This window comes from Proteiniphilum sp. UBA1028 (assembly GCF_002316955.1).
Taxonomy (GTDB): domain Bacteria; phylum Bacteroidota; class Bacteroidia; order Bacteroidales; family Dysgonomonadaceae; genus Proteiniphilum.
The window spans coordinates 7542-52378 of record NZ_DCEN01000034.1 but is presented as its reverse complement, the minus strand read 5'-3'; the positions used below and the strand labels follow the sequence as shown (position 1 = coordinate 52378).

At 50.1% G+C, this 44837-nt stretch carries 52 protein-coding genes and 2 pseudogenes; 7 read left to right on the top strand and 47 right to left on the bottom strand.

What is annotated here, in order from left to right:
• Together B3Z75_RS05255 and B3Z75_RS05250 are read right to left on the bottom strand one after the other, a co-directional pair.
• Positions 1-810: aconitase family protein (locus B3Z75_RS05255; RefSeq protein WP_294068380.1), on the bottom strand; the 810-nt coding region annotated here is incomplete at its 3' end.
• Positions 811-892: 82 nt separating this feature from the next.
• The gene (locus B3Z75_RS05250; RefSeq protein ID WP_414702862.1) at positions 893-2380 is read right to left on the bottom strand and encodes a 2-isopropylmalate synthase; all 1488 of its coding nucleotides are present in this window, start codon (positions 2378-2380) and stop codon (positions 893-895) included.
• 427 nt (positions 2381-2807) lie between these two features.
• Between B3Z75_RS05250 and B3Z75_RS05245 the strand changes: the two genes are divergently transcribed.
• Together B3Z75_RS05245 and B3Z75_RS05240 are read left to right on the top strand one after the other, a co-directional pair.
• The gene (locus B3Z75_RS05245) at positions 2808-3773 is read left to right on the top strand and encodes an aminodeoxychorismate synthase component I (RefSeq protein WP_414702861.1); all 966 of its coding nucleotides are present in this window, start codon (positions 2808-2810) and stop codon (positions 3771-3773) included.
• 11 nt (positions 3774-3784) lie between these two features.
• Positions 3785-4372, top strand: coding sequence for an aminotransferase class IV (locus B3Z75_RS05240; RefSeq protein WP_294068376.1), 588 nt, complete (start codon positions 3785-3787; stop codon positions 4370-4372).
• 195 nt (positions 4373-4567) lie between these two features.
• Here B3Z75_RS05240 and nqrF read toward each other — a convergent pair whose 3' ends face one another.
• From nqrF to B3Z75_RS05200, 8 genes are all read right to left on the bottom strand, one after another.
• On the bottom strand, positions 4568-5842 hold the full coding sequence (nqrF, locus tag B3Z75_RS05235) for an NADH:ubiquinone reductase (Na(+)-transporting) subunit F (RefSeq protein WP_294068374.1): 1275 nt from the start codon (positions 5840-5842) through the stop codon (positions 4568-4570).
• A 50-nt stretch (positions 5843-5892) separates the two neighbouring features.
• Positions 5893-6507, bottom strand: coding sequence for an NADH:ubiquinone reductase (Na(+)-transporting) subunit E (nqrE, locus tag B3Z75_RS05230; protein ID WP_294068372.1), 615 nt, complete (start codon positions 6505-6507; stop codon positions 5893-5895).
• A 24-nt stretch (positions 6508-6531) separates the two neighbouring features.
• Positions 6532-7164: an NADH:ubiquinone reductase (Na(+)-transporting) subunit D gene (locus B3Z75_RS05225; protein ID WP_294068370.1), complete on the bottom strand. Its 633-nt coding sequence runs from the start codon at positions 7162-7164 to the stop codon at positions 6532-6534.
• 27 nt (positions 7165-7191) lie between these two features.
• Positions 7192-7902: an NADH:ubiquinone reductase (Na(+)-transporting) subunit C gene (nqrC, locus tag B3Z75_RS05220; RefSeq protein WP_294068368.1), complete on the bottom strand. Its 711-nt coding sequence runs from the start codon at positions 7900-7902 to the stop codon at positions 7192-7194.
• 12 nt (positions 7903-7914) lie between these two features.
• Complete coding sequence (locus B3Z75_RS05215) at positions 7915-9138, bottom strand: NADH:ubiquinone reductase (Na(+)-transporting) subunit B (protein ID WP_294068366.1); 1224 nt, start codon at positions 9136-9138, stop codon at positions 7915-7917.
• Positions 9139-9184: 46 nt separating this feature from the next.
• Entirely contained in the window at positions 9185-10531 is a 1347-nt protein-coding gene (locus tag B3Z75_RS05210) for a Na(+)-translocating NADH-quinone reductase subunit A (RefSeq protein ID WP_294068364.1), read from the bottom strand.
• A 208-nt stretch (positions 10532-10739) separates the two neighbouring features.
• A complete protein-coding gene (locus tag B3Z75_RS05205) occupies positions 10740-11507 on the bottom strand; it encodes a zinc ribbon domain-containing protein (RefSeq protein ID WP_294068362.1) in 768 nt (255 codons plus the stop codon).
• A 251-nt stretch (positions 11508-11758) separates the two neighbouring features.
• Complete coding sequence (locus B3Z75_RS05200; RefSeq protein WP_294068360.1) at positions 11759-12853, bottom strand: Nif3-like dinuclear metal center hexameric protein; 1095 nt, start codon at positions 12851-12853, stop codon at positions 11759-11761.
• Between the two features lie 80 nt (positions 12854-12933).
• Here B3Z75_RS05200 and B3Z75_RS05195 point away from each other — a divergent pair, with 80 nt between their 5' ends.
• Positions 12934-14163 carry a PNGase F N-terminal domain-containing protein gene (locus tag B3Z75_RS05195; protein WP_294068358.1) on the top strand — a complete coding sequence of 410 codons (1230 nt, stop codon included), beginning with the start codon at positions 12934-12936 and terminating at the stop codon, positions 14161-14163.
• Positions 14164-14187: 24 nt separating this feature from the next.
• On the opposite strand, the gene B3Z75_RS05190 is transcribed toward B3Z75_RS05195, so the two are convergent.
• From B3Z75_RS05190 to rpsL, 35 genes and pseudogenes are all read right to left on the bottom strand, one after another.
• On the bottom strand, positions 14188-15426 hold the full coding sequence (locus B3Z75_RS05190) for an NAD(P)/FAD-dependent oxidoreductase (protein ID WP_294068356.1): 1239 nt from the start codon (positions 15424-15426) through the stop codon (positions 14188-14190).
• Positions 15427-15580: 154 nt separating this feature from the next.
• Positions 15581-18112, bottom strand: a complete 2532-nt coding sequence (locus tag B3Z75_RS05185; protein ID WP_294068354.1) for a DUF5916 domain-containing protein — start codon at positions 18110-18112, stop codon at positions 15581-15583.
• A gap of 423 nt (positions 18113-18535) precedes the next feature.
• Positions 18536-19009 (bottom strand): annotated as a pseudogene (gene rplQ, locus B3Z75_RS05180) (50S ribosomal protein L17); the annotation flags it as partial.
• Between the two features lie 8 nt (positions 19010-19017).
• Positions 19018-20019 carry a DNA-directed RNA polymerase subunit alpha gene (locus tag B3Z75_RS05175; RefSeq protein WP_294068352.1) on the bottom strand — a complete coding sequence of 334 codons (1002 nt, stop codon included), beginning with the start codon at positions 20017-20019 and terminating at the stop codon, positions 19018-19020.
• A 4-nt stretch (positions 20020-20023) separates the two neighbouring features.
• Positions 20024-20633 (bottom strand): annotated as a pseudogene (rpsD, locus tag B3Z75_RS05170) (30S ribosomal protein S4).
• 115 nt (positions 20634-20748) lie between these two features.
• On the bottom strand, positions 20749-21138 hold the full coding sequence (gene rpsK / locus B3Z75_RS05165) for a 30S ribosomal protein S11 (RefSeq protein ID WP_294068350.1): 390 nt from the start codon (positions 21136-21138) through the stop codon (positions 20749-20751).
• 11 nt (positions 21139-21149) lie between these two features.
• Complete coding sequence (gene rpsM, locus B3Z75_RS05160; protein WP_294068348.1) at positions 21150-21530, bottom strand: 30S ribosomal protein S13; 381 nt, start codon at positions 21528-21530, stop codon at positions 21150-21152.
• 37 nt (positions 21531-21567) lie between these two features.
• A complete protein-coding gene (ykgO, locus tag B3Z75_RS05155; protein WP_076929107.1) occupies positions 21568-21684 on the bottom strand; it encodes a type B 50S ribosomal protein L36 in 117 nt (38 codons plus the stop codon).
• Between the two features lie 94 nt (positions 21685-21778).
• A complete protein-coding gene (gene infA, locus B3Z75_RS05150) occupies positions 21779-21997 on the bottom strand; it encodes a translation initiation factor IF-1 (protein ID WP_019541318.1) in 219 nt (72 codons plus the stop codon).
• A 17-nt stretch (positions 21998-22014) separates the two neighbouring features.
• Positions 22015-22782, bottom strand: a complete 768-nt coding sequence (map, locus tag B3Z75_RS05145; RefSeq protein WP_294068342.1) for a type I methionyl aminopeptidase — start codon at positions 22780-22782, stop codon at positions 22015-22017.
• Between the two features lie 26 nt (positions 22783-22808).
• Positions 22809-24131: a preprotein translocase subunit SecY gene (gene secY / locus B3Z75_RS05140; RefSeq protein ID WP_294068340.1), complete on the bottom strand. Its 1323-nt coding sequence runs from the start codon at positions 24129-24131 to the stop codon at positions 22809-22811.
• A gap of 4 nt (positions 24132-24135) precedes the next feature.
• Positions 24136-24582, bottom strand: coding sequence for a 50S ribosomal protein L15 (rplO, locus tag B3Z75_RS05135; RefSeq protein WP_294068338.1), 447 nt, complete (start codon positions 24580-24582; stop codon positions 24136-24138).
• Between the two features lie 32 nt (positions 24583-24614).
• The gene (rpmD, locus tag B3Z75_RS05130; protein ID WP_294068336.1) at positions 24615-24791 is read right to left on the bottom strand and encodes a 50S ribosomal protein L30; all 177 of its coding nucleotides are present in this window, start codon (positions 24789-24791) and stop codon (positions 24615-24617) included.
• A gap of 17 nt (positions 24792-24808) precedes the next feature.
• A complete protein-coding gene (rpsE, locus tag B3Z75_RS05125) occupies positions 24809-25327 on the bottom strand; it encodes a 30S ribosomal protein S5 (RefSeq protein WP_294068334.1) in 519 nt (172 codons plus the stop codon).
• A 5-nt stretch (positions 25328-25332) separates the two neighbouring features.
• Entirely contained in the window at positions 25333-25677 is a 345-nt protein-coding gene (gene rplR / locus B3Z75_RS05120; protein WP_294068332.1) for a 50S ribosomal protein L18, read from the bottom strand.
• Positions 25678-25698: 21 nt separating this feature from the next.
• On the bottom strand, positions 25699-26253 hold the full coding sequence (gene rplF, locus B3Z75_RS05115; RefSeq protein ID WP_294068330.1) for a 50S ribosomal protein L6: 555 nt from the start codon (positions 26251-26253) through the stop codon (positions 25699-25701).
• Between the two features lie 18 nt (positions 26254-26271).
• The gene (gene rpsH / locus B3Z75_RS05110) at positions 26272-26667 is read right to left on the bottom strand and encodes a 30S ribosomal protein S8 (RefSeq protein ID WP_294068328.1); all 396 of its coding nucleotides are present in this window, start codon (positions 26665-26667) and stop codon (positions 26272-26274) included.
• Positions 26668-26750: 83 nt separating this feature from the next.
• Positions 26751-27020 carry a 30S ribosomal protein S14 gene (rpsN, locus tag B3Z75_RS05105; protein WP_294068327.1) on the bottom strand — a complete coding sequence of 90 codons (270 nt, stop codon included), beginning with the start codon at positions 27018-27020 and terminating at the stop codon, positions 26751-26753.
• 41 nt (positions 27021-27061) lie between these two features.
• A complete protein-coding gene (gene rplE / locus B3Z75_RS05100; RefSeq protein ID WP_294068325.1) occupies positions 27062-27622 on the bottom strand; it encodes a 50S ribosomal protein L5 in 561 nt (186 codons plus the stop codon).
• Positions 27619-27939 (bottom strand): 50S ribosomal protein L24, encoded by a 321-nt coding sequence (rplX, locus tag B3Z75_RS05095; RefSeq protein ID WP_294068323.1) that lies wholly within the window; start codon positions 27937-27939, stop codon positions 27619-27621. Before rplX ends, rplE begins: the two co-directional genes overlap by 4 nt.
• 20 nt (positions 27940-27959) lie before the next feature.
• The gene (gene rplN / locus B3Z75_RS05090) at positions 27960-28325 is read right to left on the bottom strand and encodes a 50S ribosomal protein L14 (protein WP_294068321.1); all 366 of its coding nucleotides are present in this window, start codon (positions 28323-28325) and stop codon (positions 27960-27962) included.
• 1 nt (position 28326) lies between these two features.
• A complete protein-coding gene (rpsQ, locus tag B3Z75_RS05085; RefSeq protein ID WP_294068319.1) occupies positions 28327-28584 on the bottom strand; it encodes a 30S ribosomal protein S17 in 258 nt (85 codons plus the stop codon).
• Between the two features lie 8 nt (positions 28585-28592).
• Entirely contained in the window at positions 28593-28796 is a 204-nt protein-coding gene (gene rpmC, locus B3Z75_RS05080) for a 50S ribosomal protein L29 (protein ID WP_294068317.1), read from the bottom strand.
• 6 nt (positions 28797-28802) lie between these two features.
• On the bottom strand, positions 28803-29234 hold the full coding sequence (gene rplP / locus B3Z75_RS05075) for a 50S ribosomal protein L16 (RefSeq protein ID WP_294068315.1): 432 nt from the start codon (positions 29232-29234) through the stop codon (positions 28803-28805).
• 11 nt (positions 29235-29245) lie between these two features.
• Positions 29246-30004, bottom strand: coding sequence for a 30S ribosomal protein S3 (gene rpsC / locus B3Z75_RS05070; RefSeq protein ID WP_294068313.1), 759 nt, complete (start codon positions 30002-30004; stop codon positions 29246-29248).
• 4 nt (positions 30005-30008) lie between these two features.
• Positions 30009-30422, bottom strand: coding sequence for a 50S ribosomal protein L22 (gene rplV, locus B3Z75_RS05065; protein ID WP_294068311.1), 414 nt, complete (start codon positions 30420-30422; stop codon positions 30009-30011).
• A gap of 38 nt (positions 30423-30460) precedes the next feature.
• On the bottom strand, positions 30461-30730 hold the full coding sequence (gene rpsS / locus B3Z75_RS05060; RefSeq protein ID WP_294068309.1) for a 30S ribosomal protein S19: 270 nt from the start codon (positions 30728-30730) through the stop codon (positions 30461-30463).
• 21 nt (positions 30731-30751) lie between these two features.
• Positions 30752-31579 (bottom strand): 50S ribosomal protein L2, encoded by an 828-nt coding sequence (gene rplB / locus B3Z75_RS05055; protein ID WP_294068307.1) that lies wholly within the window; start codon positions 31577-31579, stop codon positions 30752-30754.
• A gap of 5 nt (positions 31580-31584) precedes the next feature.
• A complete protein-coding gene (gene rplW / locus B3Z75_RS05050; RefSeq protein ID WP_294068305.1) occupies positions 31585-31878 on the bottom strand; it encodes a 50S ribosomal protein L23 in 294 nt (97 codons plus the stop codon).
• An 11-nt stretch (positions 31879-31889) separates the two neighbouring features.
• Positions 31890-32519: a 50S ribosomal protein L4 gene (gene rplD / locus B3Z75_RS05045; protein WP_294068303.1), complete on the bottom strand. Its 630-nt coding sequence runs from the start codon at positions 32517-32519 to the stop codon at positions 31890-31892.
• 1 nt (position 32520) lies between these two features.
• A complete protein-coding gene (gene rplC, locus B3Z75_RS05040; RefSeq protein WP_294068301.1) occupies positions 32521-33138 on the bottom strand; it encodes a 50S ribosomal protein L3 in 618 nt (205 codons plus the stop codon).
• A 130-nt stretch (positions 33139-33268) separates the two neighbouring features.
• Positions 33269-33574 (bottom strand): 30S ribosomal protein S10, encoded by a 306-nt coding sequence (rpsJ, locus tag B3Z75_RS05035; RefSeq protein ID WP_019541341.1) that lies wholly within the window; start codon positions 33572-33574, stop codon positions 33269-33271.
• A 10-nt stretch (positions 33575-33584) separates the two neighbouring features.
• On the bottom strand, positions 33585-35714 hold the full coding sequence (fusA, locus tag B3Z75_RS05030; RefSeq protein ID WP_294068294.1) for an elongation factor G: 2130 nt from the start codon (positions 35712-35714) through the stop codon (positions 33585-33587).
• A 20-nt stretch (positions 35715-35734) separates the two neighbouring features.
• Positions 35735-36211 carry a 30S ribosomal protein S7 gene (gene rpsG / locus B3Z75_RS05025; protein ID WP_294068292.1) on the bottom strand — a complete coding sequence of 159 codons (477 nt, stop codon included), beginning with the start codon at positions 36209-36211 and terminating at the stop codon, positions 35735-35737.
• Positions 36212-36370: 159 nt separating this feature from the next.
• On the bottom strand, positions 36371-36790 hold the full coding sequence (gene rpsL, locus B3Z75_RS05020; protein WP_294068290.1) for a 30S ribosomal protein S12: 420 nt from the start codon (positions 36788-36790) through the stop codon (positions 36371-36373).
• Between the two features lie 423 nt (positions 36791-37213).
• Here rpsL and B3Z75_RS05015 point away from each other — a divergent pair, with 423 nt between their 5' ends.
• From B3Z75_RS05015 to B3Z75_RS05005, 3 genes are read left to right on the top strand one after another with little or no spacing between them, the layout of a single operon-like run.
• Complete coding sequence (locus B3Z75_RS05015) at positions 37214-37687, top strand: RNA polymerase sigma factor (RefSeq protein WP_294068287.1); 474 nt, start codon at positions 37214-37216, stop codon at positions 37685-37687.
• Complete coding sequence (locus B3Z75_RS05010) at positions 37677-38300, top strand: hypothetical protein (protein WP_294068285.1); 624 nt, start codon at positions 37677-37679, stop codon at positions 38298-38300. The genes B3Z75_RS05015 and B3Z75_RS05010 overlap by 11 nt, the downstream gene beginning before the upstream one ends.
• Positions 38297-38821 (top strand): DUF4252 domain-containing protein, encoded by a 525-nt coding sequence (locus B3Z75_RS05005; protein ID WP_294068283.1) that lies wholly within the window; start codon positions 38297-38299, stop codon positions 38819-38821. Before B3Z75_RS05010 ends, B3Z75_RS05005 begins: the two co-directional genes overlap by 4 nt.
• A 191-nt stretch (positions 38822-39012) precedes the next feature.
• Here the strand turns inward: B3Z75_RS05005 and B3Z75_RS05000 are convergent, their stop codons facing one another.
• On the bottom strand, positions 39013-40107 hold the full coding sequence (locus B3Z75_RS05000) for a hypothetical protein (protein ID WP_294068281.1): 1095 nt from the start codon (positions 40105-40107) through the stop codon (positions 39013-39015).
• 233 nt (positions 40108-40340) lie between these two features.
• Entirely contained in the window at positions 40341-42503 is a 2163-nt protein-coding gene (locus tag B3Z75_RS04995) for a S9 family peptidase (protein ID WP_294068279.1), read from the bottom strand.
• A gap of 257 nt (positions 42504-42760) precedes the next feature.
• Between B3Z75_RS04995 and B3Z75_RS04990 the strand changes: the two genes are divergently transcribed.
• A complete protein-coding gene (locus B3Z75_RS04990; protein WP_294068277.1) occupies positions 42761-44776 on the top strand; it encodes an OPT family oligopeptide transporter in 2016 nt (671 codons plus the stop codon).
• Positions 44777-44837: the final 61 nt, after the last annotated feature.

The following is a 44837-nucleotide window of genomic DNA, read 5'->3' as shown; positions in this document are numbered from 1 at the left end:
AGCACCCTCATCGGTCTTCAACGTATTCCAGTAGGCCATTGCTTCCTCCCACTTCTCTCCCTGGGGAGCAAATTCACGTCCTCTCAAATAGTGGAACGTGGTCTCGTCGGGAGCGACCAATCCACCCCGCGCGCCCATCTCAATGCTCAGGTTGCAGAGTGTCATCCGCTCTTCCATGGTCAGGTTGCGCACCGCCTCCCCGGCATATTCCACAAAATATCCGGTAGCACCTCCCGTGGTCAGTTGAGAGATCATGTACAACGCCATATCCTTGGCACTCACACGGTCGTTCAGTGTGCCCTCAAAATTGATGCGCATGGTTTTGGGCCGTGTCTGCAGGATGCATTGCGAAGCCAGCACCATCTCCACCTCGCTGGTACCAATACCGAAGGCTATCGCTCCGAAAGCACCGTGAGTAGAGGTATGGCTGTCCCCGCAGACAATGGTCATCCCCGGCTGTGTATAGCCATTTTCCGGCCCTATCACGTGTACGATGCCATTTTTGGGGTTGTTAAGCCCATAGTACGTAAGTCCAAACTCCTCCGCATTTTTTGCCAGGGTATCTACCTGAAAACGGGATACCTGGTCGCGAATGGGGCGGTCCTGCCCCATGGTGGGGATATTATGGTCGGCCGTGAGCGTGGTCTGCGCAGGGCGAAACACCTTCAGCCCCCGGGCACGTAGTCCCGCAAAGGCCTGCGGGCTGGTCACCTCGTGACACAAATGCCGGTCTATGTATAGTTGGGTGGGACCGTCCTGCACGGTGGTAACCACGTGGGCATCCCAGATTTTATCAAAAAGCGTCTTCATATAAGTAATATTATTGTTGTCTGATGTTTTGGTTCTTATCTCTTCGTTCTTGTGTTTTGTACTTTGCGTTTTGCCTCTCTCCTTATTCCACAAATTTATTCACAGCATCAATGAATGCTTCCACGGAAGCCGCCACAATGTCGGTGTTGGCCGCGAAGCCGTAATACAGCATATCGTTGTGTTCTACCTGCATATGCACTTTTCCCACGTCATCACTGCCGCGATCAATGGCCTGAATAAGGAACTCCTGAATTTTCACCTTTCTGCGGATAATATTTTTCACTGCCCTGATGGCTGCATCCACAGGGCCGTTGCCGGTGGCCGTAGCCTCAAAATGTTCGCCGGCAATATTCAGGCCGATGCTGGCCACATCGCGTACACCGATGCCGCAGACTACCTGGAGGTAGTCCACCTTGATCCGATGCAGGCGTGCCTCCTTGCCCACAAGCATCAGGATATCGTCGTCGTTCACGTTTTTCTTTTTATCGGCCAGCTCCAGAAACTGCAGATATACCTTATCCAGCTCTTCCGCCTCAAGCTTTACTCCCAGCAGCGACAGCCTGTTTTTCAGCGCGGCACGGCCACTGCGGGCAGTCAGCACGATTGCGTTGTCGTCGATGCCCACATCTTTTGGGTCGATGATCTCGTAAGTCTCCACATTTTTGAGTACTCCGTCCTGGTGAATCCCGGAGGAGTGGGCAAACGCATTGCGCCCTACAATTGCCTTGTTGGGCTGTACCGGCATGTTCATCAGGCTCGACACCATGCGGCTGGTCGAGTAGATTTGCTGCGTGTTGATGTTTGTATCGAAGCCCCGGTCCTTGTGGCTTTTGAGTGCCATCACCACCTCCTCAAGCGAGGTATTGCCGGCACGCTCGCCGATCCCGTTGACGGTCACCTCAATCTGTCGGGCACCGTTAAGTACTCCTGCAATGGTGTTGGCCGTAGCCATACCCAGATCCTGGTGACAGTGTGTGGCAAGAATGGCATTCTTCAGATCCACATTCTCGGTCAGGTATTTTATTTTGGCTCCAAATTCATCCGGGAAACAGTATCCCGTGGTATCGGGAATATTGACCACCGTCGCACCGGCGTTGACCACAGCCTGCACCACACGGGCAAGATATTCGTTGTCGGTACGGCCCGCATCTTCGGCATAAAACTCCACGTCGTCCACAAAACGACGGGCATATTTTACTGCCTTCACGGCCCGCTCAATGATCTCCTCGCGAGTGGAATTAAACTTGTGCCTGATGTGAAAATCGGATGTACCGATGCCAGTGTGAATCCGTTTGCGCTTCGCATACTGCAGTGCTTCGGCGGCTACTTCGATATCTTTCTCCACGGCACGCGTAAGGGCGCAGATGGTGGGCCAGGTAACTGCCTTGGATATTTCCACGACCGATTTAAAATCACCCGGGCTCGACACCGGAAAGCCGGCTTCAATCACATCCACCCCCAGCAGCTCCAGTGCCTGTGCAATCTGAATCTTCTCAATGGTATTCAGCTGGCATCCGGGCACCTGCTCGCCATCTCTCAACGTGGTATCAAAAACATAAATACGCTCCATGATAAACCTAAATTATCTTCGTTTCAACATAAAAGAAAAAAACCCTCCTCACGCGGGTGAGAAAGGTCATCGATATTTTGTTTGCATTAATACTGATTGGATACGCCAGTCTCACCCTCCGAAGTTCTCCAGAAGTAGAATAGAAATGACTAGAATATCTTTTTGATAATGCATGACAATCAATAAAAAACTGTTTAATGGTTGCAAAGTAACAGCAAAAAAAATTACCGGCAAAATATTTTTCTGTTTTTCTTCAAAAATAACTTCAATTTACTTCTGTTTTGCGAAAAATATCTCCGATTCGAAACCAATCAGCCTTAAAAGCTGCAATCTCCCGCCGTGATGATGTTTTTGAAGAACCCCTGCAAAGATAAACAACAAGAATGGCCTGAAATTGTTCGGGAGATGTTATTTTTGTGGAATGTTTATGTATTGCAGCGAAATAAAAGAAAAGATGAACCGGGCAGGACAAGGCAGAGAAGCCTTTCTGTTCGGCATTGACTTTGAGATGGAGAGAGGATTTTTCCTGGCAAAACCATTGGCACAGCAGACCGTCCTGTTTGAAATAGGCAACGTGGGCAATATGCCACAGCTACCGGAAAAGATACCTTCCTACCACTTTAAAGCCTTCCCGGAAGCATATCACATCTATCAGCAGCGGTTTGAGACCGTGATAAATGGCCTGAAACGGGGCGACTCCTACCTCACGAACCTCACCATCCGGACACCGGTCAGCAGTTCACTCTCGCTGCAGCAGATCTTTCTGCATGCACGTGCACCCTATAAGCTCTTCCTGCCCGGCAAATTTGTATGCTTTTCACCCGAATGTTTTGTACAGATGGAGGCAGGAAAGGTTGTCACCTTTCCCATGAAAGGTACCATCGACGCCCGACTGCCCAATGCCCGCCAGGTTATTCTGAACGACCGGAAGGAAACCGCGGAACATAACACCATCGTGGACCTGCTGCGTAACGACCTGAGCCGCATAGCATCGCAGGTAAAGGTAAACCGTTTCAGATATATCGACAAGCTCCTTACCCACAAAGGTCCAATATTACAGGTAAGTTCCGAGATTGAGGGTGTCCTGCCGGACGATTATATGGAGCAGCTGGGCACCTTGTTTTTCAGGCTGCTTCCTGCCGGCTCGGTATCGGGAGCACCCAAGCCGGCCACAATAGCACTCATCCGTCGTGCTGAAAAGGCACCCCGCGGATTCTATTCCGGCATCGGTGGCTATTTCGACGGGAAGCGACTGGAATCGTTTGTGCTGATCCGCTTCATCGAACAGGACGAATCGGGACTTTATTTCCGCAGCGGCGGCGGCATCACCGCACAGAGCGACTGCCGGAAGGAGTACAACGAAGCGATCCAAAAAATCTATTTACCCTTTTAATCCTCAAACATATGTTTCTGGAAACCATCTGCATAGATCACGGCAGGCTACTCAATGTAGCGGCACACCTCAACCGCATGAAACTGACTGCGGCCGCTTTTGCATTTCACGCTCCTGCTCTCCCCGATCTGCTCAAACTCCTTCCCCTGGACCAGTACAATACGAAGGTGAAGTGCCGCATCCTCTACAGGGAAACCCTACACGATATCACCTTCGAAAAATATCGTCCCCAAAAAATTCTATCGCTGAAGCTGATCGAGGCATCACCCGATTATGGATATAAGTACGCAGGAAGAGAGGAACTCACCGGGCTGTTGGCACAGAAAGGTGATGCGGACGAGGTCCTCATTACCCGCAATGGCCTCATCACGGACACCTCCTTCAGCAACGTGGTTTTCCGGCAGGGAGAGCAGTATTTCACTCCGGACAGCTGGCTGCTCAATGGCACCAAACGGCAAAAGCTGCTCCGGGAAGGCAGGATAACCGAAAAAAGAATTACCCGGGAGACATTGCACGAATACCAGTCTCTCTTTCTCATCAACGCCATGCTCGATGTGGAAGATGCCGCTTCGATACCCGTGAGCAACATTACCCCATAGTTTCTCAACGGACAAAACGTACACCGTGAGTCAGACACGCTGCACACGAAACACAAACTTGTGCCGAATACATGACATGCAGGACAAACAAGCCTGCAGCATAAAAAAACGGCCCTCCCGCAAGGAGAGTACCGTCTGATTTACCAACTGCCGCAGCTGTGACCTTACAGCAAAAAGCAGGTAGAAAAATGTCAATTAGCCGAAATCGTCGAACATGATCATCTCCGGCGGTACACCCAGGCTGTCGAGCATGCGCTTTGCAGCATTGGCCATCGGTCCGGGACCACACATGTAGTACTCGATATCCTCGGGAGCCTCATGATCTTTCAGATAGGTATCGTAGATCACCTGATGCACAAAACCCGGTGTATATTTCACGCCGGCCGCATCGGCAGCCGGATCGGGACGGTCGAGCGCCAGACGGAAAGAGAAGTTGGGGAACTCCCGTTCGAGCTCGTAGAAATCTTCCAGATAGAAAGCCTCCACCAAGGCTCTGGCACCATAGAAGTAAGTCATCTTCCGATCCCTGGTCTTCAATGTCTTGGTCATGTGCATGATCTGCGAGCGCAGCGGAGCCATCCCCGCGCCTCCACCAATCCAGAGCATCTCTCTCTTGCTGTTGAGCACAGGATGGAAATCGCCATAGGGGCCCGACATCATCACTTTGTCGCCTGGCTTCAGGTTGAAGATGTACGAAGATACAATCCCGGGGTTTACGTTCATCCACCCCCCTTTTGCTTTATCGAATGGTGGCGTGGCCACGCGCACATTCAGGGTGATGATGTTTCCTTCTGCAGGATAGTTCGCCATTGAATAGGCACGGACAGTGTCCTCCTCATTTTTGGCAGTCAGATCCCACATTTTAAACTTATCCCAATCTCCTTTATATTTATCTTCGATGTGAAAATCCGAGTAACGGACAGCATCGTATTTGGGGACTCTGATCTGGCTGTAGGAGCCCGGTTTGAAGTCGAGCTTCTCCCCTTCGGGCAGTTTGACCACGAACTCCTTGATAAACGACGCCACATTTTTGTTCGAGATGACTTCACACTCCCACTCCTTGATACCAAAGATCTCGTCGGGAACAACAATCGACATGTTGTCTTTCACTTTCACCTGACAGCTTAAGCGCCAGTTATTGAGTTGCTCCTTCCGGCTGAAGTGGCCTTTCTCGGTCGGCAGTATCTCACCACCGCCCTCCTCCACGCGGCAACGGCACTGGCCGCATGTTCCGCCGCCTCCACAAGCGGAAGAAAGATAGATATCCTTCATCTGAAGCGAGTTTAACAGGGTGTTCCCCATCGGCACGCTCAGCTCTTTCTCGTTGTTTACGGTGATTTTTACATTGCCTGACGGCATAAGTTTGGCCTTGGCGATAAGAATAACGACAACCAGGATAAGGATGATCAGCAAGAATACAACAACACTTGTCCATATCGTTAGTCCGCCCGCATTTAATAATACACTCATACTTATGTATTTAATTTATTTGTAACCGATGTTAATGTCTGTGTGTGGGGTTAAATGTTGATTCCGGAAAAACTCATAAACCCGATGGCCATCAATGCCGTGATGATAAAGGTAATTCCCAACCCTTTCAATGGCTTTGGCACATGAGAATATTCCAGTTTCTCCCGGATGGCAGCCATCCCAACAATGGCCAGCAGCCAGCCGATGCCCGATCCAAAGCTATAGGCGGTGGCCATGCCAATGTTGGCAAATTCGCGCTGTTGCATAAACAGGGATCCTCCCAGGATAGCACAGTTTACCGCAATGAGCGGCAAAAAGATACCCAACGAGGAGTAGAGGGCGGGAGTGAATCGTTCAACAATCATCTCCACCAGCTGCACAAAAGAGGCAATCACCGCAATAAAGATAAGCAAACTAAAAACGCTCAGGTCTACTGCTGCAAACTCTTCGCCTAGCCACTCCAGGGCTCCCGCTTTGAGTACATAGTTTTCGAGTAAATAATTGATGGGTAATGTCAGCACCAGCACGAAAGTAACTGCAATACCGAGTCCCAATGCTGTTTTCACGTTCTTCGACACCGCCAGGAAGGAACACATCCCCAGGAAGTAAGCGAAAATCATGTTATCGACGAAGATCGACCGTACAATTAAACTAATTGCATCCATATATCTTTACTATTTTTTCGATTATTAATTGGTTTCCTCCTGCAGCTCCTTGTTGTTCGCCCGGTGAATCCAGATGATACATGCCACCAACAGGATGGCCATGGGTGCGAGCATCATGAGTCCGTTATTTTCATAGCCGGCATCGTAGAACGCCTGCGGAATCACCTGATGTCCCATCAGCGTACCCGAACCCAACAACTCACGGAAGAATCCTACCACTATTAAAATCCAGCCATAGCCCAGTCCGTTGCCTATCCCGTCGAGGAAAGAAGGCCAGGGGCCGTTACCCAGTGCAAAAGCTTCGAGTCGTCCCATCAAAATACAGTTGGTGACTATCAGGCCCACAAATACCGAGAGTTGTTTGTTCACATCGTAGGCGAAAGCTTTCAGCACCTCACTCACAATGGTAACCAGAGCTGCCGCAACCACAAGCTGCACAATGATGCGAATGCGGTTGGGTATAGTCTTGCGCAGCAGCGATATGATCACGTTGGCAAAAGCCACGACAATAGTTACGGAGATAGCCATCACCAGTGAGGGTTCCAGCTTGGAGGTTACCGCCAGTGCCGAGCAGATACCCAGTACCTGCACAATAACGGGGTTGTTTTTATTCAGCGGGCCCAACAAAACCGCTTTTGTTTTACTTGATAAAGCCATTTTCTTACTGTTTTATATCGTCTGTCCCTATTGGGCAGCCTGCAAGTTCATCAAAAAACTCTTGTATTCACCCACGCTTTGAAGCAGCATCTTGTCTACACCCTGACTGGTGATGGTTCCCCCCGAGATGCCGTCCACGTAATCACGGTTGGCGACCGATTTGCCAGGCTTCACCACGGCAATCGACCTGAACTCACCTTCTTTAAAGAGCTCCTTGCCGGTGAACTGGTTCCGGAACGCGAGTGTTACAATTTCTGCACCCAATCCGGGTGTTTCACCGGCATGGCCAAACTCGGATCCGTAGATGGTGCTGCCATCAGCTTCAACGGCCAGGTAGCCCCAGATAGCCCCCCAAAGGCCCGTCCCCCTCATGGGTATGATGTATACGGGTGCTCCCGCAACTTCTGCTTCGTATACCGGCAGGCCCTGCGCTCCTTCGCTGCCCAGCTCTGTAGAAAAGGCAGGATCGTTGGGCGTGATTCCCTCGGTACCCTCCACCTTGTTTCCGTGGCTGTCGATAAGGTAGGCATTTTTCACCAACTCATCGTACTTTGCTTCCGCTTCGGCAGCCTTTGCGTTGATATTGAGCGAACGCAAAATCTGCTGCATTTTGTCAATATTCACGTTGGTCGTCTGCTTCTCGTTCAGCACCTGATGCGTGAATGCGAGCCCCAGCGCCACGAGAATCACCATTACCGCAGCATATATAATTGTGTATCCACTATTTTCTCTGTTCATAGCTATCCTCCTTTATTGTTGTTGTCCCGTTTTTGCTACGGCAGCCCTTTTCATACGTCGTTTGATGTTGCCGTCAATCACATAGAAGTCGATAAGCGGTGCAAACGCGTTCATAAACAGGATGGCAAGCATCATGCCTTCGGGATAACCCGGGTTGAACACGCGGATGGTAATCGCCAGCATCCCGATCAGGAAGCCATAGATCCATTTCCCCTTCTCCGTTCGGGCCGACGTGACCGGGTCTGTAGCCATGAACACGGCGCCAAAAGCAAAGCCGCCCAACAGGAAATGATAATGTACCGGCATCTCCATGATCGCATTCTGAGCGAAGAGATTCACCAGCAACACCGACACAAGTCCGCCCAGGAATACCGAGAGCATGGTTTTCCAACTCCCCACGCCGGTAGCAATCAGCAGCAGGGCACCCAACAGGATGGCAAAGGTGGAAACCTCACCTACGGAACCGGGAATAAATCCGAAGAACATATCACTGATGCTCAAAGGCTGACCGGTGATGCCCTGAAAGGTGAATTCGCCGAAGCTGGCCGCATCGGTGGTGGCAATCTGTCCCAGCGGCGTAGCGCCCGAGTAGGCGTCTATCACGGTTCCCTTGCCCATGCCAAAGGTGTCGGCAGTACGCACCCATACCTGGTCGCCCGACATCTTCGAGGGATAGGAGAAAAACAGGAAAGCACGCGTGATCAACGCCACATTGAATATATTATATCCCGTACCGCCAAAGACCTCTTTAGCAAAGATTACTGCGAAGGCAGTGGCTACGGCAATCATCCACAACGGGGTGTCCACCGGAACAATCATCGGAATAAGAATCCCCGTCACCAGAAATCCTTCGGCCACCTCTTCCTTTCTTACCTGGGCAATGGCAAACTCAATGCCCAGCCCCACCACGTAGGAGACCACAATCTGAGGCAGCACAGCCAGGAATCCGTAAATAAATTTCGTTAGGAGGGAAGCCTCCAGTCCCAAGGACATATAATGTTGCAGCCCCACATTGTACATGCCCACCAGGAGGGCGGGCAACAGGGCGATGATCACAACGATCATCGTGCGTTTCGAGTCGCGTGCATCGTGAATATGCACTCCCGATCTCGATGTAGTGTTGGGCACGAAAAGGAATGTCTCAAATGCATCGTACGTTGAATAAAGCCAATGCAGTTTACCGCCTTCCTCGAAATTCGGTTTTATCTTATCAAGATACTTTCTTAACGCTTTCAAAGTGCTATGTTTTAGTAGTTATTATTCAATTATACCGTTGCACCGCTTATTCCATCTCCTTGCGCAGCAAATCCAGCCCGGCGCGTACGATACGTTGCAGCTCCAGCTTCGAAGTATCCACAAACTCGCACAGTGCGAAATCTTCGGGGGCCACTTCATAAATACCCAGCTGCTCCATCTTGTCAATATTAAATGCGATGATGGCTTTGATCAGCTGCTCAGGATAGATATCCATGGGGAAAACCTTGTCGTACTCGTTGGAGACGATGATGGCCCTGGGCCCTCCCATGAGGCGGGCGTCGAGACGGTAATTTTTACGGTGAGAGAAATATGTGGCACCGGCACTGTAACGTTTTGGCGAGAAGGAAGCCCATCCAAAAGCCTCGTGCACGTCGTCCCCTTCGGGAATCACTGTCACCTGCGAGTCGTAGGCCCGCAGCTCCCCATTCGCATCAATCTTCCTTCCTGTGAGCGGGTTTCCGCTGATAAAGCGCAGCGAGATTCCTTCGGTCACGTTCTGTGCAAAGATCGATTTCAGTTCCGTACCGATCACCATATTGTAGTAGCCCGTCTGCTTCACTTCCGAACCGGTGAGTGCCACAGTGCGGGTAAGATCAACGACCCCCTTGTTGAAGAGGCGGCCGATGATGGCTACATCCGGGGCATTGAGCGTCCACACCACCTCTCCCCGGTTCACCGGCTTGATGTGATTGATTTGCACACCCACATTTCCGGCGGGATGTGGCCCTTCGAATTCGGTGATGACCACATTCTTTGCTTCACGCAAACCGTTGAACGAGGTTTTGTTGCTGACAGAGAGGTATACCTTCCCGGGAGTGAGCTTTGCCAGAGCATCAAGCCCAGCCTGGAAGTCGGCCTCCTTCTCCTTCAACAGAAAGTCGTACGAGGGAGCCAGCGGCGCAGAATCGAAGCCGGTCACAAAAATATCGCGGGGTTCTTTATCCGGGAGAGCCACCACATCGTAAGGGCGCTGTTTAATCAGAAACCAGATGCCGGCATCGAGGATTGTTCTTTTCACCTCCTCACCGGAAAGCGAAGCCACTTCCTTTGCTCCAAAGTCTTCGTACTGAGTGCTATCGTCGGCCTTTACAACAATGTGAAGGATACGCCTTTTCTCCCCTCTTTCAATGGCGGTCACCACACCGCTCACGGGCGAAGCAAAGCGCATGTCGGGATGATTCTTCTCGTAGAACAGCGCTGTACCGGCCTTTACGGTATCGTCCACCCTGACGGCTAACTTGGGTGTAATGCCATGAAAATCTTCCGGACAAATGCGTACAAATTCACTCTTTACCGTACCTCTGACGGTCTCTTCTGCGGTACCGAGCAACGGAATTTGCAAGCCTTTCTTAATTTTTATTCGATTAGCCATATAGTTATTATAAATTACCTTTCTTGTAATCTTTTTTATTGAACCTGTTATAAATTAAAAGGTTTCACACAAGTGCGATGTACATAGAGGATATAGTCTTTTAAAAGCGCAAAGATACGTTATTTGCAGCCAATAAAAGAAAATTTTCCGGAAAATAAAGAAAAAATTCCTCAATGGAATGCCGGTGTCTTTTCCCGGGTTATGCAATTTATTTTTCCACGATTCCGGCCATTTCAGGGTCAATCATGATCCGCCCGCAATATTCACAGACAATGATCTTTTTGCCCAGCTTGATGTCCATCTGTTTCTGGGGAGGAATTTTGTTGAAGCATCCCCCGCAGGCACCCCGTTGAATGGGCACCACGCCAAGGCCGTTGCGGGCATTCTTGCGAATACGTTTGAAGGCAGCCAGGAGACGGGGCTCAATGGTATTCTCCGTTTTTTTTGCTTTCTCTCGAATTTTCTCTTCCTGTGCTTTTGTTTCCGAAACAATGTCGTCCAGCTCCTTTTTCTTCATCTCAAGGTCGGCTGTCTTATCCTTCAGCTGCTCGCCCGCAGCTTCAATCTGCTCTTTGATGGATGCGATCTCCTGCGAAAACTCCCGGATATGCTTTTCGGAAAGCTCAATTTCCAGTGTTTCAAATTCAATCTCCTTCGAAAGATGATCGTACTCCTTGCTGTTACGTACGTTGTCGAGCTGCTTGGTATATTTTTCGATCTTTGCCTTGCAGGTTTCTATCTTCCCTTTCTGCAGCTTGGTGTTCTCCTCCAACTGCTTCATTTCAAGCTGAAAATTATTGACACGTGTACCCAGGCCGGCGATCTCGTCGTCGAGATCCGACACCTCGAGCGGAAGCTCCCCGCGCAATGTTTTGATCCGGTCAATTTCCGACAGATACGATTGCAGTTTGAAGAGCGACTTTAGTTTATCCTCTACGGAGACTTCTTTTTCAACGGTTTTTTTTCTTGTTGCCATAATGGTTCGGTTTATGTAATGATGTAATTATTTCAGATCAGGTCGACGCCCATTTTGATCCCTGCACGCTCATCGTTGTTGACGAGGGTGAGTCGCGAAATCAGAAATCCCGGGCCTCGCATACGGGATTGAGCATACAATCGTTGTCGTCCGGAGTCATCCTAATAAAAAATGCAGTAATCAAACGACAACTCCGTCGTTTCATTACCACATTTCTCTGCAACTGCGGGAACAAGTCAGACCGCTTTCTTTCACAGATATTTCACGGGATTCGAGTCGAATGCCGATTTATGCAATGCAAAGGTAGAAAATTTTTTCGAAAGAAGATCGAAAAAAATATCTTTTGTGCAGATCTCCGACTCGTAATGGCCTACTACAGCGAGCAGTATACGCCCTTCCACGTCGTAGAAATCGTTGTACTTCGCCTCGCCCGTCACAAAGGCATCGGCGCCATATGCCACGGCACCGGGGATCAAAAATGATCCTGCCCCACCGCACAGGGCCACATCGCGGATCTCCTTACCATGCATCTTTGAGTGACGAATGGCAGGCAGATTAAAAATGTCTTTCAACAGATAGAGAAATTCCTGCTCCGGCATCGGCTCCGGCAGCACCCCCACCACCCCGCTGCCGCTCTGCGGCCATGTGTTGGCGATCGGGTACAGATCGTATACCGGCTCTTCATACGGATGCACAGCCAGCAGCGCCCGCAGTACCTCTTCCTTCTTCATGAGAGGGATCACGGTCTCTATTCTTACCTCCGGCTCCACATGCAAAGCATTGATCTCTCCAACATGCGGACGGGCACCTTGCCGCGCACGGAAAGTGCCTTCGCCTGTCAGATTATAACTGCAGCTGTCATAATTACCAATATGTCCGGCGCCGGCATTGAACAGCGCATTTCGCACACTATCGGCATGGTGCAAGGGTACCGTGGTAACAAACTTCAACAGGGCATTCTCCTTCGGCTGAAGGATCTTCACGTTCTGCAGCTCCAGCATTTCTGCCAGCTTGTAGTTGACGCCCCCCGGTGCGTTATCCAGGTTGGTATGCGCAGCGTAAATCACGAGATCGTTTTTGATGGCTTGCATTATGCACCGTTCTATGTAGTTCCTTCCTGTCAACGACTTAAAAGGCCTGAAGGCTAAGGGGTGATGGGTGATGATGAGGTTGCACCCCAACGCGAGGGCCTCGTCGATCACGTTCTCGGTCACGTCTATCGCCAGGAGGACGCCCGTCACTTCCCTTCCGGAATCGCCCACCTGTAGCCCGCTATTGTCAAAATCCTCCTGCAATGGCAGGGGGGCAAGTTGTTCAATAACCTGAAGAATTTCTTTGATGCGCATATCAGCTGCTTTAGTAATTGTACAAATATAGGGATTTTTGTAAATTTGCAGTCACCAAAACGTAAAATCATCATTCCGGTATGCAAAAAAAGATTATCCTCCTGCTGTTATGCATCGCAGCCGTCACCCTTCTCCCGGCACAGCGCACAAAACGACCCGTCACCATCAATTTGTTCCCGGAAATGCCCGTTTGTTTTAATCCCGCGGAATATCCAAATGGCGTCGTAGAAAAAGAGGGCATGATCTATCTTGGAAACGGGCGGATTGTGCTGAAAAAGATACAACTTCCCAAATTCACAAAATACACCGGGGCTTCGCTCACCCTATCGCTGGTTTCAAACGGCGATCCCTGGGACAAATCGGGATCCTGCTTCGTGATTCCGGCCTCCGCCGGGACGACCATGCTGGATATAGCCGCCGGACGTGCCGCCTACCCCCGGCAAGACAGTGGACGCTACGAGCAGCTTGCCGGTATTGTACAAGGAGAAAATTACCGGCCCGCGATAGAGTTGATGCGGTTTATGACTCCGTTTGGCGTAGGCCATTTCAGTAGCGACGATGATTCCGTATCGGCACGCCGCCGCCCGGTCTATGTAGATGGATGGGCCAAAGAGGTGACCTGGACACAGGACATCACCGATCTGCTTTCCCTTTTCGAAGAGGAGGCATACATAGGTATCTTCATTGACACATGGACCAAAGAGGGGTACAAGGTGGATGTGCAGCTTTCCTGGACTGAGAGCGCCCTTCCCTGCGACACGATGCCGAAGCTGCATGTGGAGCCGCTGATCAACACCAACTACTATATCGGCCAGAAGCATCCCGATATCTTCTCGCGGCAGGATGTCTCCATTCCTTTTACCATTCCGGAAAATGTTCGGAATGTACGTCTGAAATATATAGCCACGGGACATGGCGGCCATTCGGGAGGGGACGAGTTTCGTCCGCAAAAGAACATTCTTTCCGTCGACGGGGAGGTGGTGCTTGATTTTACACCGTGGCGTACCGACTGCGCCTCCTTCCGCAGGTTTAACCCCACCTCTGGCGTGTGGCTTCAGAAGCGAACACAGGCATTTATTGGCAAAGGAGGAAAACGGGAAGTCAAAGAGATCGAGGAGCCGCTGGCATCGTCCGACCTTTCGCGAAGCAACTGGTGTCCAGGCAGTGACGTAACACCCGAGGAGATCAACCTGCAGGGCATCACTCCCGGCAGCCATACACTCACCATCAGCATACCGGAGTCAACCCCCATCGACGAGAACAAGCTAAATCACTGGCTGGTATCCGCCTATCTGGTCTGGGAAGAGTAAAAACCACCCCATTGGATTCTTGGATCAGTCCGTATCCTTCAGGATCAGACGCAGCGAGTTGTTCTTCGTAAAATAGTTCCAGGCCCAGTTGATGAAGACAACCAGCTTGTTGCGGACACTCAGGATCAGCATCAGGTGAAGGAACATCCAGATAAACCAGGCAAAACGGCCTTTGAACTTTACAAAGGGCAGGTCCACCACCGCTTTATTCCGTCCAATGGTAGCCATCGTGCCCAGGTTACGGTACTCGTAGAGTTTCAGTTCCTGATATCCCTTCTCCATCCGCTGCAGGTTGCGCGCCAGGTTCTTTCCCTGTCCAATGGCCACATTGGCCAACTGTGGGTGACCCCTTGGATATTTTTCGGTCTCCATGTAGGCTACATCCCCAATCGCAAACACATTGCGCAGGCCATCCACCCGGTTGAAGCGGTCCACTTTGATTCTGCCCGTGCGCAGCCGGGCCTCTTCCGGAATGCCTTCAATGCTGTTGCCGGTCACGCCGGCCGACCAGATCACGTTCCGGCTATGAATGGTCTCCCCGTTATTCAGGGTGAGGAGTTCCCCGTCGTACTCCTTTACCAGAGTGTTTGTTTTTACGATTACTCCCATGGAGCGAAGCTGCCTCTCTGAGTAGTTCTGTGCGAAGCTGCTCATGGCCGAAAGGGTATGTTCCCCTCCTTCCAGCAGATAAACATGCACCTTGGAAGAATCAATATTGGGATAATCTTTCGGCAGCACCTCTTTCGTCATTTCAGCAAAAGCGCCGGCCAGCTCCACCCCGGTAGCGCCACCACCCACAATCACAATATTGTAGAGGCCTTCCTTCTCATCAGTATACAACAGTTTCTCAAAATTGTGAAGAATAAAATTTCGCACGTTGATGGACTGATAAGTCGATTTCAATCCCAGGGCATGCTTCTCGGTCTGCACATTTCCGTAGAAGTTGGTACGGGTACCGGTCGCAATCACCAGATAGTCGTAATGAAACTGCCCAATCGTGGTATCCACATACTTCTCTGCGTCATTTACCGACAACACCTGTGCCAGACGGATGCGCACATCCCTTCTTTTTTGAAATATTTTCCGGATGGGAAACGAGATGGTAGCCGGCTCAATCTGCGAAGCTGCCACCTGATAAAACAATGGAGGAAACTGATGGTGATTGATCTTGTCAATCACCATGATATCGAAGACTCCCTTTTTAAGATGCCTGATAAACTGCAATCCGCCAAAGCCACAACCTGCCACAACAATCTTTTTCATCCTGTTCTTACGCTATGATTCATCGAAACAAAGAGATGTATCCCGGCTCGTACAATGGGAGCTGCTCCCTTTTCACACCTCCGGGTACCCATGTTAGTATGATAAACATTTCCCAATGCGAAAAAGTTGCAAAAAAGCGAGGTTAAAAGAGGACTCAGAAAATAAATGCGTAGGACACTTTAACAAGGAAGTCATTCTGTGCCTTTGCCTGAACCAGTTCATGAACATAGCCACCAAAACGGAAAGTACCATCCTCCTCCTGCAGCGTTTTACCCTGCGACCATACCAGGTAGAGCACAGAACCGGGTTTGTATTCCCACCGGTATACCAAATTAGAGCGCAACTGCAAGAAGTGAAAATCAGGATTGTCGTACGAATAATCGTCTATCGGCGTATATCTCTCCGCAAACTTGTCCGCCTGCGGATGCGTCACCGTTTTAAAACCATAATAATCGCCCGAGAAAAGATAGGGCAGTGCATACCACTGCAACGACATATCAGGCGTGATGCCAAAGTTGATACGAATTGACATGGAAGCAATATGCTGATGGATGGACGAGAGAATGTACGCGGGATGATTGCCCTCCACGGTACGCACATACTGCTGATGATCGGTAGATTGCACATACTGCGGGTAAACCGACAGCAAGAGCCGGTTGTTCGGCTTATAGGAGAGGCCGAGCCCGCAGGAAACTGCGGCAGCCGAGTTTTCAAAACCTCTTCTGAAACTCATATCGTATTCGGCCTGAAACTTCTTCCTGTTGTCGGTTTCGATGGAAAACCAGCCATTCATCACACCCGGTGTGCGGATGGAAGGGCCGCCACGCAACAGGGTGGTCGAATTACCGTTGTAATTGATATTCAGCCCTCCTGCAACATCGTAGTAATTGTTGAACTGAATGTATGCAAACGACTCTGTGCCCAACCCTTTCGACATGCCGGAGAAATCCAAAATATGATAGGTAGATCCGTTAAACTCGTACTGGTTTACAAACCCTTTGGGGCGCCATTCCCTGTAGCCTGCCCAGACGCCATTCATGATCTGGTCGGCATTGTGCTTAAAGCCGATGTCGTTAAGCTCCAGTCCCGGGGAGCTCCAGCTCGAGAACAGCAGAAAATTGAAATGTCCCGATATCTTGCCTCCGTTAAAGGACCCCCCCATTCCGCTGAGCGTGGTGCGGGACGAGTCGAGCCGAAGGTGATCCGCATCGGGGCGCTGGTAATAGCGTGCCGAGGATTGCTGCAGGCGGGTTATCGCCTGCGGGGCTCCCTGCAGATGGCTGAAGAAGGCGCGTGCGGTGACGTAGTATGATTTCTTCCGCCAGTAACGGGTAAAATTGATTCCTCCCGTGTAGGCTGAGCGCGGTATCTCGCGGAACTGCTCCTCGTCGATCTTACGGTTAACGGCCGTCACGATGCCCCCCACAATCAGGTTGCCGCTGTCAAGATCCTGCTCCACCCTTCCGGTGAAGTAACTAGAGAGCGGCTCAACAGCATAGCCCGCTCTCTCCCCATCGCGGTCTATCTCACTGTACATCTTCTGTGTGACGGCATTCAATATCCCCAGGGAGGTACCTTTGCTCGTTTTTCCGGATATCTTCACTGCCCCCAAAATATTGGTACGACCCGGTGCTCTTACATATTCATCCTCCTCGCTGTCGTAGGAGAATTGGGGTTCTCTTCCCAGCCTGCGGGAGTAGAAGATCTTGTTCCGTTCGTTGTTGGTGATGTCAAAGGGATAATGGTAAATGTTGCTTCCTTCTACAAAAAAAGGCCTCTTTTCGTCGAAATAGGTTTCAAAATTGGTCAGGTTCACGTTCGAAGGGTCTGCTTCCACCTGTCCAAAATCGGGGTTGATCGTAAAATTCAACGTGAGATCATTCGTCAGGCCCACCTTGCCGTCGACGCCCATCGATGCTTTGGCGCTTCGTCCCGTAGCGAACGGGTTTCCGGCTTCTTTCTCCGTCAATGTTAGCTGAGAAAGGGCAAAAGGAACAACCTCCGCCTCTTTTCCGGGTGAAATATCATGAATACCCAGCAGCGTCCCAAAGTGTGCCACAAACTGAGATGAAGCCTTATCGACAGGCTGCCAAAATGAGACCTCCTGCAGGCGATAAATTTGCCGTGCTACTTGTAGCCCCCACCGGTAGGTTTTCTTTTTTCCAAAACGGAGCTGCGAATAGGGAATGCGTATCTCGGCATACCAGCCCTCTGGCTGCAGGGAGGTTTTCGTCTCCCAAACGGGATCCCAGGTATCATCTTGGCCACTGCTCTCCGAGCGACGCACATCGCGTTTGCTTCCCGATGCCGAGACGAAGAACTCAAAAGAGGTCATTTTATCCTCGTAGCTGTCTATTGCTATGGCCACCCAATCGCCGTCGATCGCGTCACGACGCGATATGCGGCGGACAATTTCGGCGGGTATGCTATCCAGGGCTTTAATGGCTACGTACAGGTTGTCGTCATCATACACGATCGCATACAGCGTTTGTTGCGACGGAGGAGCGTGGGGAACCGGCTCGTACTGAATAAAATCACCCGCCCATTCGGTGTGCTGCCAGCACTCGTCGCCCAGGTGCCCATCTATCCGGGGTGCTTCTCCTGCACGCAGGGCAGTGTAACTCTTTGTCTGGCAAAGAGCCACCGTGGGTATTACAAGGTATAAAAAAATAAAAAAAGACTTCATATCCATTCAGACTATTTCATATAGGACAAAAAAGAAGTCAGCGTCGTTACACCTGCAGGACAAAAATATAAAAAAAAGCGCTACGAATCACTCGCGGCGCTTTCTTAATGTTTAACATTTTAAAAATCACAGCTTCACTGCAAATACACCATCGACAGAGGTGTTAGGTCTCCGTCGTAACGACGATGTACCCACAGTGTTTATTGTGAAAGAAGTTTATGCCTTCTCTTCCGGTGCGGCATCGGCTTCCGGAGCGGCAGACTCTTCTTTGTTCTCAACAGTCTCCTCCTGAACGCTCTGTGTCGTTTCCACGTTGCCGGTCTCGGTTTTCACCTCTTCGGCAACCTCTGCTTCTTCCACTGTCTTGGTCTCTTCCACTGCCTTTTCGGCTTGTTTTACCTCCTTGGCTTTCGCGTCTTTCGACTCTTTCTTTGCCTTGGGAGCAGCGGCAGTGGTAGTAGCAGCAGCATCAGACGTAGCTTTTCTGCGTGAACGGCGTGTTTTTGTCTTCTTGGCACCGCCATCAACCAGCATGTTCTCGTTATAGTCGACCAGCTCTATGAAGCACATGGCTGCATTATCACCCAGACGGAATCCGGTTTTGATGATGCGGGTATATCCCCCCGGACGGTCGGCTACCTTCTGCGATACCGACTGAAACAGCTCGGTCACGGCCACCTTGTTCTGCAACAGCCTGAACACTTCCCTTCTCGAGTTGGTACTGTCTTCCTTACTCCGGGTGATGATAGGCTCTACAAATTTCCTCAATTCCTTCGCCTTGGGAACAGTAGTAAAGATGCGCTTGTGCATGATAAGCGAAGTAGCCATGTTGGACAACATCGCCTCCCGATGTGCAGTCTTGCGTCCTAAATGATTGAATTTCTTATTATGTCTCATTGTAATCCTTAGTCTTTATCTAATTTGTATTTCGATGTATCCATGCCAAACTGTAACTTCAGGCCGTCGAGCAGTTCTTCCAGCTCGGTCAGCGATTTCTTTCCGAAGTTACGGAACTTGAGCAGATCGTTCTTGTTGTGTGCCACCAGTTGTCCCAGCGTCTCCACATCGGCAGCCTTCAGGCAGTTGAGTGCCCTCACCGAGAGGTTGAGATCAGACAATTTGCGTTTCAGCAGCTGACGCATATGCAACACCTCTTCGTCGAACTCTTCAATGCTCTCGGCATCGGAAGTCTCGAGCATGATCTTGTTATCGTCAGAGAACAAGACAAAATGCTGAATCAATATTTTAGCAGCTTCCTTCAACGCCTCTTTGGGTTGAATGGATCCATCGGTGGAAATTTCAATAATCAGTTTTTCGTAGTCCGTTTTCTGTTCGATACGGTAATCTTCTATCTCGTATTTTACGTTCCGGATCGGTGTGTAAATGGAGTCAATGGCAATGGTCTGCACATCATCGGAGGCGAGCATCTCCCGATTCTCATCGGCAGACACATAACCTCTTCCCTTGCTGATGGTCAGCTCCATGCGCAGATCGGCCTTCTTGTTCATACGGCAGATCTCGAGCTCGGGATTCAGCACTTCGAAACCGGTCAGTAATTTACCAATATCTCCGGCTTTAAACACTTCCGTTCCCGAAATAGCGATGCTCACTTTTTCTGTTTCAAACTCTTCTACTATCCTTTTAAATCTTACTTTCTTCAGATTCAGAATAATACCTGTTACATCTTCAATTACACCGGGAATGGTTGCAAATTCATGCTCCACCCCATCTATCTTAACCGATGTAATAGCGAATCCTTCCAGAGAGGAAAGCAGAATACGGCGCAAGGCGTTGCCTATAGTAATACCGTATCCGGGCTCCAACGGGCGGAATTCGAATTTACCGGAGAAGACGTTCTCCTGTAACATGATTACCTTATCGGGTTTTTGGAATGCTAATATTGCCATGAAATTATTGTTTAGAATATAATTCTACGATGAGTTGTTCTTTGATGCTTTCCGGGATATCTGCTCTTTCGGGCACGTGAAGCATTTTACCGCTCAAAGTACCTTTATCCCACTCCAGCCAGGGATATTTGCTGTGATTGAAACCTGCAAGGGCATTTACAACAACCTCCATCGATTTTGATTTTTCTCTTACGCCCACCACGTCACCTGCTTTCACAGTATAGGAGGGGATGTTCAGCACCTGGCCGTTCACCACGATATGGCGGTGTGTAACCAGCTGGCGTGCAGCCGCCCTCGTGGGAGCAATACCCAGGCGGAATACGATGTTATCGAGACGCGACTCGAGCAGTTGAAGCAGTACCTCACCGGTAATACCGCGGCTGCTGGGATGCTCTGTCGAACGTCAGACGGAACTGTTTCTCCAGTACGCCGTACGTATATTTAGCACGTTGTTTCTCGCGTAACTGGATGCCGTATTCCGACGTTTTCCGTCTGCGTGAATTACCGTGTTGTCCCGGGGGATAGTTCTTTTTTGAGAGAACCTTATCGGGACCGAAAATAGGCTCGCCAAATTTGCGGGCGATTTTTGATTTTGGACCAATATATCTTGCCATCTTTACAATTAAACTTTACTGAAGCCTAAACTGTGCAGCCGCGATTACAGAGAAGTTGTGTTGTAATCAATCACAGCTCAAGTCTCAAGATAAATGAAACTTAAATTATTTACAATTAAACTTTTCTCTGTTTGGGAGGACGACATCCGTTGTGCGGTAATGGCGTCACGTCTACAATTTCCGTCACTTCGATCCCTGATCCGTGAATGGTTCTGATAGCCGATTCACGTCCGTTGCCCGGTCCTTTCACGTAAGCTTTCACCTTGCGCAGCCCTAAATCATAGGCTACTTTTGCGCAATCTTGCGCCACCATCTGTGCTGCATAGGGTGTATTCTTCTTTGAACTTCTGAAACCCATTTTACCAGCCGAGGACCAACTGATCACTTCTCCATTCTCGTTGGTTAACGATACAATGATGTTGTTGAACGACGACGAGATATGCGCCTGGCCTGTGGCGTTCACTTTTACATTTCTCTTTTTTGCTGCAACTGTTCTTTTTGCCATGTTACCTTCTATTATTTAGTAGCTTTTTTCTTGTTAGCAACGGTTTTCTTTCTTCCCTTCCGCGTACGGGCATTGTTCTTTGTGCTCTGTCCGCGCACGGGCAGGCCAATACGGTGGCGAATGCCGCGATAGCAGCCAATATCCATCAGACGTTTGATGTTCAGCTGCACTTCCGAGCGCAGATCACCTTCCACTTTGAATTCGTTGCCAATGATCTCGCGTATGCGGGCTGCCTGTTCGTCAGTCCAATCCTTCACTTTGATATCCCTATCAACCTCTGCTTTTGTTAAAATGGTGTTCGCTGCACTGCGTCCGATGCCGTAAATATACGTCAGGGCTATTTCGCCTCTTTTATTCTGCGGCAGGTCTACACCCACAATTCTTATAGCCATATATGTCTTTTAATTATTTGTTTACAATAATGTATAATTATCCCTGACGTTGTTTGAACTTGGGATTCTTTTTGTTGATGATATACAGACGGCCTTTTCTTCTTACTATTTTACAGTCGGCCGTACGTTTCTTGAGTGATGCTCTTACTTTCATATGAATTATTTATTTTTTGCTCGTTTTAGTTCCTGTTACCTGAATTCAAAGTCTTCCGTCCCGGTTTTCGAGTCTTGTGTCTTGCGTCTTGACTCTATTTGTACCTGAACGAAATTCTTCCTTTCGAAAGGTCATAAGGCGACATTTCCACTCTCACCCTGTCTCCGGGAAGAATACGGATGTAATGCATGCGCATCTTCCCCGAAATATGGGCAGTTATTTCATGTCCATTTTCCAGTTCTACGCGGAACATTGCATTCGATAATGCTTCAATAATGGTTCCGTCCTGTTCTATTGCTGCTTGTTTAGCCATTCAATCAATGCTTCTTTTTAGTTGGTTTCAATTATAAACTCAAATGTCGATAATATATCGGCTTTCCCGTTCCGGATGGCAACAGTGTGTTCAAAATGGGCCGATGGCTTGCGATCTTTTGTCCGCACCGTCCAGCCATCATTCTCAAACACCACTTTCTTGCCGCCCATGTTGATCATCGGTTCAATGGCAATGCACATTCCATTCCGAATGAGCGGGCCCGTACCACGTCGACCGTAGTTAGGCACCTCTGGGGCTTCGTGCATCTGCCGTCCAATGCCATGTCCTACCAGTTCGCGAACCACCGAATATCCTTTCGATTCGCAGTAAGACTGAATGGTGGAACCGATATCTCCAATCCTTTTCTCTTCCTGTGCCTGCTCAATTCCTTTGTATAACGACTCTTTGGTTACACGAAGCAGTTCTTTCACTTTTTCGTCTACCTCGCCCACACAGAAGGTGTAGGCCGAGTCGCCGCAAAAGCCACGCAGCTGGGTGCCACAATCCACCGAGATCACATCCCCTTCCAGCAGGGGCTTGTTATTGGGGATGCCGTGCACCACGTTCTCGTTGACGGAAGTACAGATGGAATTGGGAAAACCGCCGTATCCTAAAAAGGTGGGGATGGCACCATGATCTCTGATAAACTCCTCGGCTATCTTATCGAGTTGCAGCGTGGTCACGCCCGGCCTGATGTGGTGCGACAACTCTCCGAGTGTCATTCCCACAAGCCGGTTCGCTTCCCGCATAAACTCAATCTCTTCGTCGGTCTTCAGTATGATCATTTTACTCTCCATCGCATTACCTCACATTAATAAGCAGCAATTGAGCCTGTTCTGCCTTTGATCTTGGCACCCGACTTCAGGAATCCATCGTAATGCCTCATCAGCAGGTGACTTTCAATCTGTTGCAGGGTATCGAGTACCACACCCACGAGAATCAACAGCGAAGTGCCCCCGAAGAACTGGGCAAACTGAGAGTTGATTCCCATCAGTCCCGCGAATGCGGGCAGGATGGCCACGATAGCCAGGAACACAGAACCGGGCAAGGTAATCCTCGACATGATGGTGTCGATATACTCGGCCGTCTTCTTTCCCGGTTTCACACCCGGAATAAATCCGTTATTCCGTTTCAAATCCTCCGCCATCTGCACCGGGTTCACCGTAATGGCCGTATAGAAGTAGGTAAAGGCAATGATCAACGTAGCAAAGATGAAATTATACCAGAAGCTGGTAAAATCCATCAGCTGCGTCCAGAAGCCCCCCCCTTCGCCGGCAGAAAACTTCGCAATGGTAAGCGGAATGAACATGATCGCCTGTGCGAAGATGATCGGCATCACGTTGGCGGCATTCACCTTCAACGGGATATACTGCCTCACGCCTCCATACTGTTTGTTCCCTACAATGCGCTTGGCATACTGCACGGGCACCTTGCGGATACCCTGTACCAACAAGATAGCAGCAGCCGTAACCGCAACCAGGAACAACAACTCGAGCAACAACAGAATCAATCCGCCCGGAGCATCGATCAACCGGTCGTACTCAGCCACCAGGGCATGGGGAAGACGGGCGATGATGCCAATCAGGATGATGAAAGAGATGCCGTTGCCGATTCCTTTATCGGTGATGCGCTCACCCAGCCAGAGCACAAACATGCTGCCGCCGGCAAGGATCACCGTCGAGGGCAACACCCAATCCCAGAAACCTCCGGGAATGGCACTGCCTACGGCTCCATAAAGGTAAGCCGGTCCCTGCAAAATCAGGATGCCTACCGTAAGATAACGGGTGTACTGGTTTATCTTGGTACGTCCGCTTTCGCCCTCGCGCTGCATTTTCTGAAATGCAGGAACAGCAATACCCAGCAACTGCATCACAATGGATGCAGAGATGTAGGGCATGATGCCCAGGGCGAAGATGGATGCGTTCGCAAAGGCACCCCCCGAGAACATGTCGAGCAGGCTCAACAAGCCGGTACTGGCATTTGATTGCAGTGCCACGAGTGCCTCCGGATTGATTCCCGGCAATACCACGAACGATCCAAACCGGTAGATGGCAACAAATCCAATGGTAATCAGAAGCCTCTGACGGAGGTCTTCGATTTTCCATATATTCTTTATTGTTTGTACAAATCCCATCGCATCAGAGTTTTTTTGCGGTTCCACCTGCAGCGGTGATTGCCTGTTCAGCCGACTTTGAGAAAGCGTGTGCTTCCACGTCCAGCTTAGCCGTGAGGGTTCCCCTGCCCAGAATTTTCACCAGATGCTTGCCGGCAATAAGTCCGGCATTCACCAACACTTCGGGATTGATGGCGGTGAGCTTCTGCCCATCGGCCAGTTCCTGCAAAGTCTCCAGGTTGATGGCTTTATACTCCACTCTCTTCAGTGGTTTGAATCCGAATTTGGGAACGCGACGCTGTAACGGCATCTGTCCTCCTTCAAAACCGACTTTCTTTGAATAACCCGATCTTGATTTTTGACCTTTATGTCCTCTGGTAGAAGTGCCTCCCTTGCCCGATCCGGGACCACGCCCAATACGCTTGCGGGTTGTAGTTGCTCCTTCTGCCGGTTTTAAACTCGATAAATCCATTGTATGTATCTATTTTATCGTTTATAAATCAATTACTCTACTACCGTCACCAGATGACGCACCTTGCGGATCAGTCCCCTGATTGCCGGGGTGTCTTCGTGTTCCACCACACGGTGCATTTTGGTAAGTCCCAGTGCATCCAACGTCAGTTTCTGATCTTTCGGAGCCCCTATCCTGCTTTTTGTCTGTTTTACTTTGATTGTAGCCATGTCAGGTTCCTCCTTTATTATCCGTTAAATACTTTTTCCAAACTTACCCCTCTGTTCTGTGCTACAGTAAGCGGGTCTCTCAGCTCGGTGAGGGCGGCGATAGTAGCCTTCACCAGGTTGTGCGGGTTCGACGATCCTTTCGACTTGGCCAGTACGTCGGTGATGCCCACGCTCTCCAGTACGGCACGCATGGCGCCTCCGGCCTTTACTCCTGTACCGGCAAAGGCGGGTTTCAGAAATACCTGTGCACCGCCAAAGGCAGCTGTCTGCTCGTGGGGAATCGTTCCCTTGTGTACGGGAACCTTGATCAGGTTCTTTTTGGCTGCTTCCACCCCTTTGGCAATTGCCGTGGTAACTTCGCCTGCTTTACCGAGGCCCCAGCCTACGATGCCATCTTCGTTGCCTACAACAACCATGGCTGCAAACGTAAAGGTACGGCCTCCCTTGGTCACCTTGGTGGTACGATTAATAGCCACTAAACGGTCTTTTAATTCGATATCGTTTGTTGTTTTTACCTTATTATTCATTCCTGCCATAATCGTTAAAATTTAAGCCCTCCCTTACGAGCGGCATCAGCCAATTCTTTAATACGTCCATGATACAAGTAACCGTTTCTGTCGAACGTTACTTTTTCCACACCGGCCTCCTTGGCATGCTGGGCAATCAACTCGCCCACCTTGGCAGCGATCTCTTTCTTGGGAAGCTTCTCTTCCATTTTCAAAGAAGATGCCGAAGCCAGCGTCTTGCCGGACAAGTCGTCGATGACCTGTGCATATATCTGTTTGTTGCTCCTAAAGACGGACAAACGCGGACACTCGGGAGTGCCGCTAATTTTGCCGCGTACTCGGGCTTTTATTTTTAATCTTCTTTCGTTCTTTGTTACCATTGCGATTTCAGTTTACGTAGATTATTTACCTGCTGTCTTACCCGATTTGCGGCGTACCTGTTCACCCACAAAACGGACACCTTTTCCTTTGTAAGGCTCCGGCTTGCGGAACGAACGGATCTTGGCACATACCTGTCCGAGCAGTTGTTTGTCACACGACTCGAGCATGATGAGCGGGTTCTTGTTCCTCTCCATCTTGGTCTCCACCTTGATCTCTTTGGGCAATTCCATCAAGATGCTGTGGGTATAGCCAAGCGAGAGCTCCAGCACCTGTCCGCTGTTGGTCACACGGTAACCAACACCTACCAGCTCCAGCTCTTTACGGAAACCTTCCGTTACGCCTGTAACCATATTGAATAATAAAGAACGGTAAAGACCGTGCAATGCGCGGTTTTCTTTTTCGTCGTCGGGCCGTTCGATGATCAGCTGACCACCGTCTACTTTCACTTTCATGTTGGGGTTAACCTGTTGTTTCATTTCGCCCTTGGGCCCCTTCAGTGTAATCACATTGTCTTCTCCCACAGTAACGGTAACGCCTGCAGGCAAGGTAATGGGTAATTTTCCTATTCTTGACATATTGTTCTCTCCTTCAAATTAATATACGTAACACAATACTTCGCCGCCAACTTTTTGTTCGCGGGCCTCTTTATCTGTCATTACTCCGTTTGAAGTAGATAATATGGCAATACCCAAACCATTGAGTACGCGCGGCATCTCTTTGTGGCCGACATACTGACGTAAACCGGGCGAAGAAACGCGTTTCAGTTTTTTGATGGCATTTACCTTGTTCACCGGATCGTACTTGAGTGCGATCATGATGGTGCCCTGGGGACCATCCTCTACAAACTTATAGTTAAGGATGTAGCCTTTCTCAAAAAGAATCTTTGTGATGTCTTTTTTTAAATTCGATGCGGGAATCTCCACCACACGATGCTTCGCCTGGATAGCGTTTCGTAGCCGCGTCAAATAATCTGCTATTGGATCTGTCATATACTAAAAAATTAAATTGATCCCGACTGCCGGGACAATATTTATTGAAATTCTGTCTTTCTGCCGTTTCCCTTTTAACCGGACTACCAGCTTGCTTTCTTCACTCCGGGAATCAGGCCTTTGGAAGCCATTTCACGGAACTGAATACGGGAGAGGCCAAACTGACGCATATATCCCTTAGGACGTCCGGTAATTTTGCAACGGTTGTGCAGGCGCACCGGAGAAGCGTTCTTGGGAATAGTCTGGAGTGCTTCGTAATCACCTTCGGCGAGATATTTGGCTCTCTTTTCGGCATAACGGGCAACCATCCTGGCTCTTTTCACCTCACGGGCTTTCATTGATTCTTTTGCCATTATCTATCTGTTTTTTTGATCAATTTTTGGTCATTAGCTCACTAATGATCTTTCTTAAACGGTAATCCGAACTCTCTCAGAAGAGCATACCCTTCTTCGTCGGTAGGTGCGGTGGTCACAAAGGTGATGTTCATCCCCAGCAAACGACTGATGTTGTCGATGTTGATCTCCGGGAAAATTATCTGCTCCTGGATACCCAGTGTGTAATTTCCCCTGCCGTCGAGCTTGCCGTCAATTCCCTTGAAGTCACGGATACGGGGCAGCGCCACACGCACCAGTCTCTCCAGAAATTCATACATCTTATCGTGACGCAGCGTGACGCGCACGCCAATTGGCATCTTCTTACGCAGCTTGAAGTTGGAGATGTCCTTGCGCGAGGTGGTGGCCACAGCCTTCTGGCCGGTAATGGAGGTCAGCTCGTTTATGGCGGTCTCGATGATCTTCTTGTCGGCCACGGCAATACCAAGGCCCTGGTTAATCACGATCTTCTCCAGACGAGGCACCTGCATCACTGACTTGTAGCTGAACTCCTTCATCAAAGCAGGAACTACACGCTCTTTGTAATCTTTCTTTAAATTTACTTCGTATGTTGCAGTACTCATTTAATTACCTCCCCTGATTTTTTTGCGTAACGCACTGATTTGCCTTTATTGTCTAGTTTTCTACCAACGCGGGTGGGTTTTCCCGTCTTCGGATCCACCGGATTCAGCTTGGAGAGATGCACGGAAGCTTCTTTCTTTTCAATGCCGCCATTCGGATTCTGGGCGTTGGGCTTGGTATGTTTCGATACAATGTTTACGCCTTCCACCACTGCACGGTTCTTGTCCACAAGAACTTCCAGTACGCGGCCCGTCTTTCCTTTGTCTTCGCCGGAATTTACGTAAACCGTATCGCCTTTCTTTATATGTAATTTTGTCATTGCCTGTGAATGTTGAATAGTTATAATACTTCGGGAGCTAAGGAGACAATCTTCATGTTTGTGGTACGCAGCTCACGCGCTACCGGCCCGAAGATACGGCTTCCTCTCAACTCGCCGGCATTGTTCAGCAGAACGCAGGCGTTGTCGTCGAAGCGTATGTAGGAACCGTCGGCACGACGAATCTCTTTTTTCGTACGCACGATGATTGCTTTTGATACAGATCCTTTCTTAATATCACTCGATGGGATCGTGCTCTTGACAGAAACAACAATGATATCCCCTACCGACGCATAGCGCCTTCTTGTACCGCCCAATACGCGGATGCAAAGCACTTCCTTCGCTCCGCTGTTGTCAGTAACCTTTAATCTTGATTCTTGCTGTATCATCTTACTTGGCCCTTTCCATTACTTCAACCACTCTCCATCTCTTCGACTTGCTCAAAGGACGCGTTTCCATTATACGAACTGTATCACCAATGTGGCAGTCGTTTTTCTCATCATGGGCGTGAAATTTCTTCGTTTTACTAACGAACTTCCCATATATAGGGTGTTTCTCTTTCCATTTTACAGCAACGGTGACGGTCTTGTCCATCTTATCGCTGAAAACGACCCCGATTCTTTCTTTTCTTAAATTTCTCGTTTCCATTCTCTCTGTTATTGTTGTTTTTTCAACTCTCTGGCACGCAATTCTGTATGAATGCGGGCAATGTTTCTGCGCTTCTCCCTTATTGAGCCTGAGTTATCGAGCGGAGTGATGGTGTGGTTGATCCGCAACTGGGTCAATTCCATCACTTCGGCATCCAATCTCTCTTTCAGATCCTTGTCGGACAGCTCTAGTAATTCTTCCTGCTTCTTCATCTCTCTTTACGATTTTTTCTGATAATCATAATCCGTCCGGACCACAAACTTGGTGGTCACCGGCAACTTTTGAGCTGCCAGACGCAGCGCCTCTTTTGCCACATCAAACGACACACCTTCTATCTCAAAAATAATTCTTCCGGGGGTCACAGGCGCCACGAATCCTTCGGGGTTACCTTTTCCCTTACCCATACGCACTTCGGCGGGTTTCTTCGTGATAGGCTTATCGGGGAAAATACGTACCCAAACCTGTCCCTGACGTTGCATGTAGCGCGTTACAGCGATACGGGCAGCTTCAATCTGACTTCCGGTGATCCACTTAGATTGCAATGATTTAATCCCAAAAGAACCGAATGCCAGCTCGTGGCCACGTCCGGCATTGCCTTTCATGCGTCCTTTCTGCTGTCTTCTGAATCTTGTTTTCTTTGGTTGTAACATATTTTCTTCAATTAAGCGTTTTTGTTGTTTCTTCTGTTACGTCTGCCACCACGGCCGCCTTCCGGACGATTTCCGCCGCCACGGTTACCGCCACTGTGCGGACGATTGTCTTTCGACGTGGCGAACGAAGGCGCCAGATCTTTCTTGCCATAGATTTCACCACGACAAATCCACACCTTTACGCCAATAAGCCCTACTTTAGTCAGTGCTTCGGCGTGTGCATAGTCGATGTCGGCACGGAAAGTGTGAAGCGGGGTTCTCCCTTCCTTATACATCTCCGAACGAGCCATTTCAGCGCCGTTCAAGCGACCCGATACCTGAATCTTGATCCCCTCGGCTCCCATTCTCATGGTAGCGGCGATGGCCATCTTCACGGCACGGCGGTAAGCAATCTTCCCTTCAATCTGGCGAGCTACGTTGTTGGCCACAATCACGGCATCCAACTCCGGCTTCTTAATTTCGAATATGTTGATCTGTATGTCTTTGTCGGTGATCTTCATCAACTCCTCTTTCAGCTTGTCCACCTCCTGGCCTCCCTTACCGATGATGATGCCGGGGCGTGCTGTACAAATGGTGATGGTCACCAGCTTCAATGTCCGCTCAATGACAATGCGCGATACACTTGCTTTGGACAGACGGGCATTCAAATAGGTGCGGATTTTGCTGTCTTCGAGCAAGATGTCACCATAATTATTTCCGCCGTACCAGTTGGAGTCCCATCCCTTGATGATTCCCAAACGATTTGCTATCGGATTTACTTTTTGTCCCATCTTCTTAGTTTTGTTCTTGTTCTTCTTTCTTGAATGTATCTACCACAATGGTCACGTGATTCGAACGTTTGCGGATCCTGTATCCACGACCCTGCGGGGCAGGACGAAGTCTCTTCAGCGTAGCACCCTCGTCCACGGAAATCGTCTTTATGTAAAGCTCGCCTGTTTCGGCTTTGCGCTCATTCTTCTGTTCCCAGTTGGCAATAGCTGAAAGCAACAACTTCTCGATCTTGCTGGACGCCTCTTTGTTGGAGAACTTCAAAACGCCCAGTGCCTTGAACACTTCCATTCCCCGTACCATATCGGCTACGTAACGCATCTTGCGTGGTGAGCTGGGAACGTTCTTCAACACGGCGAAAGAAACCTCTTTGCGATTTTCTTTTCTCTGTTCGGCTGATATTCTTTTTCTAGCACTCATGTCTTTTCTGTTTTTCTTTATTCGTTAGCGCCCTGACCTTATTTCTTTCTGTTGCCGGCGTGTCCGCGGAACGTGCGGGTAACAGCGAATTCGCCCAGTTTATGCCCAACCATGTTCTCTGTGATATAAACCGGAATGAATTTGTTCCCGTTATGCACAGCAATGGTATGTCCCACAAAATCAGGTGATATCATAGAAGCGCGTGCCCACGTTTTGATTACGGTCTTCTTACCGCTCTCGTTCATGGTCGTCACCTTCTTCTCCAGTTTCAGATTGATAAAGGGGCCCTTTTTTAATGATCTGCTCATAGTGATGTTTAATTAATCAGATTACTTCTTTTTTCTTCTCTCTACAATGTATTTCGAAGAATGTTTTTTAGGAGCTCTTGTTTTCAAGCCCTTAGAATATAAGCCTTTCGGTGAACGCGGGTGGCCTCCCGATGCACGTCCTTCACCACCACCCATGGGGTGGTCAACCGGGTTCTTAACAACCCCGCGGTTGTGCGGACGGCGTCCAAGCCAACGTGAACGACCGGCTTTACCTGATTTCTCCAGAGCATGATCCGAATTACCCACACTACCGATAGTCGCTTTACATGCAGACAGGATCTTGCGTACTTCGCCGGAAGGCATCTTGATGATCGCGTAATTATCTTCGCGCGATACAAGCTGTGCAAATGTTCCGGCAGAACGTGCCATCTTGGCTCCCTGTCCGGGACGCAGTTCGATGTTGTGAACTACGGTACCGATAGGAATCACCGACAGAGGCAGTGCATTGCCAACTTCAGGGGCTGCAGCGGGCCCCGACATCACTGAGGTTCCCACCTGTAAGCCGTTGGGAGCCAAAATATAAGTCTTCTCTCCGTCGGCATAATAAAGCAACGCGATGCGTGCCGAACGGTTGGGATCATACTCAATGCTTTTGACTACGGCAGGGATACCATCTTTTGTTCTCTTGAAGTCGATCACCCTGAAGCGTCTTTTGTGTCCGCCACCCAGATAACCCATGGTCATCTTACCCTGGTTGTTGCGGCCACCCGACGCTTTCTTGCCAACTACAAGAGATTTCTCCGGTACACTTGCAGTGATATTATCAAATGAACCGATAATCTTGTGTCTTTGCCCCGGTGTTGTGGGCTTTAATTTACGTATTGCCATTTCTTTTAAATATTGCTGAATAGATCGATGGTTTCACCCTTCTTCAGGGTGATGATTGCTTTTTTGTACGCGGACGTACTGCCGTTTACCATACCCGATTTCGTGTAACGGCTACGTTTCTTGCCATCATACTTCATCGTGTTCACGCTTTCCACGTGAACGTTGTAGAGCGCTTCCACAGCTTTCTTGATTTCAACCTTGTTTGCAGAAGGCTTCACGATGAAACCATAACGGTTCTCATACTTGTCGGTGAGGGCCGTTTGCTTTTCGGTGAATATGGGTTTTACTATTACACTCATTTTCTCTCTCCTTATGCTTTAAACAGGTTATCAATCACAGCCAGCGACGACTCGGTCATCACCAGACTTCCACAATTCATAATTCCGTATGTGTTTATGTCTGAGGCTGTTACAACACTCACTTTTCCCAAATTGCGAGCCGACAAATATACGTTTTTATTTTGACCTGGCAAAACGAAAAGTAGCTTTTTATCAGCGAGTTGCAGATTTTTTGTCAACTCAACAATGCGCTTTGTTTTTGGAGTGTCGAAATCAAAATCCTCCACCACAATGATCGCATTTTCTTTTGCTTTCAACGAAAGGGCCGATTTGCGGGCGAGCGCCTTCACTTTCTTGTTCAGCTTGAAGCTGTAATCGCGGGGCTGGGGGCCAAATACACGACCTCCTCCCACCAGCAGGGGCGATTTGATGTCGCCGCGGCGGGCACCGCCGCCGCCTTTCTGGCGGATCAGCTTGCGGGTACTCCCGGCGATCTCGTTTCTTTCTTTCGTTTTATGCGTACCCTGACGTTGGTTGGCAAGGTACTGCTTAACATCCAGCCAGATAACATGATTGTTAGGCTCAATCCCGAAAATGGAATCATCGAGTGTCACCTTCTTGTCTGTTACCTCTCCTTTGATATTGTAAATACTTAATTCCATTTTATTTTTCAATTATGACGATTGAACCTTTTGCTCCCGGCACCGATCCCTTCACCAGAAGGAGGTTGTGTTCCGGAATCACTTTAATTACCTGGAGGCTCTGTACGGTTACCCGTTTGTTCCCCATCTGTCCGGCCATGCGGGTTCCCTTGAACACCTTGGCGGGATATGAAGCCGCACCGATTGAACCGGGAGCACGCAGCCTGTTGTGCTGTCCGTGTGTGGACTGTCCCACACCTGCAAATCCGTGACGTTTCACTACGCCCTGGAATCCTTTTCCTTTCGATGTGCCGATCACGTCCACATATACGGTGTCGTTGAAAAGATCAACAGTGATCTCGGAACCGGGCTTGTACTCGTTTCCAAATCCTTTGAACTCGGCCAAGTGTCTCTTGGGTGTTACTCCTGCTTTCTTGAAGTGACCTTTTTCAGGATTCGGGGTGTGTTTGTCTTTCTTGTCCACAAACCCGAGCTGAATAGCATCATAACCGTCGTTTTCGGTTGTCTTCACCTGAGTAACCACGCAAGGACCTGCTTCGATAACAGTGCATGGAATATTTTTTCCCTCGGCACTGAAAACGGATGTCATTCCGATTTTTTTTCCTAATAATCCTGGCATTTCTCTGTTGTTTATAATTAATTATTATCCGATCGAAGAATCAAAAAGAATTATCCAAGACCGGAACCAAGACTTTTATGTCTTGATTCTTCTGTCTTGTATCCTGTTTATTGACTCTTGTGTCTAGTTATCACACTTTAATTTCCACTTCTACGCCGCTGGGAAGCTCAAGCTTCATCAACGCATCCACGGTCTTGGCTGTGGAACTGTAAATGTCGATGAGGCGCTTGAAGGAGGCCAACTCGAACTGTTCGCGTGACTTCTTGTTCACGAAAGTCGAACGGTTCACGGTAAAAATGCGTTTGTGAGTAGGCAGCGGAATTGGACCGCTTACCACAGCACCCGTAGCTTTTACGGTTTTCACGATTTTCTCGGCTGACTTGTCAACGAGGCTATAATCGTAAGATTTCAGTTTGATTCTGATTTTTTGGCTCATATCTGTTAAATTATTTGATCAAATCAACACGGCCTTGTACCTCCGTCAATACCTGCTTGGCGATGGAAGAAGACACTTCTTCAAAATGAGAAAACGACATGGTCGACGTAGCACGTCCCGAGGTGATGGTACGCAACGAGGTCACATATCCAAACATCTCCGCCAGCGGCGTCTTGGCTTTCACCACACGGGCGCCGGAACGGTTCGATTCCATTCCTTCAATCTGTCCGCGGCGTTTGTTCAGGTCGGAGATCACATCTCCCATGCTCTCTTCGGGTGTTACCACCTCCACTTTCATGATCGGCTCCAGCAATACGGGGCCTGCCTTTTCCGAAGCATTCTTGAACGCCTGCATGGCGCAGATCTCAAACGACAACTGGTCGGAGTCCACCGCATGGTAAGAACCGTCAATCACGGTCACTTTCAGCTTATCGAGAGCATATCCGGCCAACACACCATTCTTCATGGCACGTTGGAATCCTTTCTGGATGGAAGGGATGAATTCCTTCGGAATATTGCCGCCCTTCACCTCGTCCACGAACTGCAAATCGCCTTCAAAGCCGGGATCGGCAGGCTCCACGCGCACAATGATATCGGCGAACTTACCGCGGCCACCCGACTGTTTCTTGTACACTTCCCGCAGTTCCACCGGTTTGGTGATCGCCTCTTTGTACGAAACCTGGGGACGTCCCTGGTTTGCTTCCACCTTAAACTCACGTTTCAGACGGTCGATGATGATCTCCAGGTGAAGCTCACCCATGCCCGAGATCACGGTCTGGCCAGTCTCCTCGTCGGTTTTCACGGTGAACGTGGGATCCTCCTCCGACAGCTTGGCCAGTCCGGTAGAGAGCTTATCCAGATCTTTCTGGGTCTTGGGCTCTACGGCAATACCAATCACCGGATCGGGGAAGTCAATTGCTTCCAGGATGATCGGCTTGTTCTCGTCGCACAACGTGTCGCCGGTACGGATATCTTTGAATCCTACACCGGCGCCAATGTCTCCCGTTCCGATAAAATCTTTCGGATTCTGCTTGTTGGAGTGCATCTGGAAGAGACGGGAAATACGCTCCTTCTTTCCCGAGCGTGGGTTGTACACGTACGATCCGGCCTCAATCTCACCCGAGTATACGCGGAAGAAACACAAACGTCCCACATAGGGATCGGTAGCAATCTTGAACGCAAGTGCACTCATGGGTTCGTCTGGATCGGGATGACGCAACAACACCTTCTCCGAGTCACTGGGGTCGGTACCGGAAATCGCTTCCGTATCCGCAGGACTCGGCAGGTAAGCACACACAGCATCGAGCAATGTCTGTACTCCCTTGTTTTTGAACGACGATCCACAGATCATCGGATTGATCTGCATCGACAACGTCCCTTTTCTGATTGCTCTTCTGATCTCCTCCTCGGTAATTGTATCGGGAGCATCGAAGAACTTTTCCATCAGCGCATCATCACATTCGGCAAGGATCTCGAGCATCTTCTCGCGCCACTCATTGGCTTCGTCCTGCAGGTCAGCGGGAATATCCACCACGTCGTAGTCGGCACCCATTGTCTCGTCGTGCCAGTAGAGCGCCTTCATCGTTACCAAATCAACCACTCCCTTGAAGTTCTCTTCCGCCCCGATCGGTATCTGAATGGGACACGCTGTAGCGCCCAACATCTCCTTTACCTGGCGTACCACATCAAAGAAGTTTGCTCCCGAGCGGTCCATCTTATTCACATAGCCGATACGGGGCACTTTGTACTTGTCGGCCTGACGCCAAACGGTCTCCGACTGCGGCTCCACACCTCCAACGGCACAAAACGCGGCCACGGCGCCATCAAGCACACGCAGCGAACGCTCTACCTCCACCGTGAAATCCACGTGTCCCGGGGTGTCGATCAAATTTATCTTGTATGTCTGGTTGTCATATTTCCAGCTCGTAGTGGTGGCAGCCGAGGTGATGGTGATCCCCCGTTCCTGCTCCTGCTCCATCCAGTCCATGGTGGCCGCACCGTCGTGCACCTCGCCAATCTTGTGCGTGAGTCCCGTATAAAACAGGATACGCTCCGATGTGGTGGTCTTGCCGGCGTCAATATGCGCCATGATACCTAGATTACGAGTGAATTGTAATGCTTCTTTTGAACCCTTAGCCATCTTTTTTACCTTCTTTCTAATTAAAATCTAAAGTGAGCAAAAGCACGGTTTGCTTCTGCCATTCTGTGCATATCCTCTTTCCGCTTGAAAGAACCCCCCTGATTGTTGTAGGCATCAACAATCTCGGCAGCCAACTTGTCGGCCATCGTCTTTCCACCTCTCTTACGTGCGTACATAATGAGGTTTTTCATTGAAACGGATTCTTTTCTTTCGGGTCTTATTTCGGTCGGAACCTGAAATGTGGCACCGCCAACGCGGCGTGACTTCACTTCCACCTGAGGGGTAATATTGTCGAGAGCAGCTTTCCAAATCTCGAGAGCTGACTTTTCTTCGTTAGGCATTTTAGCCTTTACAGTGTCCAATGCGGTATAGAAAATATCGTAGGAGATACTTTTCTTGCCGTCATACATAAGGTGGTTAACAAACTTTGTTACCCTTACATCACCATAAACAGGATCAGGGAGAACCTGTCTTTTTTTAGGTTTTGTTTTTCTCATTGTCTAAAAATTTTGTGTTGTTTGGTTGCCGTTTAAACTGTCTTCAACAAACTCCTCCGAGTTTATTTACTCAACCTGTAATAAGTAGCGAATCCCAAAAATTTCAACAGCGATTTAATAATTTTACTTCTTCTTAAAATAGAGTTGTTGCGGAAGAAATTACTTCTTCTTTGCTCCCGGCTTAGCTGCTACAGCTGTCTTTGCTCCCGGTTTGGGACGTTTTGCCCCATATTTGGAACGACGTTGGGTACGACCGTTTACACCGGCAGTATCCAGGGTACCACGCACAATGTGATAACGCACACCGGGAAGGTCCTTCACACGTCCGCCACGCACCAGCACAATCGAGTGCTCCTGCAGGTTGTGTCCTTCTCCCGGAATGTAAGCGTTCACTTCCTTCGAGTTTGTTAAACGCACACGAGCCACCTTTCTCATGGCTGAGTTCGGCTTCTTTGGAGTAGTGGTGTACACTCTCACACAAACCCCACGACGCTGCGGACAGGAGTCCAGAGCGGGCGATTTGCTTTTATCCGTAAGGGTGGTACGTCCTTTTCTTACTAGTTGTTGAATTGTAGGCATCTTCTGCTTTCTTTTTACGTATTGCTATTTTTTAAATAATTCCGTTCATCCTGTCTATCACCCACTTGGCACACAATAATGCCCTGATTATCATTTAATAACCTTTCTGTTCGGGTGAAAAACGGCACAAAATTACAAATAATCAGAAAGATATGCAAGCGTTTGAAGCTATTTTTTTAAAAAGGATTCAACGTTTTGCATTTTCGCCTTTGCCGGTAGGCAGGCATGCAAGTTTCGGGGTGTAGGTGTTTGTCGATTGGGAAGTTAGAAGATGGAAGCGTTGGCAAGCGGAAAGGTTTTTACGTTATATTAACCCGTTTAAATCCCGGGAAAAAATTATTTTTGCATTCCGGTGTAACTTTTTCGCCGGTCAACCGTCATTCCATAATGAGTATCGAACCATTCCACGAAATCATCCTGCCGATGAAAGATCGGCTTTTCCGCCTGGCATACGGCATTGTCAGGGACCGGGCCGAAGCCGAGGACATCCTGCAGGACCTGCTGCTCAAGCTCTGGAGCAGGAAAGAAGAGTGGAGCGATATTGAAAATCTGGAAGCATACTGCTTCAGAGCCATCAAGAACATGGCGCTCGACAGGCTGGCCTCCATGGCCGTCCGCAAGACGGGCACCATTGAAAGGGAACAGGAAGATCTTTATTTCGTGGACAGTCACTCGCCGCATCGCGAGCTGGTCAGGAAAGAACAACGCCTCCTCATCGAACAATGCATGGAGGAGCTTCCCGAGAACCAGCAGCTCACATTCCGGCTCCGGGAGGTGGAAGGGATGAGTTACAGGGAGATTGCCCACGCGCTCGCCATCAGCGAAGACCTGGTAAAGATAAGCCTCTTCAGGGCACGAAAAAAAATGAAAGAATTGCTAGCGGGATATGACAGCTAAGGACGACAGACACATACAGACATTATTGGAAAGGTACTGGGATTGCGAGACCACCCTTGCCGAAGAGCAGGAACTGCGCGATTTCTTCAGGGGGGGCGACCTGCCGGCCGCGGGGAAGCCCTATGCTCCTTACTTCTCCTATATCAACGAGGAACGGTCTGTCACCCTGAGCGAAGGCTTCAACGAACGACTGAAAGAGGCCATGGACAAAGAAGAAGACCGGAGCAAACAATACATCACCATTCGCATCTTTGCCCCCCTGCTGCGCGTGGCAGCATCCCTACTGCTTATCGTGGGACTTGGGGCAAGCATCTTCTTCATCACCCGCCAGAACAACAAACCCTGGTTTGTGGAAACATACGACGACCCCAACGCAGCCATAAAGGACGCCACCTACGCGCTGGAAGCACTCTCCCATGCTTTGCAGACAACCGAGGAAGCCTCCCTGCAAACCATTCGCGTGATTGACGACCTCGACATCGACTGGTCGGCGATCGACTCGCTCGTGACAGACGAGGTGGAAGCCGACTCGCTTGCAGCCCTTTCGCAGGACGATGACACCGTGAGCCGGGGCGCCCTCATTCCAACCGTCAAAATGAAGGAAAATATATGAGAAAAACAATCTTGATCATAACGATCATGCTGACATCCGTCTCACTTTTTGCGAATGGCTTTGTCACGCAGTTCATCAACAAATACGGCGAGGAGGATCGCCCGCTGAACAACGTGAACATCGGCAAGACAATGCTCGACAAGATGGCAGCCAACACCGAGGACGAAGAACTGAGGAGTGCGTTCAAGGAACTCAAAAGCATACGGATCGTGAGCAGCGAAGATGCAAAAGACTCCAGGTACTACTTCCAGAAAGCCAACGAACTGATAAAAGAGGAGTTTGGCGATTACGAAGAGGTGGTCTCGGTAAACGAAAGAAACTCCAGAATATCTGTCTGGATGAAGAGAGAGGACGATAAAAAACAGGACCTCATCCTCATCTCGCTCGACGAAAACAGCAAGCTGAGCATCATCACCGTCTCCGGGAAGATCGACCTCAAAAGCATCTCCAGGCTATCGGGCACCCTGAAAAATGAGTCGGCCGCTCCGGAGGAAAAAGCCGGAGAGCCCGGAAGCAGATAGCTGATTACTGACGATGGCAACTAAAAAAAACTGACAGCCGAAGACTGACAGCTTACAAATAACTTTTTTCTTTTTTATATTTAAACGATGAACAGGCAGCCGAACGCGAGTTTAGCTGCCTGTTGCTTTTCCTTCGACCATCACTTTGCAGTTTGATTGTTCTTTCCACTCCTCTTTTCTTCCTGATGTGTTCACTGCTTGTCTCTGAAGCGCGACGCCAGCAGCACTGTGTTCTTCAGGTATTCAAACTCCAGTTCAAAACACTCCGAAAAGATGCGGTTGCCCATGTTATCCTCTATCTGCGCCTCGGTCCACAGCTTGCCTCCTTTCAGCCGGAGGCTGTTATAAAGTACCTCATCCTCCACATCGGAAACATAAAGAAAAATAAGCCGCTTTGTCGCCTCATTCTCAAAGGTATATTTCAAAAGAAAGCGAAGAGGGAGGTCGTTGCTGCCACACTCCTGTGCAATGCTTCGACGCACCGTCTCGTCAATATCGTCGTTATACTGCATGTACTTTTCGAACGGATAATCGAGCATCCCCGGGTTCAGCAACCGGCTAGGGTCCCGCTCCTGCAGGTAGATACTCCCCTTGTGGATGAGCGCCACACGCACTACGGGGTGCATAAACCTGTTTTTCAAGTCTTTGGTGATCGACTTGGCCACACGGCCTGTCACCTCGCCCCGCTCTGTGACTACGGGCAGCCACTCCTCGCACACCAGCCTCCGCCGGAGGATGGAAAGCCTCCCCTCCTCCAGCAGCACAATAGCCACCAGCGTAACCTGGCTGACAATCATGATGAACGACCCTTGCGTCTGCAACCAATCGCTGTTATCGAACAGATAAGGCAGCAACACCAGCAGCACAAGGATGGAGAGGCCGTATTGCGTTTGAAAAGCTACGCGGAACGATTCTTTCAGGTAGTTCTTGAGCATCAGGTTTCGGGTCTTTCCCAGGCGCTTTACAATTTTACCCCGCGACAGCCGGATAGCGACGAGCGCCAGTATGAAGATCACCTCCACCACCACGAAACGGTTTATTGCGTGCAGGTTTGCAAAAGGGCCAAAGGAGAGCATCGTGGCTATGGCAAACACAACGATGGATATCATATAAATGAGTCGGCTCTGCTTGCGCACGGCAACATAGCCGATCAGCGACAACAACAGCGCTCCCCCCGTCGATGCCCACGAATCGGTGAAGCTCACAAGAAACGAAAAAACAATCAACGGAATGAGTCCGAAAGCCGGGTTTCTGAATATTTGCCGTATATTTAAATAATCTCCCATAACCAATCTCTTTCGTTTTACGAACGAAAGATTACAATAAACAAACTTTCTCTGCTGTTAATGAAACCTCTATTCTGGCGCTGTCAAATCAATCATCGGTGACGACGGATTTACTAAAATGCCTTCTTAATAACAATAAAAAGACATTTTTGTTTAGGCAATAAAAAGAGTGCCTCCCGCGTAACTGGCGACAGGCGGCAGGCACCCGGCCCGGCACAGAGAGCCATTCAGGATCAGAGGTATTCCTGAAAATAGGCAATGACTTTGTCGTACAGGTAACGCTTGGCATTCCCGCCAGAGATGAAATGATTCTTGTCGGGAAAGAAAAAAAGGTCAAACTGTTTGTTGGCACGAATGAGCGCCCGCGTATATTCCACGGAGTTTTGGAAATGCACGTTATCGTCTGCCATCCCGTGAATCAAGAGCAGCTTGCCCTGCAGCTGCCCTGCCAGTGTGATCGCAGAGCCGTTGTTGTATCCGTCGTTGTTCTGCTGCGGCGTACGCATGAACCGCTCGGTGTAAACCGTATCATAGAAACGCCAGTCGGTCACCGGGGCAATGGCCACACCCGCCTTGAAGATGCCGTTGCCGCGGCTCATGCTCATCAGCACGTTGTATCCTCCGTAGCTCCATCCCCAGATACCGATCCGGTTTGCGTCCACATAGGGCAGCGAGCCCAGATAGCGTGCTGCGGCAATCTGGTCGTCCGACTCGGTCATGCCCAGCTTCATGTAGGTGCATTTACGAAACTCCTCGCCTCGCGCACCGGTGCCACGGCCATCCACGCAGGCCACCACAATATCCTTCCCGGTCAGTGCGTGATACCAGTCAATTTCGAATTTATCCTGCACCTCCTGCGAATTGGGGCCGCTATATTGCACCATCACCACGGGATACTTCTTTGCCGGGTTGAAGTTGACCGGCTTCAGCACCCACCCGTGGAGCTGCGTGACGCCATCGGCAGCAGGCAGGGTTATAAACTCCCGCTTCGGGAAGCGCGCAGCAGCCACGGTCGCCTGCAGCGCCCCGTTATCCTCCAGCACGCGCAATTGCCTGCCGTTGTTATCGTGGAGTGTGATCACCGGCGGAGTGTTTGCATCGGAATGGCGCTGCACATAGAACCTGCCCTGCGCACTGAACGAGACAGCCGAATTAAAACCCGGCTGAGCCGACAGCTTCCGGGGTTCCCCCTTGTCGATATTGATCCGGTAGATGTTCCGCCGGAGGGGACTCTCGTCGGCCGCCTTGTAAAACACCGTCTTGCTCTGCGGATCTACCGCGAGGAGGGCCGTCACGTCGTAGCTGCCCGTGGTGAGCTGCTTCTGCAATGTTCCCGAGAGTCCGTACACGTAGATGTGGCTGAAACCATCCTTTTCCGATATGTAGGTAAACTGGTCATTCAAAAAGTGAATCGAATTGAGCCAGTCTGCATCCACATAGTATTTATTCTCCTCCCGCAAGACCAGCTTTGCCTCCGTGGAGCGTGGATTCACAAAGTAGAGTTCGAAGCGGTTCTGGTCCCTGTTGAGCGTCATCACCGCCAGCCGGGCCGGATCGTTCGTGAAGGCGATGCGGGGGATATACCCGTCGCCCTCCAACGGCACCTTCAGGGTGCGGGTGGTGCGGGCGGCAATATCAAACACACGGCACTCCACCTTCGCATTGGCCTCCCCCGCTTTGGGGTATTTAAAACTGTAATAACCAGGATAAAGCTGTTCCTGAAACGTCTGAAAGGAGAACTCCTTCACCGCCGACTCGTCGGTACGAACGAAAGCAAGCAGGCTGTTGTCGGGAGAGAACTCCATCAGCCGCGTAGTGCCAAACTCCTCCTCATAGACCCAGTCGGTGGCGCCATTGATGATGCTGTCCTGCGCACCGTCCCTGGTCACCTGCGACTCGGTATCAAAGTCAAACTTCGTCAGCCAGATATCATTGTCGATCACATAGGCCACCATTTTACCGTCCGGAGAGAAGGTGGGGATCATCTGCTTCGACGGATGATCCGTAAGCTTGCGCACCATGTTGCGGCGCACGTCGTGATAGTAGTAGTCAGCCCGGAACGAGCGACGGTAGATCTGTTCCCTGTCGCGGTAGACCAGCACACGGTTCTCGTCGTCGCTCACCTGGAATCCTTCAAAGCTGCTGAAGGAGCAGTTGCGGGCCGTACGCGTGCTAAACAGTGTATCCACAGCCTCTCCCGTAGCGTACGCATACTTGATTACGGCTGTCTGCGCGGGGTCCGCCTGATAATAATGCATCCCGTCGGCCGACGAGACCATGCTCTTCACCCCGCGGGGGACATACTTACCATCCAGAATATCGCCCAGCGTATCGCCATACATCACTGCAGGCAGCAAAAAAGATGCCACCAGAGCGGTCAAAAATATTTTTCTCATTGTTTTTCCCATTAATCACGCAAATGTAACAAATTCAACACAAACTATGAAAACAGGCGTGCCCTTTACGGTTTTTTTTGTATTTTCGGCAAAAAAATTGCGACCAGGCATGTTGGTCAACTTCACAACAGAATCAGCTGTTTGTATTCGACCAGCCGCTTCCGGCAATAAGCTGTGCGTTTTCAGCCGTCGGCATCACGCTCGTGAAACCGGCAATAACCGGGATCGCTCTCAACAAATAAACATCATATACTGTAATGGAAGAAGAAGAAAAGAAAGTAACTGAATTGCCCGAAAATGCGTATCGGGAGTTAACCCCCGGGGAAGAATACAAACCCGTACTGCCGGCAGACAGGCCTGTTGCCGAAGTCACTGGCTGGTCTGTCGCCATGGGTCTCCTCATGGCCGTGATCTTCTCGGCCGCCGCCGCCTACTCCGGACTGAAGATCGGACAGGTATTCGAAGCCGCCATCCCCATCTCCATCATTGCCGTGGGAGCCTCGGCCGCTTTCCGCAAGAAGAACGCACTGGGACAGAATGTCATCATCCAGTCCATCGGCGCCTCGTCGGGCGTCATTGTCGCCGGCGCCGTTTTCACCATCCCCGGCCTCTATATTCTTCAGGCAAAATATCCAGAGATACAGATCAACTTCTGGCAGATCTTTTTCTCATCGCTGCTCGGCGGATTTCTCGGCATTCTCTTCCTGATTCCCTTCCGCAAATATTTTGTGAAGGACATGCACGGCAAGCTTCCCTTCCCCGAGGCGACAGCCACCACGGAGATCCTGATGACCGGCGAGAAGGGAGGCAACAAAGCCCGCCTGCTCATCACCAGCGGACTCATCGGGGGGCTGTTCGACTTCTGTTTCTCCACTTTCCGCCTCTGGAGCGAAGAGATCACCACCCGCATCATCCCTGCCGGCGCCATGCTTGCCGACAAGTTTAAAATGGTACTCAAGTTCAACGTGAGCGCCCTCATCTTCAGCTTTGGCTACCTGGTCGGGCTACGTTATGCACTCATCATCACCGTCGGTTCCCTCCTCTCCTGGCTGGTGCTGGTACCCCTTGTGAACGAGATTGGTGCGCTGGCAGCTGCCACCGGCGGGGGCGTCAACCCCTTCGCCGCACTCTCGGCCGAAGCCATCTTCACCGAATATGTACGTCCCATCGGCATCGGTGCCATTGCCATGGCCGGCATCATCGGCATCATCAAGTCGTCCGGTGTCATCGGCAGCGCCTTCAAGCTGGCTACCGGTAAAAATATTGCCGGTGCCGGCGTGCAAGCAGACGAGAAGCGAACCAGCCGCGATCTGAAGATGTCGTTCGTGGCGCTCTTCCTCTTCCTCACCCTGATCGCCGTCTTCGTCTTCCTCCTCCTTGGAGTAAAGATCACACTGTTACAAGCCATCGTGGCGCTGATCACCATCACGGTAATCTCCTTTCTCTTTACAACTGTCGCTGCCAACGCCATCGCCATCGTCGGCTCCAATCCTGTGTCGGGGATGACCCTGATGACACTTATCCTCTCGTCGGTGATCCTCGTCGCCGTCGGCCTCGAAGGCTGGCAGGGTATGGTGAGCGGGCTCATCATCGGCGGCATCGTCTGCACCGCCCTCTCCATGGCGGGAGGATTCGTCACCGACCTGAAGATCGGTTACTGGATCGGCACCACCCCCGCCAAACAGGAGTCCTGGAAGTTCCTCGGCACCCTGGTGTCGGCAGCCACCGTGGGAGCAGTCATCTTTATCCTGAACGAGGCCTACGGCTTCGTCGCCACGCCCGAGCACCCCAACCCCATGGTCGCCCCGCAGGCCAACGCCATGGCCGCCATCATCGAACCCCTCATGGCGGGTAGCGGCGTCAGCTGGATGCTCCTCGGCATCGGCGCCGTCATCGCCATCCTGGTGAACTGGCTCGGTGTCTCGCCGCTGGCTTTTGCCCTCGGCATGTTTATCCCGCTACAGCTCAACACGCCGCTGGTTGTAGGGGGACTGCTCAACCACTGGATCAACAAGAGCAAGAAGGATCCGAAGCTGACCAATGCACGTCACCAGCGGGCCATCCTCATCTCCTCCGGCTTCATCGCCGGTGCGGCTCTCTTCGGTGTGGTGGGCGCACTCATCATCTTCCTCACGGGCGACAGCAACGCACTGAACTCGAACCTGTGGGCCGACCCTCACGGCACAGGTGCCCAGATCACGTCACTGGTCGCATTTCTGGGATTGCTGGCCTACTTTGTCTGGGAAACCAAACGAGCAAAGAGGGAAGATTAAAGGGTTGAAAGGTTTCAAGGTTTAGTCTAGAGGTTTATACGCTTGTAAAACATCGAAACAT

Bases quoted from the DNA above. Each gene is read 5' to 3' on its own strand.
- B3Z75_RS05010 (WP_294068285.1), top strand. From the start codon at position 37,677: ATGACAGCTAAGGACGACAGACACATACAGACATTATTGGAAAGGTAC.
- B3Z75_RS05225 (WP_294068370.1), bottom strand. From the start codon at position 7,164: ATGGCTTTATCAAGTAAAACAAAAGCGGTTTTGTTGGGCCCGCTGAAT.
- rplW (WP_294068305.1), bottom strand. From the start codon at position 31,878: ATGAGTGTAATAGTAAAACCCATATTCACCGAAAAGCAAACGGCCCTC.
- B3Z75_RS05000 (WP_294068281.1), bottom strand. From the start codon at position 40,107: ATGGGAGATTATTTAAATATACGGCAAATATTCAGAAACCCGGCTTTC.
- B3Z75_RS05205 (WP_294068362.1), bottom strand. From the start codon at position 11,507: ATGGCAACAAGAAAAAAAACCGTTGAAAAAGAAGTCTCCGTAGAGGAT.
- B3Z75_RS05195 (WP_294068358.1), top strand. From the start codon at position 12,934: ATGCAAAAAAAGATTATCCTCCTGCTGTTATGCATCGCAGCCGTCACC.
- B3Z75_RS05175 (WP_294068352.1), bottom strand. From the start codon at position 20,019: ATGGCAATATTAGCATTCCAAAAACCCGATAAGGTAATCATGTTACAG.
- rpsE (WP_294068334.1), bottom strand. From the start codon at position 25,327: ATGGCAGGAATGAATAATAAGGTAAAAACAACAAACGATATCGAATTA.
- ykgO (WP_076929107.1), bottom strand. From the start codon at position 21,684: ATGAAAGTAAGAGCATCACTCAAGAAACGTACGGCCGACTGTAAAATA.
- rplB (WP_294068307.1), bottom strand. From the start codon at position 31,579: ATGGCAATACGTAAATTAAAGCCCACAACACCGGGGCAAAGACACAAG.
- secY (WP_294068340.1), bottom strand. From the start codon at position 24,131: ATGGGATTTGTACAAACAATAAAGAATATATGGAAAATCGAAGACCTC.
- rplO (WP_294068338.1), bottom strand. From the start codon at position 24,582: ATGGATTTATCGAGTTTAAAACCGGCAGAAGGAGCAACTACAACCCGC.
- nqrE (WP_294068372.1), bottom strand. From the start codon at position 6,507: ATGGATGCAATTAGTTTAATTGTACGGTCGATCTTCGTCGATAACATG.
- rpsQ (WP_294068319.1), bottom strand. From the start codon at position 28,584: ATGGAAACGAGAAATTTAAGAAAAGAAAGAATCGGGGTCGTTTTCAGC.
- rpsJ (WP_019541341.1), bottom strand. From the start codon at position 33,574: ATGAGCCAAAAAATCAGAATCAAACTGAAATCTTACGATTATAGCCTC.
- B3Z75_RS05245 (WP_414702861.1), top strand. From the start codon at position 2,808: ATGTATTGCAGCGAAATAAAAGAAAAGATGAACCGGGCAGGACAAGGC.
- B3Z75_RS05005 (WP_294068283.1), top strand. From the start codon at position 38,297: ATGAGAAAAACAATCTTGATCATAACGATCATGCTGACATCCGTCTCA.
- rpsM (WP_294068348.1), bottom strand. From the start codon at position 21,530: ATGGCTATAAGAATTGTGGGTGTAGACCTGCCGCAGAATAAAAGAGGC.
- B3Z75_RS05240 (WP_294068376.1), top strand. From the start codon at position 3,785: ATGTTTCTGGAAACCATCTGCATAGATCACGGCAGGCTACTCAATGTA.
- B3Z75_RS05015 (WP_294068287.1), top strand. From the start codon at position 37,214: ATGAAAGATCGGCTTTTCCGCCTGGCATACGGCATTGTCAGGGACCGG.
- B3Z75_RS05210 (WP_294068364.1), bottom strand. From the start codon at position 10,531: ATGGCTAATCGAATAAAAATTAAGAAAGGCTTGCAAATTCCGTTGCTC.
- rpsG (WP_294068292.1), bottom strand. From the start codon at position 36,211: ATGAGAAAAACAAAACCTAAAAAAAGACAGGTTCTCCCTGATCCTGTT.
- nqrF (WP_294068374.1), bottom strand. From the start codon at position 5,842: ATGAGTGTATTATTAAATGCGGGCGGACTAACGATATGGACAAGTGTT.
- B3Z75_RS05250 (WP_414702862.1), bottom strand. From the start codon at position 2,380: ATGGAGCGTATTTATGTTTTTGATACCACGTTGAGAGATGGCGAGCAG.
- rpsH (WP_294068328.1), bottom strand. From the start codon at position 26,667: ATGACAGATCCAATAGCAGATTATTTGACGCGGCTACGAAACGCTATC.
- rpsK (WP_294068350.1), bottom strand. From the start codon at position 21,138: ATGGCAAAAAGAACAGTTGCAGCAAAAAAGAGAAATGTAAAAGTGAAC.
- B3Z75_RS05200 (WP_294068360.1), bottom strand. From the start codon at position 12,853: ATGCGCATCAAAGAAATTCTTCAGGTTATTGAACAACTTGCCCCCCTG.
- rplV (WP_294068311.1), bottom strand. From the start codon at position 30,422: ATGAGTGCTAGAAAAAGAATATCAGCCGAACAGAGAAAAGAAAATCGC.
- rplX (WP_294068323.1), bottom strand. From the start codon at position 27,939: ATGACAAAATTACATATAAAGAAAGGCGATACGGTTTACGTAAATTCC.
- rplC (WP_294068301.1), bottom strand. From the start codon at position 33,138: ATGCCAGGATTATTAGGAAAAAAAATCGGAATGACATCCGTTTTCAGT.
- nqrC (WP_294068368.1), bottom strand. From the start codon at position 7,902: ATGAACAGAGAAAATAGTGGATACACAATTATATATGCTGCGGTAATG.
- B3Z75_RS05190 (WP_294068356.1), bottom strand. From the start codon at position 15,426: ATGAAAAAGATTGTTGTGGCAGGTTGTGGCTTTGGCGGATTGCAGTTT.
- rplR (WP_294068332.1), bottom strand. From the start codon at position 25,677: ATGGTAACAAAGAACGAAAGAAGATTAAAAATAAAAGCCCGAGTACGC.
- infA (WP_019541318.1), bottom strand. From the start codon at position 21,997: ATGGCTAAACAAGCAGCAATAGAACAGGACGGAACCATTATTGAAGCA.
- B3Z75_RS05185 (WP_294068354.1), bottom strand. From the start codon at position 18,112: ATGAAGTCTTTTTTTATTTTTTTATACCTTGTAATACCCACGGTGGCT.
- rpmC (WP_294068317.1), bottom strand. From the start codon at position 28,796: ATGAAGAAGCAGGAAGAATTACTAGAGCTGTCCGACAAGGATCTGAAA.
- rpsL (WP_294068290.1), bottom strand. From the start codon at position 36,790: ATGCCTACAATTCAACAACTAGTAAGAAAAGGACGTACCACCCTTACG.
- rplN (WP_294068321.1), bottom strand. From the start codon at position 28,325: ATGATACAGCAAGAATCAAGATTAAAGGTTACTGACAACAGCGGAGCG.
- rplF (WP_294068330.1), bottom strand. From the start codon at position 26,253: ATGTCAAGAATAGGAAAATTACCCATTACCTTGCCTGCAGGCGTTACC.
- rpmD (WP_294068336.1), bottom strand. From the start codon at position 24,791: ATGGCTACAATCAAAGTAAAACAGACAAAAAGCAGGATAGGGGCTCCG.
- rplP (WP_294068315.1), bottom strand. From the start codon at position 29,234: ATGTTACAACCAAAGAAAACAAGATTCAGAAGACAGCAGAAAGGACGC.
- rplD (WP_294068303.1), bottom strand. From the start codon at position 32,519: ATGGAATTAAGTATTTACAATATCAAAGGAGAGGTAACAGACAAGAAG.
- B3Z75_RS04990 (WP_294068277.1), top strand. From the start codon at position 42,761: ATGGAAGAAGAAGAAAAGAAAGTAACTGAATTGCCCGAAAATGCGTAT.
- fusA (WP_294068294.1), bottom strand. From the start codon at position 35,714: ATGGCTAAGGGTTCAAAAGAAGCATTACAATTCACTCGTAATCTAGGT.
- rpsC (WP_294068313.1), bottom strand. From the start codon at position 30,004: ATGGGACAAAAAGTAAATCCGATAGCAAATCGTTTGGGAATCATCAAG.
- rplE (WP_294068325.1), bottom strand. From the start codon at position 27,622: ATGAGTACTGCAACATACGAAGTAAATTTAAAGAAAGATTACAAAGAG.
- B3Z75_RS04995 (WP_294068279.1), bottom strand. From the start codon at position 42,503: ATGAGAAAAATATTTTTGACCGCTCTGGTGGCATCTTTTTTGCTGCCT.
- map (WP_294068342.1), bottom strand. From the start codon at position 22,782: ATGATCATACTGAAGACCGACGAAGAGATTGAGTTTATGCGGGAAGCG.
- rpsN (WP_294068327.1), bottom strand. From the start codon at position 27,020: ATGGCAAAAGAATCAATGAAAGCCCGTGAGGTGAAAAGAGCCAGGATG.
- rpsS (WP_294068309.1), bottom strand. From the start codon at position 30,730: ATGAGCAGATCATTAAAAAAGGGCCCCTTTATCAATCTGAAACTGGAG.